Below are 57,119 nucleotides of genomic sequence, written 5' to 3' on the forward strand. Positions count from 1 at the left end.
TCGACAACGCGGTCCCGGAGGACACCGGGACCGAGGACGAGGAGAAGCCGGCGCCGCTCGCCGTGCTGCGGCGCGAGGCTGTCCTCGCCGCCCTCCGCGAGGCCGGCGCCGCCCGCGTCCTGGACCTGGGCTGCGGGCAGGGCCAGTTGGTGCAGGAGCTGCTCAGGGACGTGCGGTTCACCGAGATCGTCGGTGTCGACGTCTCGGTGCGGGCCCTGACCATCGCCGCCCGCCGGCTCAAGCTGGACCGCATGGGAGAGCGGCAGGCGGCCCGGGTCAGCCTCGTCCAGGGCTCCCTCGCCTACACCGACAAGCGGCTCAAGGGCTACGACGCGGCCGTGCTCAGCGAGGTCGTCGAGCACCTCGACCCGCCCCGGCTGCCCGCCCTGGAGTACGCCGTGTTCGGTCACGCCCGCCCGCGCACGGTCGTCGTGACCACCCCGAACGTCGAGTACAACGTCCGCTGGGAGACGCTGCCCGCCGGACACGCCCGGCACGGCGACCACCGCTTCGAGTGGACCCGCGAGGAGTTCCGCGACTGGGCGGCGGCCGTGGCCGGACGGCACGGGTACGAGGTCGGTTTCCTGCCCGTCGGGCCGGACGACCCCGAGGTCGGACCGCCCACCCAGATGGCCGTCTTCCACGTGCGGACGGAGAACACCGCAAAGGCCGCCGGGGCCGAGGACGACGAGCGCGCCGAGAAGGCCGAGAAGGAGGCGGAGAAGGCATGACCGAGACACCCACGGGACGGGTCCTCCCCGTCACCGACCTCTCCCTGGTCGTCCTCGTCGGCGCCTCCGGCTCCGGCAAGTCCACCTTCGCCCGGCGGCACTTCAAGCCGACCGAGGTGATCTCCTCGGACTTCTGCCGCGGCCTCGTCTCCGACGACGAGAACGACCAGAGCGCGTCCCGGGACGCCTTCGACGTGCTGCACTACATCACCGGCAAACGGCTCGCCGCCGGCCGCCGCACCGTCGTCGACGCCACCAGCGTGCAGCAGGACAGCCGCCGGCAGCTGATCGAACTGGCCAGGAAGCACGACGTGCTGCCCATCGCCATCGTGCTGGAAGTGCCGGAGGACGTGTGCGCCGAGCGCAACGCCGCCCGCACCGACCGCGCCGACATGCCCCGCCGGGTCATCCAGCGGCACACCCGCGAACTGCGCCGCTCGCTGCGGCACCTGGAGCGCGAGGGCTTCCGCAAGGTGCACGTCCTGCGCGGGGCCGAGGAGGTCGAGACCGCCACCGTCGTCACCGAGAAGCGCTTCAACGACCTGACCCACCTCACCGGCCCCTTCGACATCATCGGCGACGTCCACGGCTGCGCCGCCGAGCTGGAGAGCCTGCTCGCGGAGCTGGGCTACGCCGACGGCGTGCACCCCGAGGGCCGTACCGCCGTGTTCGTCGGCGACCTGGTCGACCGCGGCCCGGACACCCCGGGCGTGCTGCGCCGGGTGATGGCGATGACCGCGTCGGGCAACGCGCTGTGCGTGCCGGGCAACCACGAGAACAAGTACGGCCGTCACCTCAAGGGACGCAAGGTCCAGCACACCCACGGGCTCGCCGAGACGGTCGAGCAGATGGCGGGCGAGAGCGAGGAGTTCAAGGAGGAGGTGCGCCGCTTCCTGGACGGCCTGGTCAGCCACTACGTCCTCGACGGCGGCCGGCTGGTCGTCTGCCACGCCGGGCTGCCCGAGAAGTACCACGGCCGCACCTCGGGACGGGTGCGCTCGCACGCCCTGTACGGGGAGACCACCGGCGAGACCGACGAGTTCGGGCTGCCCGTGCGCTACCCGTGGGCGGAGGACTACCGCGGCCGGGCCGCCGTGGTCTACGGCCACACCCCGGTGCCCGAGGCGACCTGGCTGAACAACACCATCTGTCTGGACACCGGCGCGGTGTTCGGCGGCAAGCTCACCGCGCTGCGCTGGCCCGAGCGCGAGCTGGTCGACGTACCGGCCGAGCGGGTCTGGTACGAGCCCGCGAAGCCGCTGCGCAGCGAGGCGCCCGGCGGGCAGGACGGGCGGCCGCTGGACCTGGCGGACGTGCACGGCCGCCGGGTCGTGGAGACCCGGCACTCGGGCCGGGTCGCGGTCCGCGAGGACAACGCGGCCGCGGCCCTGGAGGTCATGAGCCGCTTCGCGGTCGACCCGCGCCTGCTGCCGTACCTGCCGCCCACCATGGCGCCGACGGCCACCTCGGAGATCGAGGGCTACCTGGAGCACCCGGCCGAGGCGTTCGCGCAGTACGCGGCGGACGGCGTCGCCCGGGTCGTGTGCGAGGAGAAGCACATGGGCTCGCGCGCGGTGGCGCTGGTGTGCCGGGACGCGGAGGCGGCGCGCACGCGGTTCGGAGTCGACGGACCCACGGGGTCCCTCTGCACCCGGACCGGACGGCCGTTCTTCGACGACGACGAGGTGACCGAGGAGATCCTCGGCCGGCTGCGCTCGGCCGTCTCGGAGGCCGGCCTCTGGCGGGAGCTCGACACCGACTGGCTGCTGCTGGACGCCGAGCTGATGCCGTGGTCGCTGAAGGCCTCGGGTCTGCTGCGCAGCCAGTACGCGGCGGTCGGCGCCGCGTCCGGCGCGGTGTTCCCCGACGCCCTCGCCGCCCTGGAGGCCGCCGCGGCCCGGGGCACCGACGTGGGCGGGCTGCTGGACCGCCAGCGCGGGCGGGCCGCCGACGCGGCCGCGTTCACCGACGCCTACCGCCGTTACTGCTGGACCACCGACGGCCTGGAAGGGGTCCGTCTCGCGCCCTTCCAGATCCTGGCCGCCCGGGGCCGCAGTCTCGCCGCGCTCCCGCACGACGAGCAACTGGCGCTGATCGACCGGATGGTGGAGCACGACGGCACCGGACTGCTGCAGACCACCCGGCGGCTGTACGTCGACACGGGCGACCCCGAGTCGGTCCGCGCCGGTGTCGACTGGTGGCTGGAGATGACCGGCCGCGGCGGCGAGGGCATGGTCGTCAAGCCGCTCGGCGCGCTGGTGCGCGACGGCGAGGGCCGGCTGGTGCAGCCCGGCGTCAAGTGCCGGGGCCGCGAGTACCTGCGGATCATCTACGGTCCGGAGTACACCCGCCCCGACAACCTCGCCCGTCTGCGCGGCCGCTTCCTGGGCCACAAGCGGTCGCTGGCGATCCGCGAGTACGCCCTCGGCCTGGAGGCGCTGGACCGGCTCGCGGACGGCGAGCCGCTGTGGCGGGTGCACGAGGCCGTGTTCGGGGTGCTCGCCCTGGAGTCGGAGCCGGTCGACCCGAGGCTGTGAGCCGACGGGCCGGGGACCGTCACGGAATGCCCTTGTGCCGCACACACATCTGTCCATATGGTGGACGGCCGTGCGGCACAGGGGTGTTCGCGCCGCGCCGGGATGCGGAGGAGCAGGCGACGTGGAGATCAAGAAGGTCGTGGTCCGCGAGGACCGGAGCACCGACCGCCGGCCGGCCATCCTGGAGAAGCGGCCGACCCGCTGAGCATGCGCGTCCACCTGGTCACGATGCCCTGGCATCCGCTGGACCTGCCCTCGCTGCAACTGGGCCTGCTGAACCGGCTGGTGCGGCGGACCCGCCCGGCCGACGAGGTCATGGAGTTCCACGGCTCGCTGCGCTGGGCGGAGTTCCTGCTGGAGCGCTCCGGGGGCCGGCTGCGGCCGGGCGACTACGTGTCGGTCGGCAGCGACGCGATCTTCCACGGCCTCGGTGACTGGGTCTTCTCCGGGGTCCTGTACCAGGACCCCGCGTGGGGGCTGGCCCGGCTGCGGGAGTACGCGGCCGCCCGGGACGTGCCCGTGGACACCGCCGTCGCCATGCGTCCGTACGCGGAGGCGTTCGTCGCCGCCTGCGCGGCGGAGATCCTGGCGGCCGGGCCGGACGTCGTCGGGTTCACCACCACCTTCATGCAGAACGTGTCCTCGCTGGCGCTGGCCCGGGAACTCAAGCGGCTCCGGCCCGGGCTGACCGTCGTCTTCGGCGGCAGCAACTGCGACGGACCCATGGGCCGCGCCCTGCACCGCAACCATCCCTTCGTCGACCACGTGGTCCGCGGCGAGGCCGAGTACGCCTTCCCGGCCCTGCTGCGCCACCTAGACGAGGGCACCGCGCCCGCCGACGTGCCCGGGGTGTGCTGGTGGGACGGTCCGGTGCCGCGGGCCAACCCCGGGACCCGGCGGACCGTGGCGCCCGCCGACATCCCCTCGCCCGACTACGACCAGTGGCAGGCCGCCCTGGACGCCTCGGCGGTGAAGGAGTTCGTCCATCCGAAGCTGGTGGTCGAGGGCGCCCGGGGCTGCTGGTGGGGCGAGAAGCACCACTGCACGTTCTGCGGGCTCAACGGCTCCGCCATGGCGTTCCGCGCCAAGCCGGGGGAGCGGCTGTGGGCGGAGACCGCCGGGCTGGTCCGCCGCCACCGCCTCCTCGACGTGGTCACCGTCGACAACATCATGGACATGTCCTACTTCCGCGACTTCCTGCCGCGGGCCGCCGGCAGCGGCTGGGACCTGCGGATGCACTACGAGGTCAAGTCCAACCTCACCGCCGGCCAGCTCCGGCTCCTCGGCGAGTCCGGCACGGTGCACATCCAGCCCGGTATCGAGAGCCTGGGCAGCCGGGTCCTGGACCTCATGGACAAGGGCGTCACCGGCGCCCGCAACGTCCGCACCCTGCGCGAGTGCGAGAACCACGCGCTGACCTGCTCCTGGAACCTCCTCTACGGCTTCCCCGGCGAGACGGCGCCCGACTACGACGCCGTCGTGGACCAGCTCCCCGCGCTGGTCCACCTCCAGCCGCCGAGCGGCGCCCACCGCATCCAGCTCGAGCGCTTCAGCCCCCACTTCACCGACCCGGCCCTGGGCTTCGCGAAGCGCCGCCCGGCCGAGATGTACCGGCACGTCTACGACCTGCCCGAGGCCGAACTCGCGGATCTGGTCTACCTGTTCGACACCGAGGACGCGGGTATCACCGGTCCGGCCGAGCGGCGGCTCGAGGCGGCGGTCGCCGAGTGGCGGGCCGGCCACGCGCACTCCCGGCTGCTCTTCGATGAGGCCGGCGCGGACCTGCTGGTCCACGACCGGCGGCACGGCCGGCCGCCCGCCGTCCACCGCTTCACCGGCTGGCGGGCCGGGGTCCTGCGCCGGCTGGAGGACGGCCGTACCGTCCCCGCCCTGCACCGGCTGCTCACCGCGGACGGCCACGAGGTGACGGCCCGGGCCCTCGACGACTGGATCCGGCACGCGCTCGGCCTGGGCCTGCTCTTCCGCGACGGTGCCACCGTCGTCTCCCTGCCCACCTGGGGCGAGCCGGTCCGGGTGTCCGAGTCCGGCGCGGTCAGCGGGCCGGCGGACCCGGCGGCCCCCGGCCCCGGCGCCCTCTACCACCGGCGCGGCCCCGGCTTCGTCACCGTGATGGACCGCAGGGAGCCCGGACAGGCGGTCCGGCTCACCCTCGACCACCCCGATCTCCTCGCCGCCTTCGACCTCCTCGAGGAGCCCACGCCGCTGGACGCGCTGGACCCCGCGCAGCGGGCGGCCGTCGACCTGCTCGCCGCCGAGCGGCTGGTGCGGGTCGCAGGCGGCCGCGCGGTCACCCTGCCCCCGCGCGTCGGCCGCTGGCCGGTGCCCTGCACCGCGATCTGAGCCCTCCGGCCCGCCCTTCTCGTCCGAGGGACGAAAACGGGAAGAGGCGGAAACGGTCAAGAAGAGCGTGAAGGCGGGCGCCGGTGGCCAGGATGGAGGCATGGCATACCACGTCCACTCCGAGGCCGGACGGCTTCGCCGGGTGATCCTGCACCGGCCCGACCTCGAGCTCAAAAGGCTCACCCCCAGCAACAAGGACGCCCTGCTCTTCGACGACGTGCTCTGGGTGCGCCGGGCGCGCGCCGAGCACGACGGGTTCGCGGACGTCCTGCGCGACCGGGGGGTCGCCGTCCACCTCTTCGGCGACCTGCTCACCGAGACCCTGGAGCTCCCGGCGGCCCGCGCCCTCGTCCTGGACCGCGTCTTCGACGAGAAGGAGTACGGTCCCCTCGCCACCGGCCACCTGAGGGCCGCCTTCGACGCGATGGGCTCCGCCGAGCTGGCCGAGGCGCTGGTCGGCGGCATGACCAAGCGGGAGTTCCTGGACGGTCACGCGGAGCCCGCCTCCGTCCGCTTCCACGTCATGGACCTGGACGACTTCCTGCTCCGCCCGCTGCCCAACCACCTCTTCACCCGGGACACCTCGGCCTGGATCTACGACGGCGTCTCCATCAACGCCATGCGCCGGCCGGCCCGGCAGCGCGAGACGGTGCACTTCGAGGCGATCTACCGGCACCACCCGCTGTTCCGTGACGAAACGTTCCATGTGTGGTCCCGGGGGCAGGCCGACTACCCCTCCACCATCGAGGGCGGCGACGTCCTGGTGATCGGCAACGGTGCCGTCCTGATCGGCATGAGCGAGCGCACCACCCCGCAGGCGGTGGAGATGCTGGCGCACAAGCTGTTCGCCGCGGGCTCCGCGCACACCATCGTCGCGCTCGACATGCCCAAGCGGCGGGCCTTCATGCACCTGGACACGGTGATGACCATGGTCGACGGCGACACCTTCACCCAGTACGCCGGGCTCGGCATGCTGCGGTCGTACACCATCCAGCCGGGCGACGGGGAGCGGGAGCTCAAGGTCACCGACCATCCGCCCGAGCACATGCACCGCGCCATCGCCGCCGCCCTGGGCCTCGGCGAGATCCGGGTGCTCACCGCCACCCAGGACGTGCACGCCGCCGAGCGCGAGCAGTGGGACGACGGCTGCAACGTGCTCGCCGTCGAACCGGGCGTCGTCATCGCCTACGAGCGCAACTCCACCACCAACACCCACCTGCGCAAACAGGGCATCGAGGTGATCGAGATCCCGGGCAGCGAGCTGGGGCGCGGCCGGGGCGGGCCGCGGTGCATGAGCTGCCCCGTGGAACGGGAGCCTGTATAGAAATGTGGGACGTCGTATAGACTTCCAATAGTCCCGAGTAACCCGTACCCCTGGAGCGCCCCCATGGCGACTGTCCCGACCGCCCTCGCCGGCCGCCACTTCCTCAAGGAGCTGGACTTCACCGAGGCAGAGTTCCGCGGCCTGGTCGAGCTGGCCGCGGAGCTGAAGGCGGCGAAGAAGGCCGGGACCGAGACCCAGTACCTGCGCGGCCGCAACATCGCGCTGATCTTCGAGAAGACCTCGACGCGCACCCGCTGCGCGTTCGAGGTCGCCGCCGCCGACCAGGGTGCCACGACGACGTACCTCGACCCGGCCGGCTCGCAGATCGGGCACAAGGAGTCGGTGAAGGACACCGCCCGCGTCCTCGGCCGGATGTTCGACGCGATCGAGTACCGGGGCGACAGCCAGGCCAAGGTCGAGGAGCTGGCCGCGTACGCCGGCGTGCCCGTCTACAACGGGCTCACCGACGAGTGGCACCCCACCCAGATGCTGGCCGACGCGCTCACCATGGCCGAGCACGGCACCCGGCCGCTGCGCGAGACCACCCTCGCCTACCTCGGCGACGCCCGCTTCAACATGGGCAACTCCTACCTGGTCACCGGCGCCCTGCTCGGCATGGACGTACGGATCGTCGCCCCGAAGTCCTACTGGCCCGCCGAGGAGGTCGTCGACCGCGCCCGCGAGCTGGCCGAGACCAGCGGCGCCCGGATCACCCTCACCGAGGAGATCGCCGAGGGCGTCGCGGGCGCCGGCTTCGTCGCGACCGACGTCTGGGTCTCCATGGGCGAGCCCAAGGCGGTCTGGGACGAGCGGATCGCCGCCCTCGGCCCGTACGCCGTGACCATGGACGTCCTGCGCGCCACCGGCGACCCGGACGTGAAGTTCCTGCACTGCCTGCCCGCCTTCCACGACCTCGGCACCAAGGTCGGCCAGGAGATCCACGAGACCCACGGCCTGACCTCCCTGGAGGTGACCGACGAGGTGTTCGAGTCCGCCCACTCGGTCGTCTTCGACGAGGCGGAGAACCGGCTGCACAGCATCAAGGCGATCCTGGTCGCGACCCTCGCCTGAGCCGCCGCCCCGCGCGGACCCTTGCCCCACCCGCTTCACCAGGCCTTATCCTGAGCGGCGGCCCGGACCACCCTCTCCCGGCCGCCGCCGCGCCCCCACCCGGGCGCCCGCACCACCAGAAACGAGCACCACCCCGCATGCCCGCTCTCCGCATCAAGTCCCCGCAACTGCTCGTCGCCGAGTCCGGCGCCGACCGCGAGGGCCACGGCCTCAAGCGCACGATGGGCCTCTTCCAGCTCATCTGCTTCGGCATCGGCGCCATCGTCGGCACCGGCATCTTCGTAGGCCTCTCCGACTCCGTCGCCCAGGCCGGCCCCGCCGTGGTCGTCTCCTTCGTCCTCGCCGCGATCACCTGTGTCTTCACCGCGCTCTCCTTCGCCGAGCTGGGCGGCGCGATCCCGGTCTCCGGCTCCTCGTACTCCTTCGCCTACGCGGGACTCGGTGAGTCCACCGCGTTCCTGGTCGGCTGGTGCCTGCTGCTGGAGTACGGCGTCTCCATCTCGGCGGTCGCGGTCGGCTGGAGCGAGTACGTCAACGAACTCCTGCACAGCCTCACCGGCCTGCAGCTGCCGGCCGCGCTGTCCGCGGGGCCGGGCGACGGCGGGATCGTGAACCTGCCCGCCGTGATCGTCATCGCCATGGCGTCCGTGCTGCTGGTGCGCGGCGTGCGGGAGAGCGCCCGGGCGACCGCCGCGATGGCCGCCGTGAAGCTCGTCATCCTGCTGGCCTTCTGCGCCGTCGGCTACAGCGCCTTCAAGCACGGCAACCTGACCCCGTTCTCCCCGGCCGGCCTCGGCGGCATCGGCGCGGGCACCACCGCCGCCTTCTTCTCCTACATCGGCTTCGACGCGATCACCACGGCCGGCGAGGAGGCGAAGAACCCGCGCCGGGACATCCCCGTCGCCATCCTCGTCTGCATGGGCCTGGTCACCCTGCTCTACTGCGCGGTCGCGCTCGCCGCGATCGGCGCCATCGGCGGCAAGCAGGTCGCCGACCGGCCCGCCGCGCTGTCGTACGTCGTCAACGAGGTCACCGGCTCCGCCGTCGGCGGCGGTGTCATCGCCTTCGGCGCGGTCGTCGCCATCGCCTCCGTCGTCCTCGCCGTGATGTACGGCCAGACCCGCATCCTGATGTCGATGTCCCGGGACGGCCTGATCCCGCGCGTCTTCGAGAAGGTCTCGCCGCGCACCTCCACCCCGGTGGCGGGCACGCTGATCGTCGCGGTCGTCTTCGCGGTCCCGGCGGCCTTCGCCTCCCTGGACGCCGTGATGAACCTGTGCACCATCGGCACGCTCGCGATCATGGCCGTCGTCAACATCGCGGTGATCGCCCTGCGGCGCCGGGAGCCGGGCCTCAAGCGCAGTTTCCGGGTGCCGCTCTACCCGGTCGGACCGCTGCTCGGCGTCGGCTTCTGCCTCTACCTGATGTACGAGACCGGCTGGCGGACCTGGATCCAGTTCGCGGTGTTCCTGGTGGTGGGCCTCGGGGTGTACGCCCTCTACGGGCGGCGGCACTCCACGCTGGCCCGGGCGTCCGCCGACGTCACGCGGGACGCCGCTGACCGGGAACCACTGGCAGTCTGAACCACACCGCCTTGCCCGAGGCGGTCGGGCGGTGACCGCAGGACGAGCTGAGGGCGCGGATCAGCAGCAGCCCGCGCCCGCCCTCCTGCCAGAGGTCGGGCTCCTCGATCACCGGGCGGGTGAGATGCCCGGGCGGCGCCGGGTCCGGGTCGTGCACCTCGACCTGGCAGCCGCCCGGCCGCAGCTCCACCACCAGCTCGATCGGGCCGCGCCCGCCGGTGTGCTCCACCGCGTTGGCCACCAGCTCCGCCGTCAGCAGCTCCGCGGTGTCGCAGTCCGCCGCGTGCTCCACCTCCGCCAGGGCCGACCGGACCAGGGCGCGCGCCACGGGCACCGCCGCGGTCGTGTGCGGCAGCGCGATGCGCCAGGAGGCCGATTCGGCGGGGCGTTCGTACAAGGCGATTCCGTTCATGGAGCAGGCTGTCCTGCTTTCAACCGTGGAAATGGTACGGGCCCGGCCACGAGGACCGTCGACGGGCACCGCCCGGGGCCGCTCCGCCCCGCACCGGCGGCCTACCCGCACGGACGCCCCGCCTCGCCCCGCCGGGCCCACTGTTACGCGGCTGTGGACGACCGGTGACGCGCGTGACGGGACCGGGCCGTCCCGGAACAGGTGTCGCGCCATCGTGACGACAGTCACAAAGAGGTGATAGCTTCATGGGGTACCGCACTGTGAGGCACCACCGCAGCAACGTGAGGCACCGCCCCCTCTAGGAGGCCGCACGTCATGAGTCCCTTCACCGGCTCCGCCGCCCGCACCTCCACGTGGGAGCACCTGCGGGTCCAGCTCGACGACGGTGTGGCCACCGTCACCCTCGCCCGCCCCGAGAAGCTCAACGCCCTCACCTTCGGCGCCTACGCCGACCTGCGCGACCTGCTCGCCGAGCTGTCCCGGGAGCGGTCGGTCCGCGCCCTGGTGCTGGCCGGTGAGGGACGCGGCTTCTGCTCCGGCGGCGACGTGGACGAGATCATCGGCGCGACCCTGTCCATGGACACCGCCCAGCTCCTCGACTTCAACCGGATGACCGGGCAGGTGGTCCGGGCGGTCCGGGAGTGCCCCTTCCCGGTGATCGCCGCCGTGCACGGCGTGGCGGCGGGCGCGGGAGCCGTGCTCGCCCTGGCCGCCGACTTCCGCGTCGCGGACCCCTCGGCCCGGTTCGCCTTCCTCTTCACCCGCGTCGGCCTCTCCGGCGGCGACATGGGCGCGGCCTACCTGCTGCCCCGCGTCGTCGGACTCGGGCACGCGACCCGGCTGCTGATGCTGGGCGAACCGGTGCGCGCGGCGGAGGCCGAGCGGATCGGCCTGATCAGCGTGCCGGCGGAGGAGGGCCACACCGACCGGACGGCGCTGGAGCTGGCCCGCCGCCTGGCCGACGGACCCGCCCTGGCGTACGCCCAGACCAAGGCCCTGCTCACGGCCGAGCTGGACATGCCGCTGGCCGCGTCGGTCGAGCTGGACGCCGCCACCCAGGCGCTGCTGATGAACGGCGAGGACTACGCGGAGTTCCACGCCGCCTTCCGGGAGAAGCGGCCGCCGAAGTGGCGGGGGAGGTAGCCGCGATGACCGGCCGCCCGCTGCGCGTGGCGATCACCGGCGGAGGCCCCGGCGGGCTCTACGCGGCCGCGCTGCTCAAACGGCTCGACCCCGCCCGGGAGGTCACCGTCTGGGAGCGCAACGCCCCCGACGAGACCTTCGGCTTCGGCGTGGTCCTCTCCGACGAGACCCTGGGCGGCATCGAGCACGCCGACCCGGTGGTCTACGAGGCCCTGCGGCGCGACTTCGTCCGCTGGGACGACATCGACATCGTCCACCGGGGCACCCGCCACACCTCCGGCGGACACGGTTTCGCCGCGCTGGGCCGGCGCCGGCTGCTGGAGATCCTGCACGAGCGCTGCCGCTCCCTCGGCGTGGACCTCCGCTTCCGCGCCGGGGCGCCGCCGGCCGCCCGGCTCGCCGGGGAGTACGACCTGGTCGTCGCCGCCGACGGGGTCCACAGCGCCACCCGCGGCGCCCGCGCCCATGTGTTCCGGCCCCGGATCACCGCCCACCGCTGCCGCTACATCTGGCTGGCCGCCGACTTCGCCTTCGACGCGTTCCGCTTCGAGATCGCCGAGACCGAGCACGGCGTGATGCAACTGCACGCCTACCCGTACGCCGGCCCGTCGCCCGGCCGGCAACCCCAGGCGAGCCCCTCCGGGCCGCGGAGCCGGCCCGGCGCCTCCACCGTGATCGTGGAGATGCGCGAGGAGGTCTGGCGGGCGGCCGGGTTCGACGAGGCCGAGCCGCGGGAGTCCGTCGAGCGCTGCGCCAAGGTCTTCGCCGACGCCCTCGGCGGGAGGCCGCTGCGCTCCAACAACTCGGCGTGGACGACCTTCCGCACGGTGGTCTGCGAGCGCTGGTCCGACGGCAACGTCGTCCTCCTCGGCGACGCCGCCCACACCGCCCACTTCTCCATCGGCTCCGGCACCAAGCTCGCCGTGGAGGACGCGCTGGCGCTGGCCGCGTGCATCGAGGAACAGCCCGACGTGCCCGGCGCGCTGGCCGCCTACGAGGAGGAGCGCAAGCCCGTCGTCGCCTCCACCCAGCGCGCCGCCCGGGCCAGCCTGGAGTGGTTCGAGGACCTGGACCGCTACCTCGGCCAGCCGTCCCGCCAGTTCGCCTTCAACCTGCTCACCCGCAGCCGCCGGGTCACCCACGACAACCTCCGGCTGCGGGACGCCCACTTCACCGGGGCCGTCGAGCGCGAGTTCGGCTGCCCGCCGGGCACGCCCCCCATGTTCACCCCGTTCCGGCTGCGCGGACTGACCCTGCGCAACCGGGTCGTGGTGTCGCCCATGGACGTGTACTCGGCCGAGGAGGGCGTGCCCGGCGACTTCCACCTGGTCCACCTGGGGGCCCGCGCGCTCGGCGGGGCCGGACTGGTGATGACCGAGATGGTGTGCGTGAGCGAGCGGGGCCGGATCACCCCCGGCTGCGCCGGCCTCTACACCGGCCGGCAGGCCGAGGCGTGGCGGCGGATCACCGACTTCGTGCACCACCGGGCACCGGGTACCGCGATCGGCGTCCAGCTCGGCCACAGCGGCCGCAAGGGCTCCACCCGGCTGATGTGGGAGGGCATGGACGAGCCGCTGCCGAACGGCAACTGGCCGCTGGTGGCCGCGTCCCCGCTGCCCTACCGGCCGGGCGGACAGGTGCCGCGCGGCCTGACCCGCGCCCAGCTGACCGACATCCGGGAGCAGTTCGCCGCGGCCGCCGGGCGGGCCGCGCGGGCCGGCTTCGACCTGCTCGAACTGCACTGCGCCCACGGCTATCTGCTCTCCGGCTTCCTCTCCCCGCTCACCAACCACCGCACCGACGCCTACGGCGGTTCGCCCGAGAACCGGCTGAGGTTCCCGCTGGAGGTCTTCGACGCCGTGCGCGCGGTGTGGCCGGACGAACGGCCCATGACCGTGCGGATCTCCGCCACCGACTGGGCCGAGGGCGGCACCGGCGCCGAGGACGCGGTCGGCATCGCCCGGGCCTTCGCGGCGCACGGCGCCGACGCGATCGACGTCTCCACCGGGCAGGTGGTGGCCGAGGAGCGGCCGGAGTTCGGGCGGTCGTACCAGACGCCGTTCGCCGACCGCATCCGGCACGAGGCCGGGATCCCGGTGATCGCGGTCGGCGCGATCTCCTCCTGGGACGACGTCAACTCCCTGATCCTGGCCGGGCGTACGGACCTGTGCGCACTGGCGCGGCCGCACCTGTACGACCCGCACTGGACGCTGCACGCGGCGGCCGAGCAGGGCTACGAGGGGCCCGGCGTGGCCTGGCCCGCCCCCTACCGGGCGGGCAGCAGACGACCGCAGACCGGCCGCACGGACGCGCCGAAACCGCGGCTGTCCCTCGGCGGACGGTGACCGGGGCGACGAGGAGGAGCCGCGCGGTACCGGTCACACGCCTTCCACGCGATCCGCACGGTTCCTGAACCGCTTGTTCCGCTTCGGCTGGCTACGTTCGGCAGGTCCGTGCCGGAGACGAGAGAGACCGAGACCGCGATGAACGACACCAGGCCCCTGCCCGATCCCCCCGGATACGGCTACGGCGGCCCCCAGGCCCCGGAGCCGCTGTACGCGGAGCCCGCCCACCGGGTCGCCGGCCCCGGCCGGCCGCGCCGCGAGGACGGCTCGGGCACCCGGCGCACCGCCCTCCTCATCCACACCGTCGCCGACGTCGCGGCGGCGTTCCTGGGGCTGTGGATCCTGCTGTACCTGCTGGAGGCCAACCACGCGAACGTGTTCGTGGGGTTCGTGCGGGGCGTGGCCGACGCGCTGGCCTGGTGGTCGCAGGACATCTTCACGATGGACACGGAGAACCTCCGGGTACTGCTGAACTACGGCCTTCCCGCGGTCCTCTACCTCGCGGTCGGGCACGGCGTCGCGATGCGGCTGCGGCGCTTCTGACCCGCCGGGCTCACGTCCCCGCGGACTCCGCCCCCACGAACTCCGCCCCCGCGTCGCGCAGCCGCTCGTGCAGGCTCCGGAACACCCGCGCCGAGCGGACCCCCGGCCAGTCGGCGGGCAGCAGCCGGGCGGGCAGGCCCGGATCGGTGTAGGGCAGGTGCCGCCAGGAGTCCAGGGCCGTCAGGTAGTCCCGGTAGGCCTCCTCCGGCGGGGTGCCGGTGCGGCGCTCCCAGGCGTGCAGGACCGGCGCGTGGACGTCCAGGAAACCCTCGTGCGCCTTGGCGATCGCCGTCAGGTCCCACCAGCGGGTGACGGCCTCCCGGGTGGCGGCGAAGCCGAGGTGTTCGCCCCGGAAGAGGTCGACGTACGGGTCGAGGGCCAGGCGGCGCAGGGTGTGCCGGGTCTCCTCGTACAGCCGGGCCGGGGCGATCCACACCCCGGGCGCGGCCGTGCCGAAGCCCAGGCCGGCCAGCCGGGAGCGCAGCACGTGCCGCTTCTGCCGTTCCGACTCGGGCACCGAGAACACCGCCAGGACCCAGCCCTCGTCCTCGGGCGGAGCGGTCGCGTAGATGCGGCGGTCGCCGTCCTCCAGCAACTGGCGTGCCTCGGCCGAGAGTTCGTACCCGGCCGCGCCGGTCCGGGCGCGGGCGGGCAGCAGCAGCCCGCGGCGTTTGAGCCGGGACACCGAGGAGCGCACGGAGGGCGCGTCCACCCCGACCGCGGCCAGCAGCCGGATCAGCTCGGCGACGGGCACCGGGCCGGGCATGTAGCGGCCGTACGCGCCGTACAGCGTGACGATGAGGGACCTGGGGGCGTGCTGCTCGGACACGTTGATCATTTTAGGTCGTCGTCGTCAGGGCCGGTCACCGGCGGTGCGCAGCCGGAACCGCTGCAGCTTGCCGGTGGCCGTGCGGGGCAGCGCGTCGAGGAAGACGAACTCGCGCGGGCACTTGTACGGCGCCAGCTCGGCCTTGAGGAAGGCGCGCAGCGGCTCGGGGTCGCGCGGCGCCCCGTCCCGCAGCACCGTGTAGGCCACCGCCACCTGGCCGCGCACCTCGTCGGGGCGGCCGACCACCGCCGTCTCGACCACGTCGGGGTGGCGCAGCAGGGCGTCCTCCACCTCCGGGCCCGCGATGTTGTAGCCGGCCGAGATGATCATGTCGTCCGCGCGGGCCACGTAGCGGAAGTAGCCGTCGCTCTCCCGGACGTAGGTGTCGCCGGTGACGTTCCAGCCGCCGCGCACGTACTCCCGCTGCCGCGGGTCGGCGAGATAGCGGCAGCCGACCGGGCCGCGCACCGCCAGCAGCCCCGGCTCACCGTCCGGCACCGGCTCCCCGTACGCGTCCTGCACCCGCGCCTGCCAGCCCGGGACCGGAACTCCCGTGGTGCCGGGCCTGATCCGCTCGTCGGCGGCCGAGACGAAGATGTGCAGCAGCTCGGTGGCGCCGATGCCGTTGATGATGCGCAGCCCCGTGCGCTCGTGCCACGCCCGCCAGGTGGCCGCGGGCAGGTTCTCGCCGGCCGACACGCAGCGCCGCAGCGACGAGAGGTCATGGCCGTCCATCGCCTCGAGCATCGCGCGGTACGCGGTCGGCGCGGTGAACAGCACCGAGACCCGGTGCCCGGCGATGGCCGGCAGCAACTGGCGCGGCCCCGCCTGTTCGAGCAGCAGCGCGCTCGCGCCCGCCCGCAGCGGGAAGATCACCAGACCGCCCAGCCCGAAGGTGAAGCCGAGCGGGGGACTTCCGGTGAACACGTCGTCGGGCCGGGGCCGCAGCACGTGCGCGGAGAAGGTGTCCGCGACCGCCAGCACGTCCCGGTGGAAGTGCATGCACCCCTTCGGCCGGCCCGTGGTGCCCGAGGTGAACGCGATCAGGGCGACGTCGTCGGCGGCGGTGCCGACCGCCGGGAAGGGGGTGTCCGGCGCCGGGCGGCGCAGCAGGTCGTCCGGCGCCTCACCGCCGTAGGCGAGGATGCGCAGGCCCGGTATCCCGGCCTTCGCCAGGTCGTCCACCGCCCGTATGTCGCACAGCGCGTGCCGGACCCGGGCCATCTCGCACATCGTGGCCAGCTCGTGCGGACGCTGCTGGGCCAGCACGGTGACCGCCACCGCGCCCGCCTTCAGCACGGCCAGCCAGCACGCGGCGAGCCAGGGCGTGGTGGGCCCGCGCAGCAGGACCCGGTTGCCGGGCACGACGCCCAGCTCGCGGGTGAGGACATGGGCGATCCGGTCCACGCGGGCGCGCAGCACGCCGTACGTCCACGAGGAGCCGTCCGGGGTGTGGAAGACCGGGCGGTCCGTGTCGCCGCGGCCGAGCAGCTCGGCGGCGCAGTTGAGCCGCTCGGGGTAGCGCAGCTCCGCCAGGTCGAAGCGCAGCTCGGGCCACTCGTCCGGCGGCGGAAGATGGTCGCGCGTGAAGGTGTCGACATGGGCGGAGACGTTCATGGCGGTGCGCCCCCTTGCCTGACGGCGTCGAGACGGGCGTCCTGACTGCGCTCGCAACTGGAGCGTATCGTGTTGGTGACGACAGTCAACTGTGCGCGATACCGTCGGGGGAAGACGGGAGGGCCATCGCCGGCCCGCCCCGGAGGGAGGACCGGCAGTGCCCGCATTCTCACTCGGACCGGAGCGGACCGCCTGGCGCGCCGAGCTGCGCGCCCTCGCCGCCGAGCGGCTGCGCCCGATCGCCGACAAGGGGGAACCGGGCCGGGTCGACCGGGCCCTGCTCGCCGAACTCGGCCGACTCGGCCTGCTCGCCCGCCTGTTCACCTCCGGCGCCCTGGACCTGTGCCTGATGCGCGAGTCGCTGGCGCAGGTCTGCACCGAGGCCGAGACCGCCCTCGCCCTCCAGGGCCTGGGCGCCCACCCGGTGCACGCCCACGGCACCGCCGCCCAGCGCGAGCGCTGGCTGCCCCGGGTGGCCGAGGGCGCCGCGGTCGCCGCGTTCGCGCTGAGCGAGCCGGGGGCCGGCTCCGACGCGGCCGCCCTGAGCCTGACGGCCGAACCCGACCGCGGCTCCGGCTGGCGGCTCACCGGCGAGAAGTGCTGGATCTCCAACGCCCCCGAGGCCGACTTCTACACCGTCTTCGCCCGCACCACGCCCGGCGCCGGAGCCCGCGGGGTGACCGCCTTCCTGCTCCCCGCCGACCGGCCCGGCCTCACCGGCTCCTCGCTGGAGATGCTCTCCGCGCACCCGATCGGCGCCCTGCACCTGGACGCCGTGCCCGTCACCGCGGACGACGTGCTGGGCGAGCCCGACCGCGGCTTCGCCGTCGCCATGGGCACCCTCAACCTCTTCCGGCCCAGCGTGGGCGCCTTCGCGGTCGGCATGGCCCAGGCGGCGCTCGACGCCACGGTCGAGCACACCCGTGCGCGCGACGCGTTCGGCGGCAAACTGCGGGACCTGCAGACGGTCTCCCACCAGGTCGCCGAGATGGCCCTGCGCACCGAGGCGGCCCGGCTCATGGTGTACGCGGCGGCGACCGCGTACGACGAGGGCGCCGCCGACGTGCCGGGCCGGGCCGCGATGGCCAAGCTGCTGGCCACCGAGACCGCGCAGTACGTCGTCGACACCGCCGTCCAGCTGCACGGCGCCCGCGCGCTGCGCCGGGGACACCTGCTGGAACACCTCTACCGCGAGGTGCGCGCACCGCGGATCTACGAGGGCGCCAGCGAGGTGCAGCGGGGCATCATCGCGAAGGAGCTGTACGCCGCGCGGCCCGAGAAGGAGGCCCGGTGAGCACCGAGCGCGTCAACCCGCCCGAGCTGTCCCCGCCCACGGGCTTCTCGCACGCCGTCGTCGCGACCGGCACCCGGCTGGTCTTCCTGGCCGGCCAGACGGCCCTCGACGGCGACGGCGAGATCACCGGCGACACGCTGGCCGAGCAGTTCGAGCGGGCGCTCGCCAATCTGCTCACCGCCCTGCGCGCGGCCGGCGGCACCCCGGCCGACCTCGCCCGTGTCACCGTCTACACCACCGACGTCGCCGGTTACCGGGTCCACGCCCGCCGACTGGGCCGCATCTGGCGGGAGTCGGCGGGCCGCGACTATCCGGCGATGGCGGTCGTGCAGGTCGTACGGCTGTGGGACGAGCGGGCGCTGGTCGAGCTGGACGGGTTCGCGGTGCTGCCGGGTGACGCGCCACCGAAGGGGTGACGGTCACGGCGGGCCCCCGGACCGCCGGGTACGAGTGGAACCCCCACACACCCCGTGACCGGGAGGTCCCCCCATGCCCGTACGCTCCGCCCTCACCGCCGGCCTCGGCGCCGCCGCGCTGCTGTGCGCCGTCGCAGCGCCGGCCGCCGTCGCCGACCCCACCGAGAGCCTCACCGTCGACGCCACCGGCCGGATCGCCGCCGACGGCACCATCACCCTCTCCGGCACCTACCGCTGCATCGGCAGCAGCGGACCGGTGTTCGTCAGCTCGTCGGTCACCCAGACCGACCCCGGCGTGAAGTACGCCGTCGGCGGCACCAGCGCCGTGTGCGACGGCGCGGAGCACCACTGGTCGAACACCGGCAGGGCCGACACCGAGGTGATCGGGGGCGGCGCGCAGTCCACGACGGTGGTCGGGACGGCGACGGACCAGGCGTCACCCGGGGCGGGGAGCACGTCGCCCAAGTCCGAGGGCACGTCGGCCAAGTCCGAGGGCACGCCGTCCAAGGCCCGAAAGCCGGCGCGGAAGGCCGGGAAGAAGGCGGCCGGGACCCAGAAGGCGTCAGGCGGGGCGGGCAAGGCCCCGGCGAAGTCCGGGAAGCCGGCGCGCAAGGCCGCGAAAGCGTCCGGCAAGGCGGCGAAGGCGGCTCACAGGTCCGGGAAGTCGCCGCTCAGGGCCGGCGCGGCGCACGTCGAGGCCACCATCCTGGAGCTGCGGCCCTCGGGCCTCGCGCCGATGCCCTACTTCCACGCCGTCCGGCAGCAGGACGTCGAGCTCGTCCAGGACTGAGCGCGCCCCGGCGGCCCGGGCGTACCGGGCCGCCGGGGGACTCGGTGGCCGCCGGCTCAGGCCCGCTGCCAGCTGTGCGGTGCGTGATAGGCGTGCGGGCGCCAGGAGGTGGTGCCCGGGGAGCCGGGCTCGGTGCCGGCCCCGGCCAGGGCGGTACGGCTGAGCAGCAGCACCGCGAGGGCGGCCAGCTCCTCGTCGGTGGCCTGGCCCTTCTCGACGCGGATGGGGGGAGTGGGGGACGCGCTCATGGGACCTCCGTCACTGGGGCGGGTTGCCGTGCTTGCGGGCGGGACGCTCGGCGTGCTTGGTGCGCAGCATCGCCAGGGCGCCGATCAGGACGTGGCGGGTGTCGGCCGGGTCGATCACGTCGTCGACCAGACCGCGCTCGGCCGCGTAGTAGGGGTGCATCAGCTCGGCCTTGTACTCCTTGACCAGCTCCGCCCGCCGGGCCTCCGGGTCGTCGGCCTCGGCGATCTGGCGGCGGAAGATGACGCCCGCCGCGCCCTCGGCGCCCATCACGGCGATCTCGTTGGTGGGCCAGGCGTAGGTGAGGTCGGCGCCGATCGACTGGGAGTCCATCACGATGTAGGCGCCGCCGTAGGCCTTGCGCAGGATCAGGGAGATGCGCGGCACGGTGGCGTCGCAGTAGGCGTACAGCAGCTTCGCGCCGTGCCGGATGATGCCGCCGTGCTCCTGTCCGACACCCGGGAGGAAGCCGGGCACGTCGAGCAGGGTGACGATCGGGATGCTGAACGCGTCGCACATCTGCACGAAGCGGGCGGCCTTCTCCGACGCCTCGATGTCCAGCACACCCGCCAGGGTCTGCGGCTGGTTGGCGACGATCCCGACGACCTGTCCGTCCAGCCGGGCCAGCGCGCAGATGATGTTCCGCGCCCAGCGCTGGTGCACCTCCAGGTACTCGCCGTCGTCGACGATCTCCTCGATGACCTTGGTCATGTCGTACGGCCGGTTGCCGTCGGCGGGCACCAGGTCGGCGAGGCTCTCGCAGCGGCGGCCGGCCGGGTCGTCGCAGGGCGCCGCGGGCGGGGTCTCGCGGTTGTTGCGCGGCAGCAGGGAGAGGAGGTAGCGGACTTCCTCCAGGCAGGTCTCCTCGTCGTCGTAGGCGAAGTGGCAGACGCCGGAGGTCTCGGCGTGCACGTCGGCGCCGCCGAGCCCGTTCTGGGTGATCTCCTCGCCGGTGACGGCCTTGACGACGTCCGGGCCGGTGATGAACATCTGCGAGGTCTCGCGGACCATGAAGACGAAGTCCGTCAGCGCCGGGCTGTAGGCCGCGCCGCCCGCGCACGGGCCGAGCATCACGGAGATCTGCGGGATGACACCGCTGGCCTTCGTGTTGCGGCGGAAGATGCCGCCGTAGCCGGCGAGCGCGGTGACGCCCTCCTGGATGCGGGCGCCCGCGCCGTCGTTGAGGGAGACCAGGGGCGCGCCGGCTGCGATGGCCATGTCCATGATCTTGTGGATCTTGGTGGCGTGGGCCTCGCCCAGGGCGCCGCCGAAGATCCGGAAGTCGTGGGCGTAGACGAAGACCGTACGGCCCTCCACCGTGCCCCATCCGGTGACGACACCGTCGGTGTACGGCTTCTTCGTCTCCAGGCCGAAACCGCTCGCCCGGTGCCGGCGCAGCGGTTCGACCTCGTGGAAGGAGCCGTCGTCGAGCAGCAGGCCGATGCGTTCGCGCACGGTGAGCTTGCCCTTGGCCTTCTGGGCGGCGGTCGCCTTCTCGCTGGGGCCGGCGAGCACGCGCTCGCGTATGCCGGCCAGTTCCTCGACCTGGGACCTCATGTCTCCCCCTCCGTGGGTAGGGGCGTGGTGATTCCGTGATTCCACTCGCCCGTCGAGCGTGGCAATGCGGACTGACCGGGGACTGACGGACCGCTTACGCGGCGCGGGCGCCTCCGACGGGCTGGAGGCGGGCCTCGCCGGTCAGGGCCGGGTCGTGGGAGAGGATCGCGTGCTCGACCCGGCGCAGGGCGGGGGAGGGCTGGATGCCGAGTTCGTCGTCGAGGTGACGGCGCATCCGGTGGAAGACGTCGAGCGCGTCGGCCTGCCGGCCGGAGCCGTACAGGGCGATCATGAGCTGCTCGCAGAACCGTTCGCGCAGCGGGTGGTTGGTGTGGGCCTCGGCCAGCTCGGCGAGCACGGCGGCATGGCGGCCGAGCCGCAGTTCGGCGTCGAAGCGCAGTTCCATGGCGCGCATCCGGTACTCCTCGTAGCGGGCACCGGCGAGCTGGCACAGGGTTCCGCCGGCGAATCCGCCGAAGACCGGGCCGCGCCACATCCCGAGCGCGTCGGCGAGCAGCCGCGCGGTGCGCGCCGCGTCGGCCGCGGCGGCCGACTCGGCCAGCCGTACGGCCCGGATGAACTCGGCCGCGTCCAGTTCGCCCTCGCCGACGGACAGCCGGTAGCCGGAGGGGTGCATCGTCAGCCGGGAGGACGGCCGGTCCGGCTCCAGGTCACGGAGCCTGCGGCGCAGCCGGCTGACGTGGGCCTGGAGGGCGTTGGCCTGGTTGTCGGGGACGGCGTCCCCCCACATCTCCTCGGCCAGGCCCTCGCCGGACACCGGCTGGCCCTCGCTGACCAGCAGCGTCTGCACCAGTGTGCGCTGCAGGTCGCCCGAGATGTCCGCCGGTCCGGCGGCGGTGAGTATCTGCAGTGCGCCGAGAATGGAGAACCTCAGCATGTCTGCCCCCCTTTGGTGAAAATTCCTGGCGAAGGTTGTTTCTTTCTGGGGTGGTGCTGCGGTGAAAAGACCGGGTGGCCCAATGCGCCGCGCCCCGGCGGGCGTCTGCTTCCTGGACGTCCCGCCGGGGCGGTTGCTCCGCCGGGACGGGGGGCGGCCGGCGGTTCAGGGGCATCCGGTGCCGTGCCGCCATTGACGCGGCACCGGAGGGGGATTCAGGCGGTTCGCATGCCGGATCAGCAATCCGTTTTCCCCCGTGCGGAATTCCGGACTCTGGCGGAGAGGGCAGGATTCGAACCTGCGCGGACCGTCGCCGGCCCGACCTCGAGGCGTGCTCCAGGTCCCCGATCAGCCACTCCGGGCACCTCTCCGTGTTTCCGGCCCGGTTTCCCGTGCCGTTCACGGGAACAACATTGGCACCCTGCGCTGACGGAAAGCTGACACGCTTCTGACGCAGGCAATGAATTCCTTTCGGCTCTTTTCCCGGACGTCCTTCCGGTGTTGTACTCCCTTCGATGGGAAACGCTCCCGAAAGGGGTACGGGAATGACCGCCACCACCACCGAAACCGTCACGGACAACCCGGTTCTGGACGCGATACGCGCCCACACCACGAGCGAGAACGCGAGTGCGTTCCTCGCCCTCAACAGCGGAAACAGTATCTTCACCGTCCCGGGTACGGACGGTGTGATCGTGTACCGCCGCACCGGCCGCTGGGCCGTCCAGCTCGGCGGCCCGTTCGCCGCCGAGGAGGACTACGCCACCCTGCTCGACGCCTTCCGCGGGTACGTCCGCGACGAGGGTCTGCGGCTCGTCGGCATCCAGCTCCAGCGCGCCGACGCCGAGCGGTACGCCCGGCTCGGCTTCACCGTCAACCAGGTCGGCGCCTCCTGGGCGGTGAGCCTCGGCGAGTTCACCCTGCGCGGCACGAAGTTCATGCAGCTGCGCAACAAGATCTCCCGCGCGCTCCGCAACGGCCTGCAGATCCAGGAGGTCGCCGCGGGCGACGTGGCCGACGCCATCGCCACCATCGACCAGGCCTGGCTGGGCTCCAAGGGCGGCGCCCAGCAACTGGAGTTCCTCGTCGGCCAGATCGGCGGCGAGGCCCAGGAGCACCGCCGGCTCTTCGTCGGCACCATCGACGGTGCCCCGGTCGCGTACATCTCGTACTCGCCGGTCTACGGCAGCCGGGCCGGCTGGATGCACGACCTCAGCCGCCGCATCCCGGAGGGCTCCCCGGGCCTGATGGAGGCCATCAACGCGCACGCCGTCGAAGTGTTCCGGGCCGAGGGCGTCGAGTGGCTGCACTTCGGGTTCACGCCGTTCACCGGCCTGGACGCGAGCCACGAACTCGACGGCCACAGCCCGGCGTTCCAGTGGCTGATGCACGCCCTGTGGGCCGAGGGCGCAGCCCTGTACCCGGCGCAGACCCAGCTTTCGTACAAGCAGAAGTGGGCCCCCGACGTGCTGATCCCGGAGTACGTCGCCTTCGACGGGCCGCAGGCCTCGCTGCCCGGCTTCGCGCACGTCTTCCGCGCCTGCAACGCCTTCTGACCCGCCACCGCGCACCACGAGAGGACACCGACATGAGCCGGTCCACCGAAGAACTCCAGCACGCCACGGTCGAGCAGCTGATGGCCGTCATCGGCGCACCCGACGACGAGTCGGTCGCCGAGGCCGCCGACGCGGCCGTCCGCGACCTCGACGAGCGGCTGCGCGCCGAGGCGGCCGCCTGAGCCGCTGCCGGGCGCGCCGGCGGGTGCCGGCGCACACCCGGTCAGACCGGTATCAGTGCCACATCAGCGCTCCACGGAACGCTGGACACACGTTCGCCCGGCGGTCCGGACCGGGAGTACCGCACTGTGCTCCCGTCGCCGGGCCCGCCGGGCGAAGCGGGGCCCTGCCGTCGCCCTCCGGGTGCACGCCGGGAGTTCGACGGCAGGGCCCATCCCGCGACGGTGACCCACGCGGGAGCCTTGTCGACTCGCGGCGCCCGCAGGTCCGCGGGGCAGCGGCGCCGCCGCCCGAACCGGGCACTTCTCCCAAGGAGAGCAACGCATGCAGCGTCCGCACATACAAGAAGCCGCGGCCCTGGCCGCCGGTGGAGGCGCCGGCGCCGGGCAGCGCACCGGTGCCTCGGCGACCTTCGCCGAGCTGCTCAAACGGGTCAAGGCCGAGGGCCTGCTGGACCTCGACCCCCGTTACTACGTGGGCAAGCTGGCCCTGAACACCACCCTGCTGCTGATCGGGTTCGCCGCCTTCTTCGAGCTGGGCGACTCCTGGTGGCAACTCCTCACGGCCGTGTGGATGGGCCTGTGCGGCGGCCAGTCGGCGTTCATGTGGCACGACGCCGGCCACAAGGCGATGTTCCGCAGCAAGAAGGCCGCCTCCGCGGTCGGATACGTCCACGCCAACCTGGTCAACGGGGTCAGCTACGGCTGGTGGGTCAACCACCACAACCGGCACCACAGCAACCCCAACCACCTGGACATGGACCCGGACATCGGCCGGCGCACCGCCATCTTCGACATCAAGCAGTACCCGACCCGCAAGGGCACCCAGAAGTTCGTCGTGCGGTACCAGAGCGTGCTGTTCTTCGTGCTGCTCGTGCTCGAGGGCTTCAAGATGCTGCGGACGGCCGTCCTGTCCATCGTCCAGGGCAAGACCAAGCGGCCCGTCCTGGAGACCTTCCTGATCGTGCTGCGCACCGCCGTCTACCTGGGCCTGGTCTTCACCGTCCTGTCCCCGGTGCTCGCGGTCGCCTTCATCGTGGTCCAGCACGCCGCGCTGGGCGTCTACTTCGGGATGATCTTCGCCCCGAACCACAAGGGCATGCAGGTGCGCGACGGCGAGGCGGAGACCCTGGACTGGCTGGAGCGCCAGGTCCTCACCTCCCGCAACATCCGCCCCAGCCTGCTGATCGACTTCCTCTACGGCGGTCTCAACTACCAGGTCGAGCACCACCTGTTCCCGGCTATGCCGCAGAAGAACCTGGGGCGCGCCCGGGAGCTGACCATGCAGTACTGCGCCGAACGCGGAGTGCCGTACCACGAGGTCGGGTTCTGGGCCTCGTACCGCGAGGTCGCCTCCTTCCTGCACGAGGTCAGCGCGCCGGTGCGGCGCGGTGACGTGGACGAGCAGATCCGGCGCCGGGCCGTGGAAGCGGCCTGATCCCGGCCGGCGGCCCCCACCCACCCCCACATCCCCCCACGCCCCCACACCCGTCCCGCACCATCCATTCCCCCACGCCCCGGCCCCCGGGCCGCACGCCCGGGCCCGTCGGCGGCCCGGGCGGTTCCCTTCCCGGGAGCGACGCACCACCGGTCCCCAGGAGTTCCCTAAGGAGCCAGCCCCATGTCCCAGACCACCGCGGCGGTGGGTGATGTCACCGCTCCCGCCCCGATCGGTGCCCGCCTGGACCGCATGCCGATCACTCCCCTGCACCGCAGACTCACCGCGGTCATCGGCATCGGCCTCTTCTTCGACACCTTCGAGAACAACCTCTCGGGCACCATCGCCAAGGTGCTGCAGAGCGACTTCGCCTTCGGCGCGACCTCGCTCAAACTCGTCCTGGCCTCCGTGTTCGTCGGCCAGTTCATCGGATCCCTGACGCTAGGCCGGATCGCGGACCGGTTCGGCCGGCGCCGGGCCTTCCTGATCAACCTCGCCATCTACTCGGTCTTCTCCCTGCTCGGCGCGTTCTCCCCGAACGCCACCTGGCTGATCGTCACCCGCTTCCTGGCCGGTGTCGGCATCGGCGCCGAACAGGCCCTGTCCGACTGCTACCTGGCCGATGTGCTGCCCGCCAGGAAGCGCGGCCGGTTCATCGCCTGGGCCTACACGCTCGCCTTCTGCGGAGTGCCCGCGGTGGGCTTCGCCGCGCTGTGGCTGGTCCCGCTCACCCCGCTGGGCGTGGCCGGCTGGCGCTGGCTGTTCGTGCTCGGCGCGCTCGGCTCGGCCGTCGTCTGGGTCCTGCGCCGGCAGCTCATCGAGTCCCCGCGCTGGCTGGCCTCGGCCGGCCGGACCGCGGAGGCGGAGCGGCTGGTCGCCGGGATGGAGGCCGAGGCCGCGGGCCGCGGCCTGGTCCTGGAGGAGCCCGCGGCCGAACCGGAGCCGGCCGCCGGGGACTCCCGGCTGCGGGACGTCCTGCGCCCCGGAATGCGCCGCCGGACCCTCGTGCTGTGGCTGTTCTGCGTGCTGTCGGTCGTCGGCTACTACGGCTTCGGCACGCTCGCCCCGCAGATCGTCGCGGCCAAGGGCTACGGCATCGTCGCGGGGCTCGGCTTCACCGCGCTGTCCTTCCTCGGCTACCCGGTGGGCTCCGCGCTCGTCCTGCCCGTCGTGGACCGCCTGGAGCGCCGCACCCTGGTCGCCCTCTCGGCGGGCGCGATGGTGGTGGCCGGACTCGGCTTCGCCTACGCCGGCTCGGCCGCGCTGATCGTGGTCTGCGGCTTCGCCTACACCCTGTTCAGCAACGTGTTCTCCAGCGTCAGTCATGTGTACCTGTCCGAGCAGTACCCCACCGCGATCCGTGCCACCGCCTCGGGCGCCGCCTACTCGCTGTCCAAACTCAGCGCCGCGGCGATCCCGTTCGTGCTGCTGCCGGTGCTGGAGGGGCACGGCGCGGGCGCCCTGTTCAGTGTCATCGCCGCCGCCATGGCCGTACTCGCCGTCACCGTGCTGACCCTGGGCGAGCGCACCACCGGCGTGCCGGTCAAGTGAACCCGTCCGTCAATCCGAGGAGTTGAGCATGGCCTACGTCATCGGACTGCCCTGCGTCGACGTCAAGGACCGCTCCTGCGTCGACGAGTGCCCCGTGGACTGCATCTACGAGGGCCGCCGCGCCCTGTACATCCATCCCGAGGAATGCGTGGACTGCGGCGCCTGCGAACCGGTCTGCCCCGTCGACGCCATCTACTTCCAGGACGACATGCCCGAGGAGTGGGGCGACGACCACGCGGCGTCCAACGCCGCCTTCTTCGCCGGTCTCGGCTCGCCCGGCGGCGGCGGAGCCGTCGGCCCGCTGGACCACGACTCGCCGCTCGTCGGCGCGCTGCCGCAGGGGGTGCCGGCGGTATGAGCGGCATCCTCGCGGGCAAGCGGATCCTGGTCACCGGCGTCGTCACGGACGCCTCCATCGCCTTCCACGTGGCCCGGATCGCGCAGGAGGAGGGCGCAGAGGTCCTGCTGACCGGCTTCGGCAGGCTCTCCCTGATCGAGCGGTTCGCGGGCAAGCTGCCGAAACCCGCCCCCGTCATCGAACTGGACGTCACCGACCAGAGCCACCTGGACGGCCTCGCCGAGCGGATCGGCGAGCACACCGACTCCCTCGACGGCGTCGTGCACTCCATCGCCTACGGGCCCCAGGGCGCCTTCTCCTTCCTCGACGGCACCTGGGACGACGTGTCGACGGCCGTGCAGGTCTCGGCGTACTCCCTGAAGTCGCTGACCACGGCCTGCCTGCCGCTGCTTCAGCGGCGCGGCGGCTCGGTCGTCGGCCTCACCTTCGACGCGGCCGTCGCCTGGCCGCACTACGACTGGATGGGCGTCGCCAAGGCCGCCCTCGAGTCCACCAGCCGCTACCTCGCCCGGGACCTCGGCGACCGCGGCATCCGCTGCAACCTCGTCGCCGCCGGGCCACTGCGCTCCATGGCCGCCAAGTCCATCCCGGGCTTCGCGGACCTCGCCGACGTGTGGACCACCCGGCGCGCTCCCGCGGGCTGGGACCTCACCGACCCGGAGCCGGCCGCACGCGGTGTGGTCGCGCTGCTGTCGGACTTCTTCCCGCGCACCACGGGCGAGATCGTGCACGTGGACGGCGGCGTGCACATGATGGGCGCCTGAACCGCCGAAAGGGGCGGGAGCCGAGGACCGGTCCTCGGCTCCCGCCCCTTTCGCGTGGCGTCACTCGGTGGCGCCGCCCGGCAGGATCCGCCGGAAGCCGGCGTACGGCACCAGCGCCTCGGGCAGGACCACGGAGCCGTCGTCCTGGACGCCCTGCTCCAGCAGCGCGGCCACCGTCCGCCCGATCGGCAGCGCCGAACCGTTCAGCGTGGCCGCCGGTGTCTTGCGCCCGTCGGCCCGCTTCACCCGGATGTCGGCCCGGCGGGCCTGGAAGGTGCCGCAGTCGGACACCGAGGAGATCTCCCGGAACGCGCCGCCACCGGGCAGCCACACCTCGATGTCGTACGTCATCCGGGCCGAGAAGCCCATGTCGCCCGCGGGCAGCAGAACCGTGCGGAAGGACAGTTCCAGCCGGCGCAGGCACTCCTCGGCGTGCCCCACCATCAGTTCGAGCTGCTCCTGCGCCTGTTCCGGCGCGCAGATCCGTACCAGCTCCACCTTCTCGAACTGGTGCAGCCGCAGCACGCCCCGGGTGTCCCGGCCGTAGGCCCCGGCCTCCGCGCGGAAGCAGGGGGTGCGGGCGGTGAACGCGTACGGCAGCGTGCGCGCGTCCAGGAGCTGCCCGGCCACCAGGTTGGTCAGCGGCACCTCGGCGGTCGGGATCAGGAACAGCTCCCGGTCCGCGACGCTGGTGCGGAACAGGTCCTCCTCGAACTTGGGCAGCTGCCCGGTGCCGGTCATGGTGTCCCGGTTGACCAGGAACGGCACCGACTGCTCGGTGTAGCCGTGCTCCTGGGTGTGCAGGTCGAGGAAGAAGCCGCCGAGGGCCCGCTCCAGGCGTGCCCCGGCGCCGCGCGCGACGCTGAACCGGGCGCCGGACAGCCGCGCCGCGGCGGGGGAGTCGAGGATGCCGAGGGCCTCACCGATCTCCGCGTGGTGCCGGGCGCCATCCGCCGGCCGCGGGGCAGGTCCGCCGCGCCGTACCTCCACCGCCTCCTTCTCCGAGTCGCCGTCCGGTACGGCGTCCAGCGGCAGGTTGGGGATGCCGAGCAGCAGCTCGGTCAGACCGGCGGCGGCGGTCCGGGCGGTGGCCTCGGCCCGCTGCACCTCGGCCCGCAGCGCGCGGGCCGCCTCCTTCTCCGCCTCGGTCGGCGGCCCCGAACGGCGGGCCTTGGCGGTGCGGTTCAGTTCCGTGCGCAGCCGGGTCACCTCGGACTGCGCGGCCGAGCGGGCGCGCAGCGCGGTGCCGAGGGCGTCCAGGTCGAGGTCGTGGCGGCGGCGGGCCAGGCGCCGTACGGCGTCCTCGCCGGCCGCGATCAGCTCACTGGGATCGTGCATGGCGGTCTCCTGACAGGGCGGGGGAGGGAGCCGGGACGGGTTCGGCGGTGTGCCGGGTGCCGAGCAGGCGGTAGCGCGCCGGGTGCGCCGTACGCAGCCGGGCCGCGTACAGCAGGCCGCCGGCGGCGACCAGCGGCAGCAGCCAGGGCAGCGCGGCGATCACCGCCGAGGGGGAGCCGGTGAGCATGTCGAAGTTGCCGACCACCAGCCACACCGAGGCGGCCAGTCCGGCGAAGCCCAGCAGCGGGGCGACGGTCTCCCGCCACCAGTGCCCGGTGCCGGTGCGCACCCGCAGCCCGAGCACGGACAGCGCGGCCAGCGCCTGCAGGGCGACGATGCCCAGCGTGCCCAGACCGAGCATGCTGGTGGTCAGGTCGGCGTACGGGTCGAGGCCCGCGACGGCGAAGCCGGCCACGACCACCGCGGTCAGCGCGCTCTGCGCGAGGCTGGCCCGGTGCGGGGACCGGTACCGGGAGTGCTCGGCGGCCAGCGAGCCGGGCAGCAGGCCGTCCCCGGCGAGGACCTGGGCGTACCGTCCGGCGGCGCTGTGCAGGGCCAGCGTGGCCGCGAACAGGCTGGTGCACAGCAGGATCTGCAGGCCGGTGCTGCCCGCCTTGCCGAGGAGGTCGTCGCCGAGGACGAAGAACAGGTCGCCCATCTGCTTGCTCGCCACCTCGCGCACGTTGTCGCTGCCGACCGCGCCGACCGCCAGCCAGCTCGTGAGCGCGTAGAAGCCGGCGATCAGCGTCACGGCCACGTAGGTGGCGCGCGGCACGCTGCGCCGCGGGTCCTTCGCCTCCTTGCCGTACAGCGCCGCCGACTCGAAGCCGATGAAGGAGACGAACGCGAACATCAGCGAGACGCCGACGCCGTGCCCGGCCGCGGTGTGCGGGGAGAAGGAGGCGGTGGGCAGCGCGTGCAGCCCGTGGCGGGCGAGGATCGCCACGTCCAGCGCGGCCAGCACCCCGATCTCGCCGAGCATCAGCAGGGCCAGCACCCGGGCGCTGAGCGCGATCTCCCGGTAGCCGAGCACCGCCATCAGCACGAGCCCGACGGCCGCGCACCACTGCCAGGACACCGTCAGCCCGTGGGCCGCCAGCACGAGCTGGGTGAAGTAGCCGAGGGCGCCCGCGAGTCCGATGGTGGCGCAGTTGTAGGAGAGCAGGGCGACGTAGCCGGCGGCGACCGCGGGCGGCCGGCCGAGCCCGTCGGCGACGGAGGCGTAGAAGCCGCCGGAGCCGCCGGTGCGGCGGGCGCTGACCGCGTACCCCACCGAGAAGCACAGCAGGGTGACCCCGGCGAACAGGAAGGCCGCCGGTACACCGGCCCCGTCACCGAAGGCGAACGCGAGCGGGACGGTGCCGACCATCGCGGACAGCGGCGCGGCGGCGGCGACGATCAGGAAGAGGATGTGCCCGGTACCGAGCCGGCCGGACGGGGGCGGGGAACCACTGGAGGACATGACGACTCCGAGGAAATCCGAGGAAAGGGGAGAGGGACGGGGACAGCCGCCCGCCGAGACTTCTCGGCGGACGGCTGCTGCGACGTGCCGGGCGGACCGGACCCGGCGGGCGTCTACGCGGGGGCGATCGCCAGGGCCGTGTTCTGCCCGCCGAACCCCAGCGAGTTGCTCAGTGCCAGGTCGATCGGCATCGACGTGACGGTCTGGGCCAGCTTGATCTCGATCCGCGGATCGGGCATGACCAGGTTGGCGACGGGTGGGATGACCTCGTGCTCGACGCTGAGCACGGCGAACGCGGCCTCGACCGCGCCGGCGGCGCCCAGCAGGTGACCGGTGACTCCCTTCGTGGACGTGACCAGCGGGTCGCCGCGCAGGGACCGCTGGATCATGCGGGCCTCCGACAGGTCGTTCAACGGGGTCGACGTGCCGTGGGCGTTGACGTGCTGCACGTCGTCCGGATCGGCTCCCGCGTCGGCGAGGGCCGCGCGCACCGCCGCCTCGATGCCGGCGCCGTCCGGGTGGGGCGACGTCATGTGGTGGGCGTCGGCGGTGGCGCCGTAGCCGATGATCCGGCCGTGCACGTGGGCGCCCCGGGCCCGGGCGTCCGCGACCCGCTCCATCACGAGGATCCCGGCGCCCTCCCCGGCCACGAAGCCGTCCCGGTCGGCGTCGAACGGGCGGGACGCGGTCGCGGGGTCGTCGTGCCGCTTCGACAGCGCGCCCATCTGGGCGAACCCGGCCATGACCAGTGGGGTGATCATGGCCTCGCTGCCGCCCGCGAGGACGATGTCGCAGCGGCCGAGGGCGAGCAGGTCCCGGGCGGTCCCGATGGCGGTCGCGCCCGAGGCGCAGGCGGTGGCCACCACCAGGTTCGGTCCGGTCGCCCCGAACTCGATGGCCGTCTGACCGGCCAGCATGTTCGGGAGCTGCATGGGCAGCAGCAGCGGCGACACGCGGTCGGCGCCCTGCTCGCGCAGCACATGGTGCTGCTCCTCGACGGTGCCCGGCCCGCCGTCGGCGCAGCCCAGCACCACACCCACCCGCGCGCCGTCCCAGGTCTGCGGGTCCAGGCCCGCGTCGGCCACCGCCTCGTGCGCGGCGACCAGCGCGAACTGCACGAACCTGTCCAGACGATGGGCGCGCCGCGCGCTGAGCAGCGACTCGGGGTCGAAGCCGGGCACCCGGCAGGAGATCTGTACGGGGTTGTTCGCCAGTACCGGATCGAGGGCGGCGGCCGGCCTGCCGTCGCAGACCGCCGCCCAGCTCGGCCCGACCCCGATCCCACCCGGGGTGACCAGACCGAGTCCGGTGACGGCGATGTCCATGCCGGCCATCAGACCTTCGCGCTCCGCTCCTCCATGAGCCGGACCATGTCGGCCACGGTCTCGGCCTCCAGGAGGTCGTCGTCGCTGATGTCCAGGTCCAGCTCGGACTTCAGCAGCAGCGACAGCTCCACCACGGCGAGCGAGTCCAGCTCGATGTCCTCGCGGGTGGCCTCCGGGGTGATCGCCTCGGGCGACACCTTGAGCTTGTTGGACAGGATTTCCTTGAGCTGCTCCAGCATGTCCGTTCCTTTCGAAGGGCGTACGCACCCCGCGTACCGCTGAATTCGGTATGGGTTACTGACGGTCGGTCAGAAGGTCTGCAGCTCCGGCCAGACGACGGTGCCCGCGCCCCAGGCCAGCCCGCCGCCGAACGCGGTGAGCAGTACCCGGTGACCCGCGGCGAGCCGGCCCTCGGCGGTGGCCTCGGCCAGCAGCAGCGGAATCGAGGCGGCACCGGTGTTGCCGACCCGTTCGATGTTGCTCAACTGCTTGTCCTCGGGCAGCCCGAGGCGTTGGGCCACCGCTTCCAGGATCCTGGCGTTGGCCTGGTGCGCGGCGAACCGGTCGACGTCCTCGAGGCGCCAGCCGACGCGCTCGGCGGCCTCGGTGGAGACGGACGTCATCCGCTCCACCGCGTGCCGGTAGGTGTCCCGCCCGAGCATCTGGAAGTACCGGTCGGCCGGGTCGACCGGACGGTCGGTGGAGCGCTGCCGGGAGCCACCGGCGGGCACCTCGATCAGGTGGCTCAGCTCGCCGTCACTGCCGAGCACCAGCGGGCCGATCGCGCCCGGCTCGTCCGCCGAGCCGGCCCGCAGCACCACGGCGCCCGCGCCGTCGGCGAAGATCACCGCGGTGGTGCGGTCCTCGGGGTTGATGATCGTGGTGAAGGCGTCCGCGGCGATCAGCAGCACACTGTCCGCCACCCCGGCCGCGATGAGCCCGGCGGCCGAGGCCAGCCCGTACAGGAAGCCCGAGCAGACGGCCGCCACGTCGAAGGCGGGTACCTGTCCGAGCCCCAGCCGGGCCGCCACCTGCGGTGCGGTCGCCGGGCAGGGCTGGTCGGGGGTGGTGGTGGCCAGCACCACCGCCCCGACCTGCTCGTCGCCCGCCGACTTCAGCGCCCTCAGGCCCGCCTCCACCGCCAGGTCGCCGGTGGAGGTGCCCGGGGTGATGAAGCACCGCTCGGCGATCCCGGTGCGGGAGCGGATCCACGCGTCGGAGGTGTCGAGCCGTTGCGACAGGTCGTCGTTGGTCACCACGTTGGGCGGGACGTACGAGCCGATCCCCGTGATGACCGCGGCCCGCCCGGTGCTCATGCGCCGGCCTCCGAGGCGAGGACCTCGACGGGCAGGCCCATGTACTTCATGCGGACCTCGGCCATCTCGTCCGTCCACCGCTCGGCCATGTCGTAGCGCTGCTCGGCGGTGGTGTCGAGCAGCCGCACGCCCGGCCAGACCTCGTAGTCGCCGATCTTGTCGGCGTGCTCGGACATGCCCTGCTGGAACAGCTCCTCGCGGTGGATGACGAACTCCCGGTCCGGGATCTCGTCCCACAGCTTCACGCCCGAGCGCAGGATCTCCAGCAGCCGCGGCTTGTACTCCGGGTGCGCGATCACGTGGTCGCGCAGGATGGTGCTGGCCACGGTGAGGTGGCGGATCTCGTCGATCGCGGTGCCCCGCGAGATCTCGCCGGTCGCCGGGGACAGCGGGGTCCACTTGCGCTCGCTCAGCTCGGCGGCCGGGGCGAGCACACCCTCGATGATGATGGCGAACACCGCGACGCCACCGGGGAAGTCGGCCTGGTCGCGCACGATGTCCAGGGTGAAGTCCACCACCGGGTCCAGGACCCGCTTGCGGTAGTCCCGGGCCATCTCCTCGATGTCCTTCAGCAGGGTGCCCGCCGGGATGCCCAGGTCCACCAGGTGCTGCCGGAAGACCCTGGCGTGCCGGGCCTCGTCGATGAGCTGGGTGGCGTAGAACTCCATCTCGGGGATGCCGGGCGCGATCGACACGTAGTGGCCGAGCAGCCGGGTGGCCAGCTCCTCCGCCAGCGCGCGGAAGCCGAACTCCAGTACCAGTGCCTCGCGCAGCGGGCCGGGCGCCTTCAGGAAGTCGGGCGTGATCGCGTTCTCGTGGTGGCCGGTCGCCCCGCGGTCGCGCAGGGTTCCCTGGGCCACCGAGGTGAACCAGTAGGCGAGGTCGCACTCCTCGGGACCGAGGGTGAGTTCCTTCGCGCCGTCGAGCAGACCGGGCGCCTTGTCCCAGTCCGCCTCGGGGGCAACGGGTGCGGTCATGATGCGGCGGCCTCCTTCGCCGGGCGCAGGGAGCCGGCGAACAGCCCGCCGGCGTAGCTGAACAGCGGCAGACCCGGGTCGGCCGTGGCGCGTACGACATGGCCGAGCAGCAGCTCGCTGTCGCCCGCCGCGTGCGCCGAGTGGAAGCGGCAGACGTAGTGGGCGAGCGCGCCCGCGATCAGCGGGGCGTGCGCGTACCGGTCCGACGTCCAGGCCAGGCCCGCGAAGGCCGCGTCGCCGTCCGGACGGCCGCTGTCGGCGAACCGCCGTGCCACGTCGGCCTGGTCGCCGCCGAGCACGTTGATGGCGAACCGGCCCTCGGCCGCCGCCAGCCGGGCGAACGACGAGCCCGACCGCAGCACCACGCCGACCAGCAGCGGCGAGCGCGAGACGAGGGTGACCGTGCTGGCGGTCGTGCCGTGCATACGGTCCTCGGGGCCGGTGGTCAGCACCGACACCGGGGACGCCAGGTGGTACAGCGCCCGGCGGCGCTCGGCCGGGTCCTGGCGGACCGGCCGGGCGGCGCGTACATCGGTCGCGGTGCTCATCACACGGCCTCCGTCTCCCGGACGACCGGCCGCGCGGGGACGTGACCGACCGGCTCCGGGTCCATGGCGTGCCCGGCCGGCTTGGGGTGGGGCAGGCCCAGGTCGTCCAGCAGCCGCAGGTAGCCCTGCTGGCGCACCGGCTCGAAGGGCAGCGCGAAGGACTTCATGAAGTTGCCGAACAGGCCCCGGTCGCCGAACAGGTGGAACGGCAGCACCAGCAGCGCCCACTCCGGCTTGACCAGCCAGCACCACAGCGCGGCCACCGCGCCCTGCGTGATGAGGCTGTGCATGACGTTGTAGAGGACGTAGTAGGCCTTGTGGATCGGCCGGCCACCGCTCTTCTTGAACGCGATGGCACCGGGGATGTAGCCGATCAGGTCGATGTAGAGGAACAGTCCGATCGCCGGCAGCCAGCGGATGTCGCCGAAGTGGTAGACGATCATTCCGGTGGTGACGGCGAGGCCCACCAGGTACTCGGCGCGGTGCAGCGAGTACGTGCGTGGTGTCTCGAACGGGTTCGCCTGGTCCATGGTCAGCTCCTCGCGCGGGTGCTAGGCGCCGACCGCGGCGGGTTCGGTGAGTTCTATGCCGCCCTGGATGCGCACACCCGGGAACAGGCCGGTCAGCGCCCAGGCGACGGTTTCCTTGATGACCCGCTCGGCGATCGGGTCGAGGATGCCCTCGAGGCTCGGGATGCCGAAGTCGAAGTCGGCGTCGAAGCGCACGGTGACGTCGTCACCGGACTGCTGGACGGACCAGCACCCGGCGAACGAGTCGAAGTCGCCGTCGGACTGCTCGAAGCGGATCTCGCCGCTCTCCGGCAGCACGGTGTCGTCCTCGGTCCAGCGCAGCAGGCCGCTGCGGAAGTGCAGCTCCCAGCTGGAGGAGGCCTTGGGGTCGGGGTAGGAGGCGTGCACGGTGGTCGCGTTGACGTGGGGCGCCAGGTCCGGGAAACGCTCCCAGCGCCGTACGGCGTGCAGGACCGTTTCGGCCTGCTCCGCGGGTATCAGGGCATCGAGTTCGACGTGCCGCACGATCAGTTACCGCCTTCCGGCATTTTGGCCGCGCCCTTGATCAGGTCGCGGGTGGCCAGGTCGAAGGAGTTGACGAGGAAGTCCACGTCGGTGTCGTCCAGCACGGCGGGCGGGGTGAACCGCACCACCGAGCTGCCGTTCATGGAGTGGTTGGCGACCACGCCGTGGTTGAACAGTTCGATCAGCAGCTCGCCGGCCAGTCCGGCCTCGACGAGCTCCACGCCGATGAGCAGGCCCCGGCCGCGCACCTCGACGACCAGCTCGGGGATGTTGCGCCGGGCGACCTCGGTGATCCGCGGCAGCAGCCGGGCGCCGAGGTCCATGGCGCGGGTGACCAGGCGCTCCTCCTTGACCGCCCGGATCGCGCCCTGCACCGCCGCCATCAGCACCGGCTGCCCGGAGAAGGTGGCGGTGTGGACGTAGGGGTCCTTGTCGAAGGGGCGGAACGCCTTGCGGGTGGCGACGGCCGCCGACACCGGCATCACCCCGCCGCCGAGCGCCTTGCCGGTGAGCAGGACGTCCGGGACGACGCCCTCGATGTCGGCGCCCCACCACTCGCCGAGCCGCCCGAAGCCGGACTGGACCTCGTCGAGGATCAGGAAGCCCTCGTACTCCCGGACCAGTTCCTCGACCCGCTTGAGGTAGCCCTTGGGCGGGATGATGACGCCGCCCTCGCCCTGCACCGGCTCGAGGATCACGCAGACCTCGCCCGGGTGGGCGCGCAGCTCCTCCTCCAGCGCGTCGGCGTCGCCGAACGGCAGGTGCAGGAAGTCGGGGACGAGCGGGCGGAACGGCGCCTGGTAGACGTCCTTGGCCGTCGCCGACAGGGCGCCCAGGGTCTTGCCGTGGTAGCCGCCGCGCATCGAGACGGTCCGCTTGAACCCGTTCGCGCGGGCCAGCTTCAGGCCCGTCTCCACCGCCTCGGCGCCGGACAGCGCGAAGTGCACGCGGTCCAGGCCGGGCGGCATCACGGAGACCAGGGACTCGGCGGCGCGGGCCACCGTCGGCTCCAGCAGGATGCGGGTCGCGGTGGGGTGGGTGCGCAGCTGGCGCTCCACCTCCTCCATGACGATCGGGTGGCGGGCGCCCATGATGAACACCCCGTAGCCGCCGGCGTTCAGGAAGCGCTCGCCGTCGCTGGTGGTGAGCCAGGCGCCCTCGGACGCCGTCTCCATGTGGCTGCCGAACAGCTCGGCCAGAGTGGCCCGGCCCTTGCTGAGGTGGGCCCGGTAGAGGTTGAGGATGTCCGCCTCGTAGTCGGCGGCGGAGACCGGCGCCGGCGCCGGGGAGTCCTGGATGACGGTCACGTGTCGCTCACTCCAAGGGTGTGGGGGTGGGTCAGGAGGCATTCGGCGGCGCTACGCCAGTACCAGCGGGCCCCCGTCGAAGTACGTGAGCAGCGGCTCCGCGGCGGCGATGCGGGACGGCGGGTGGAAGGCCAGGGCACGCGTCGCGGCGGCGACCTGCGCGCTGGAGGAGTTGACGATGAAGTCCAGGCCGCCGAGCAGCTCCAGCGCCCGCGCCACGATGTCCGGCAGCGCGTTCTGCACCGCGTACCGGGCGACCAGCACCCGGGCCACCGACTCCTCGTCGCCGGGCTCCTGGCCGGTGCCGCGGGCCACGCCCTCCAGCAGGGCGAGGGCGGCCTCCATGTCCACGGCGAGCGCGGCCCGCTCCCCGGCGCTGCCCCGCCGCCGCTCCAGCACCTGCTCGACCAGGGCGGCGGCACCGCCCGCGTATCCGGCCGAGATCAGCATCTCGAACCAGACGAAACCGGCCGACTGCAGGTCGTCGAGGCGGGTCGGGTCGTCGGCCCCGGCGCGGACGACCATGTCCGCGGGGACGAACACGTCCTCCAGGCGGACCTCGTCGCTCTCCGCGCCGGCCAGCAGGTCGTTGCCCCAGAACGCGTGCACGGACAGTCCCGGCGCGTCGGACGGGACCAGCGCGAGCGCCAGCTCCGGCTCGCCGCCGTCCTCGCCGTGGATCGCGATGGACGCGGTGAGCAAGCTCATCGAACGGGCCAGGCTGCACGGCTTCTTCGAACCGGACAGCAGGAACCCGCCCTCCACGGGCCGCGCGGTCACGGCCGGCTTCAGGATGTTCTGCGCGGTGCGGCCCTCGGCCCAGCCGGAGGCCATCACCTGCTGGTCCGGCACGATCCGGTGCAGCAGTGCGGTCTGCGCGTCGGTGAGCCGGCCCGACTTGACCGCCAGCGAGTACAGCATCGCGGCGGTGAAGTGGTGCATGGAGACGGCCGCGACCAGCGACGGGGACAGCGCGCCGAGGGCGAGCTGCACCCGCAGCGCCTCCAGCGGGGCGGCGCCGTGGCCGCCGTAGCTCTCGGGGATGAGCAGTCCCACCCCGCCGTGGATGCGGAACAGGTCGATGACGGGGCTGCCGGGCTGCTCCCGCTCGGCGTACGGGATCTGCTCCAGCTCCTTGAGCAGTCCGGGATGGAACCGCTCGCACACGGTCCGGGCAGCATCGAGGGAACGCACGGGAAACCTCCGGAAGACGTCGAATGCGAAGGCGGTCAGGCGCCGAAGACCGCGTCGTACGGGCTCACGTCGCGGGCGATGCTGACTCCCTGGATGTGGGAGGTCTTGAGCATCGGGTAGTTGGCCTCGCCGAAGGCGCCGCCGGTGCGGCCGGTGCCGCCGTGGCTCGGCAGGTACGGCAGGAAGCCGATGTGGGAGTCGTTGACCTTCAGCAGACCGCCGTTGACCACGCGGCGCACGAAGGTCTCGATGACGTGGTCCGAGCGCGACCACAGGGAGTTACGCAGCCCGTAGTCGTTGCTGTTGACGAACTGCAGGAAGGCCTCCAGCAGGGCGTCGTCGTTGTCCCGCTCGGGGACCACGATCGGGATCAGCGGGAAGAACGTCTCCTCGCGGACCACGTCGTACGTCCGGGCCCGGTCCAGGCCGTCCACCCGCACCACCGTCGGCTGCAGGAAGACGCCCGTCTCCGACACCGTGCCGTCGACCTCGGTGCGGTTGCCGCCGGTGAGCAGCTCGGCGCCGTTGTCCAGCGCCTGGCGCAGCAGCCGGAAGAAGCGCTCACTGCGCCTGACCGGCGACAGCAGCACGTCCTCCTCCTCGGGCAGGCCCGGCTTGATGCCCTTGACCTGCTCCTTCACCTCGGCGATCAGCGTCTCGGCGATCTCCGGGTGGACCAGGACGTAGTTGGGCACCATGCAGATCTGCCCGGAGCCGTAGAACGACTCGGTGATGGCCTCGGCCGCCCACTTCACGTCGGCGTCCTTCCAGACCACGATGCCGTCGTTGCCGGCGAGTTCGAGGATCGGCTTCTTGCCGTGCGCCACGCAGCTCTGCTCGAAGCGCAGGCCCTCCTGGCTGCCGCCGATGTAGAAGATGTCGTCGATCAGCGGGTCGGCGATCCAGCGGTCCATCGTCTGCTTGGGGTTGGAGCACACCGCGTTCAGCACACCGGCCGGCGCGTCGATCTCCTCCAGCAGCGGTGCGACGATGTCCCGAAGCAACCACATGGTGGACAGCGCGATCGAGCGCGGCGCCCGCACCACCACGGCGTTGCCCGCCATCAGCGCCAGCACGCACAGGGCGGCGCTCGGCAGCGGGGCGTTCTGCGGCGGGTTGAAGGCGACCACGCCGTCCGGCTGGCGGTGCAGGATCAGCTTGCGGCCGTTGTACTCCTTCTCCACCCGCATCTGCTTCAGATACCAGCGCAGGGAGCCCGGGGCGTAGATCTGCAGCAGGCAGCTCAGCTCCCACCGGGCGAGCTTCACCGGGTGGGACTCTGCGACCAGCATGCGCAGGAACTCGTCCTGGTGCTTGATCAGTTCCTCGCGGAAGCGGGTGCCCAGCTGCATCCTCCGCTCCAGCGGTACGGCCGCCCAGTCGGGGGCGGCGGCGGCCGCGGCCTGGGTGGCCAGGTCGATGGCGGAGTCGTCCGCGATCGCGCAGCGCCCGACGACGTAGGGGTGCTTGGCCGCCTCGGACTCCGGGTCCTGTTCCAGGGAGCGCTTCAGGCTGACGCTCGTGAAAACGTCTTCCAGCAGCGAACGCCCGCTGACGGTGTAGACCCAGCCGTCACCGGCCACGTCCTTGCCCGCGATATAGAGGTCGTAACTCTTCAATCCGGAAGGTGCCTCAGCACTCTCCTCCTGCTCCTGCGCGGCTTCGCGAAGCATCTTCAGCCTTTCGGATATGGCGTGTGGATTTCTTGAAGCAATGCGAGCCTGACAGCGGAATCTGACCCGGCGCTGACGCCCGACTGACCGCGCCGATCCGGCCAACGCCGGCTCCGGGTCCTGTCAGTGGGGCGTCAGCCGGCGCTGCTTGCATGACCGCATGCCACCTGTCGACAGCACGATCCAGCGGTTGCGCGACCTGCCGCGCAGCGAACTCTCCGAAGAGATCGAGTCAATCGTCCTGGAGAAGTTCCGGGCGGTCCTTCTCATGGACGAGTCCGAGGAACTCCCCATCGACATCAGCTATTTCGATCTCGGCCTCACTTCGCTGCGGCTGACCGAGATACGGCAGAGCCTGGAGCAGCTCCTGGATCTGTCGATCAACGTCAACGTGCTCTTCAACGAGCCGACGGTCGCCCATCTCGTGGACCACCTGACCCAGGAAATCCAGGACGCTTGAGGAGTCGTTCCATGCCGCGTAAGGAATCAGAGCAGGCGCCCGAACCGGTCGCGATCGTCGGAATCGGTCTGCGGTTCCCCGGCGGCAGCGGCTCGCCCGACGAGTTCGACGCCTTCCTGCGGGAGGGCCGCAGCGGAATCGGCCCGATCCCCCGGGACCGCTGGGACGTCGAGGCGTTCACGCCCGAGGGGCCCGACGACAAGGGCAAGATCATCGCGAAGGCGGGCGGTTTCCTCGACCGCATCGACCTGTTCGACGCCGGCTTCTTCAACATCAGCCCGAAGGAAGCCCGTTACATGGACCCCCAGCAGCGGCTGCTGCTGGAGACCGCCTGGCAGGCCCTGGAGCACGCGGGCATCGACCCGGCGCCGCTGCGCCGCGGCAACGGCGGCGTGTACATCGGCGCCAGCTCCATCGACTACGCCCTCGAGCTGGACTCCCTGCCGTACGAGGAGCTGGACGGCCACCTCGCCTCCGGCATCACCATGTTCCCGCTGTCCGGCCGGCTGTCGTACTTCCTCGGCTGGCGCGGCCCGAGCATGAGCGTCGACACCGCCTGCTCCTCCTCGCTGGTCGCCCTGCACCTGGCCGTGCAGGCGCTGCGCGCCGGCGAGAGCGACATCGCGCTGTGCGGCGGCGTCAACGCCCTGCACCACCCGCGCATCCCGGTGATGTTCTCCAACGCCCAGATGCTGTCCCCGGACGGGCACTGCAAGACCTTCGACGAGGCCGCCGACGGCTACGCGCGCGCCGAGGGCTGCGGCATCGTCGTCCTCAAGCGGCTCTCCGACGCCCGGCGCGACGGCGACCGCGTCCTCGCCCTGGTGCGCGGCACGGCCGTCGGCCAGGACGGCGACAGCGCCGGCCTGACCGTGCCCAACGGCCCCGCCCAGGAGAAGGTCATCCGCGCCGCGCTGGCCACCGCCCACCTCGGCCCCGAGGACATCTCCTACGTCGAGGCGCACGGCACCGGCACCCCGCTCGGCGACCCGATCGAGTTCGGCGCCATCGGCGACGTGTTCGTCGACTCCCACACCAAGGACCGTCCGGTGCTGGTCGGTTCGGTGAAGACCAACCTCGGTCACATGGAGCCGGCCTCCGGCATCGTCGGCGTCATCAAGACCGTGCTGCAGCTCCGCTCCGGCACGGTCTACCCGCACGTGGGTCTGAACACCCCCTCGGGGCGCATCCCCTGGGACCTGTACCCGCTGCGCGTGCCCACCGAGTGCGAGCCGTGGCGGGCCGAGGTGAAGCGCGCCGTCGTCAACAGCTTCGGGTTCGCCGGCACCATCGGCGCCGTCGTGCTGGAGGAGGCACCCGAGCCGGCCGCGCAGGAGGAGTCCGGACTCCCGTACGCCGCACCGGTGTTCACCCTCTCCGCGAAGAGCGCCGCCGCCCTGCGCGAACAGGCCGCCCGGTACCGGCAGCTCCTCGACGACGAGCCCGCCCTGCCGACCGGTGCCCTCGCGTACACCTCCAACGTCGCGCGCACCCACCACCCCTACCGGGTCGCCGCCCCGGTCGCCGGCCGCGCCGCGCTCGCCAAACTGCTGGACCGCGCCGCCGAGACCGGGCACGAGGGCCCCACCGGCATCCGCAAGACCGCCTTCATGTTCACCGGGCAGGGCTCGCAGTACGCCGGCATGGGCGCCGCCCTCTACAAGGCGCTGCCCGTCTTCCGCGCCCACGTCGACGAGTGCGACCGCCTCTTCGCCGGCCCCCTCGGCCGCTCCGTGCGCGAGCTGCTGCTCGGCACCGCCGCCGACCCGGACGCCATCGACCGCACCGAGTACACCCAGCCCGCTCTGTTCACCCTCGAATACGCCCTCGCCCAGCAGTGGATGGCCTGGGGCGTACGCCCGAACGTGCTCATCGGGCACAGCATCGGCGAGGTCGTCGCCGCAGCCGTCGCGGGCCTGTTCACCCTGCCCGACGCCGTGAAGCTGGTCGCCGCCCGCGCCCGGCTGATGCAGGCGGTGCGCGCCGAGGGCGGTATGGCCGCCGTCGCCGCGCCCGCCGACGAGGTCGGCCCGCTGCTGGAGGGGCGCGACGACCTGGCGCTCGCCGCGGTCAACGCCCCCGACCAGACCGTCGTCTCCGGCGCCACCGCCGCTCTCGACGAGGTCACCGGCATCCTCGCCGACCGGGGCTTCCGGGTGGACCGGCTCACCGTGTCGCACGCCTTCCACTCGCCGCTGATGGCCGAGGTCTACGACGACTTCCGGGCCGCGCTGGACGGCATCACCTTCCACGAGCCGAAGATCAGCCTGATCTCCAACGTCACCGGGCGCCTGGCCCGCCTCCGCGAGATCGGCAACGCCGACTACTGGGTGCGGCACATCGGCGAACCCGTCCGCTTCCTCGACGGCATCCGAGCCGTCGCCAAGCGCGGCCGGCACGCCCTGGTCGAGATCGGCCCGCAGGCCGCGCTCACCGCGCTCGCCCGCCGCGGCGTCGCCGCCGAGGACCACGTGTGGCTGGCGAGCCTGCGCCGCCGCGACACCACCACGGCCACCACCCTGACCGCGCTCGCCGACTACTACGCCGCCGGCCTCGGCGTCTCCTGGGCCGGCTACCACGACGGGTACGCCACCCCCGCCAAGGTGGACCTGCCCACGTACGCCTTCCAGCGCAAGCGCTACTGGCTGCCCTCCGTCACCCCCCGGCGCTCCGCCGGCGGCGGCAGCGCCCGGCACCTGCTGCTCGGCACCGAGGAGCGGTTCGCGAGCGGAGTGCGGGAGTTCACCGCGGAGTTCACCGCCGAGGAACTCGGCGCGCTCGCCGACCTCGCCGACGGCGGCCGCGCCACCCTGCCCGCCGGCGCCTACGTCGACCTGCTGCTCGCCGCGCAGGACGCGGTCCAGGGCCACGCCCGCTCCGCGATCCGCGACCTCACACTGCTCGCCCCGCTCGAACTGCCCGCCGAGACCACCCTCACCCTGACCACCCGCTGGCGGCCGCGCCCCGAGGGCGGCGCCGGCATCGAGGTGTTCACCGTGGTCGGCGGCGAGGAGAACCCGCACGCCACCGCCACGGTCGCCGCCGACCGCGAGGCGCTCGTCCCGGTCTCGGAGCTGGCCGAGCTGGACGCCGCCCTCGCCCCGGCCGCGCAGCGCATCGACGACGAGGACATCTACACCGACCTCGCCTCCGTCGGCCGCGCCACCGGGCCCCGCATGCGGCTGCTCCGGCACGTCACCCGGCACGGCGACGACGTGGTCTCCGGCGAGCTGACCGGCCGCGACGCCACCGCCGTCGAACACGTCCCGGCGGAACTGCTGGAGGCCGCCGCGCAGGCGCTGGTCGTCCTCGACCCCGAGGGCCCGGTCTTCGTGCCCCGCGAGATCGCCTCCGTACGGCACTTCCGCAAGCCGCGCGGCGCGAACCTGCGCGTCCTCGCCCGGATCCGCGGCGAGCAGGACCGCCGCCTCGCCGACGTGCTGCTGCTGGAGAACGGCGACCCGGTCGCCGAACTCCTCGGTGTCCGGCTGGTCCGCCCCGACGACCGCACCGGCCGCCGCCGCTTCCTGCACCGCCCCGAGTGGATCCGCCGGGCCCTGCCCGCGACCGACGCCGCGTCCGCCGAACGGCACGTCGTGCTGCTCGACCCGGCCGCCGCCCGTGCCGCCGAACTCGCGGGCGAGCCGGGCCTGAAGGTCACCTGGCTCGCCGACCCCAGCGAACTCAAGTCCGTGCTCGACGACCCGACCGTCACCGACATCGTCCGCGTCTGGCGCACCCGGCCCGGTGAGATGTCCGTGGACCGGCTGCGCGCCGAGTCCGAGGACAACTACCGCGACCTGCTCACCACGGTCGGCGTCCTGGACGCGGCCGGCCTCTCCCGGCCGCCGCGGCTGTGGCTGGTCACCCAGGGCGCCCAGGCGCTGCCCGGCGACCCGGCGGGCGACGGCGGCCACCTCGCCGCCGCCACCCTGTGGGGCTTCGGCCGGGTACTGCTCACCGAGTACCCGCAGCTGCGCACCACCCTGGTCGACCTCGCCCCCGGCAGCGGCCTGACCCCGCTGCTGGAGGAGTGGCGCACCGAGCCCGCCGGCGAGTACCAGGTCGCCTACCGGTCCGGCCGCCGCTACGTCCGCCGGCTGCTCGCCGGCGACGAGGCGCTGAACTGGAGCGGCGACTTCGAACTGCGCGCCGCCGAGTCCGGCGACCTGTCCGACCTGGCACCCGCCCCGGTCGCCGGCCGGGCACCCGCCGAGGACGAGGTCCAGGTGCGCGTCCGTCTGGTGGGCCTGACCGCCGAGGACGCCCGCACCGCGCTGGACACCGGCCGCGCCGACCGCGCGGAGGAGGACGGCGAGGACGTGCCGCCCCCCGTGCTCGGCCGCACCGCGCACGGCACCGTCCTGGCGGCCGCCACGGGCACCGGCTTCGCGCCGGGCGACGAGGTCCTGGTCCGCCACGACGGCACCTTCCGCTCCACGCTCACCCTGCCGGCGACGGCCGTGGTGCACGCCCCGGCGCCCGAACCCGGCGACGGCGCGGCCCACTTCGGCCTCGACGAGACCGGCGAGGCGCTGCGCACCACCCTCGCCGACCCCGCCCGCCCGGTCTGGGTGACGCTGCCCGAGGACCCGGCGGACCGGCGGCGGGAACCCGCCGAGCGGCGGCAGGCCGGTCTGCGCGAGGACCGCACGTACCTCGTCACCGGCGGCCTCGGCGGCCTCGGCCTCGCCACCGCCTGGAAGCTGGCCGAGCTCGGCGCCCGGCACCTGACGCTGGTCAGCCGCGGCGGCAGGCCCGCCCCGGAGGCCGCGGAACTGCTCGCCGGCCTCGCCGAGGAGGCGGAGGTCGACATCGTCCGCGCCGACCTCGGCCGCGCCGAGGACGTCGCCCGGCTCGTGCGCCACATCGAGGCCGGACCGCGCCCCCTGGGCGGCATCGTGCACGCCGCCGGCGGCTCCTACGACGAGCGGCTGATCTCCGAACTGACCTGGGAGTCCATCGAGGACCAGCTCGCGGCGAAGGCGTACGGCGGCTGGCTGCTGCACGAGGCCACCGAACAGGCCTTCCCGGAGCTGGAGTTCTTCGTCGTCTACTCCTCGGTCTCCTCGGTGCTCGGCGGCTTCGTCGCCCAGGGGCACTACGCCGCCGGCAACGCCGCCCTCGACGGCCTCGCCGACTGGCGCGCCCGCCGCGGCCTGCCCGGACTCGCCCTCAACTGGAGCTCCTGGTCCCGGGTCGGCATGTCCTCCCGCATGAACGACGTCCTCATCCAGGAACTGGAGCGCGGCGGCGTCCACCTGTTCTCGCCGACCCGGGCGCTGAACACCCTGGTCAGCCTCTGGGACCAGCCGCGCGGCCAGCGCGTGGTGGGCGACTTCGACTGGGACCGCTACATGGCGGGCCGGGTCACCGGCGACCTGTTCTTCGACCGCCTGGCCCGCCGGGAACCGGAGGACGACGACGGCCTCGACGTCGCCGCGCTCGCCGCCCTGTCCCCGGAGGAACGCGCCACGGCCGTCACCGCCGTGGTCCGGGAGAAGGTCGCCGCCGTGCTGCACCTGGAGGAGGGCGACGAACTGGATCCCAACACCGAGTTCGTGTCGCTGGGCCTGGACTCACTGATGGCCCAGCAGGTCAGGTCCGGTCTGGAGCAGGCCTTCCGGCTGCCCCTGCCGGCCTCCCTCACCCACGACCACCCGACGGTACGGCAGCTCGCCGGCTTCCTCGGCGAGCGGATCGTCCCGGCACCGGCCGCGTGACGGACGACAAGGACAGACGACCATGACTGACATATCCAGTGGCATATCGAGGGAGCGCTGGACGCTCCACCACTCCGCCCGCGCCCACGCCGGCAGCCGCCCGGACCATCCGGCGATCGTCTGCGAGGACCGCGTCACCACCTACGAGAAGTTCCACCGGGACAGCAACCGCGCCGCGCACGCCCTGCGCACCTGCGGTGTCCGGCGCGGCGACCGGATCGCCTACCTGGGCCGCGAGTCGGAGAACTACTACCTGGTGATGATCGCCTGCGCCAAGGCGGGCGCGGTCCTGGTACCGGTCAACTGGCGGCTCACGCCCAGCGAGGTCGACCACATCCTGCGCGACTCCGGCGCCGCCCTGATCTTCGTCGACGACGAGTTCTGGGACACCGTCGCCACCGTCCGCCACCAACTGCGCGGACTGCGCAAGGTGATCCGCGTCGACGGCACCGACGCCGACGGCGAACCCGCCCGCGGCGCCGGACTGCCCGCCTGGACCGCCGGCCAGCCGGACACCGACCTCACCCCGGGCACCGGCCCCGACGACGCGGTCATCCAGATCTACACCAGCGGCACCACCGGCCTGCCCAAGGGCGCCGTCCTCGCCCACCGCAGCTTCTTCACCCTGCCGCACGCCAGCCAGGAGCGCGGCGTCGACTGGATCGACTGGCTGCCGGAGGACGTCGGCCTGATCTCCCTGCCGGGCTTCGGGGTCGCGGGCATCGGCTGGTTCCTGCACACCTTCAACGCCGGCGGCACCAACGTGATCATGCCGCAGTTCGACCCGCAGGAGGCGGTGCGGCTCATCCGCACCCACCGGGTGACCACCACCTTCGCCGCACCGGCCATGCTCCAGGCGATGGCGGCCGAACGCGGCGCGGGACCCGAGGCGTTCACCTCCCTGCGCAAGATCGCGTACGGCGCGGCCCCGATGTCCGAGACGCTGCTCAAGCAGTGCCTGGAGACCTTCGGCTGCGAGTTCGCGCAGATCTACGCCAGCACCGAGACCGGCAGCGTGGCGGTCTGCCTGCCGCCGGAGGCGCACCACCCCGGCAGCACCGTGCTCACCTCCGTCGGCAAGCCCTGCCCGGGCAACGAGATCAAGGTCGTCGGACCCGACGGCGAGACCCTCCCGCCCGGTGCCATCGGCCAGATCTGCGTCCGCGCCCCCTCCCGGATGCTCGGCTACTGGAACCTGCCCGAGGCCACCGCCCGCACCCTGGTGGGGGAGTGGCTGTACATGGGCGACGCCGGCTACCTCGACGACGACGGCTATCTCCACCTGTGCGACCGGATCAACGACACGATCATCGTCGCCGGGCAGAACATCTACCCCGCCGAGGTCGAGAAGGCGCTCGCCGCGCACCCGGCCGTCGCCGACGCCGCCGTGGTCGGACTGCCCGACGAGCGCTGGGGCGAGAGCGTGCACGCGGTGGTCGTCCTGCGGCCCGGTACGAAGGCCACGCCGCGCGAGCTCCTGCTGTCCCTGCGCGGCCGGATCGCGGACTACAAGATCCCCGGCACGTACCACTTCGCCGAGTCCCTGCCCCGCAACCCCTCGGGCAAGATCCTGCGGCGCGCGGTACGGGAACAGCTCACGGCGCCGGCCCGGAATCCGCTCGCGAGCACCGTATGACCCCGACCCAGCACCCCATGCCCGAAAGGGACCTGACCATGAGCACCGAGCCCCTGCGGATCGGCATCCTCCTTCCCACCCGGGAACAGGCCATCAACGGCGCCTACGCGGCCGCGCCGCTGCTGGACTTCGCCCGCCAGGCGGAAGCGCTCGGCTTCGACTCGCTGTGGGCCGGGGACTCCCTCACCGCCCGCCCCCGCCTGGACCCGCTCGTCGTGCTGTCGGCCGCCGCGGCGGCCACCGAGCGCATCTCGGTCGGCACCGCGGCCCTCACCCCCGCCCTGCGCCACCCGCTGATCGGCGCCAACATGATCGCGAGCCTCAGCCACGTCGCCGCGGACCGGCTGGTCCTCGGCCTCGGCTCGGGCTTCCCGATGCCCGAGACCGAGGAGGAGTTCGCCTCGGTCGGCGCCTCCTTCCAGGGCCGGGTGGGCCGCCTGGACGAGATCACCGCGCTGTGGCGCACCGCCTGGCGCTCCGGCGAGGAGGGTGAACCGGACGAGTTCCAGGGCCGGTTCTGGCAGGCCGAGCACCTCGACCGGCTGCCCTCCCCGGCCGTCGCCGGCGGACCCCCGCTGTGGCTGGCCGGCAGCGACACCCCGAAGGTCCTCGCCCGCGCCGCCACCCGCTACGACGGCTGGCTGCCGTTCCTGCCCGACGTCGAGGCCTACGGCCGCGCCCGCCGCCGTATCGCCGAACTCGCCGAGGAGGCAGGACGGGGCGCCGGTGCCGTCACCCCCGCGCTGTACGCCACGATCACCGTGAACAGCGACGAGTCGGCGGCCAGGGCCGAACTGGAGCACTACATCAGCCACTACTACGGCCGCTCCCTGGACCAGATGCGCACCATCCAGGCCTACGCCTGGGGCAGCGCCGAGAAGTGCGCCGAGTGGCTCGGCGAGTACGTCCGGGCCGGCGCCCGGCACCTGGTCGTACGGATCGGATCCCTGGACCCCGAACCGCAGTTGAAGGAGATCGCCGAGGTGCTGCTGCCCGCGGTACGCGCCCTCGGCCCCACCGTTGGGAGCACCCAGTCGTGACCAGTGCCATCGCCTCCGTCGGCCAGGACATGTCCCGTGCGGGGCAGTGGTTCCACCCCGCGGACCCCTCGCCCGACGCCTCGATCCGGCTGTTCATGCTGCCGCACGCGGGCAGCGGGGCCATCATCTACCGCGACTGGGAGCGCCTGCTGCCGCCCGACATCGCCCCGCAGGCGGTGACCCTGCCCGGCCGGCACAACCGCCGCGAGGAGCAGACGTACGAGGAGTTCGAGCCGCTGCTCGAAGCGCTGCACGAGGCCGTGCTCGACGACCTCGACGACCGCCCGTTCGCCCTGTTCGGGCACTGCCTCGGCGCCCAGCTCGCGTTCCGGCTCACCATCCGCATGGAGGAGGAGGGCGGCCCGTCGCCCCTCATGGTCGGCACCTCCGGCTGGTCCCCCCAGGGCTTCTTCAAGCCCACCGAGGAGCAGAGCCGGATGCCCGAGCCCGAGATGGTCCAGTGGATCAAGAAGCTGGGCTCGTTCCCGGCGGAGATCTACGACAACCCCGAGATGCTCGCCCTCGTGGTCCCGGCGCTCCGCGCCGACCTGCGCGTCGCCGCCGACCACGACGACGACGGAGCCGGCGTCAACTGCCCGCTCGCGTCCTACGGCGGCCGTTCCGACCCGCTGCAGGAGCACCCGGACGCCATGTCCCACTGGGCCGGGCGCACCCCCTCCTACCTGGGCCACAACGAGTACCCGGGCGGCCACTTCTACATCGACACCCACGCCCAGTCCGTCACCGCCCACTTCGCCCACCGGCTGCAGCGCATCGCGGCGGCCCAGCCGGCCTGAGCACCCGTTCTCCCAGGCAGCGGCCGACCGGGCCGGCCGCTGCCGCACGCGCTCGGAGCGAGCCGCGCCGGCGCCCCGAGAAGCGAGAGAGAGAAACACATGAAAGCACCCGACGACCTGTACATCGCCTCGGCCGCGGCCTGGGTGCCCGGCACACGCCCCCTGGACGAGGCCGTCGCGGCGGGCCTCGTCGACGCGGAGCACCGCGACCTCGGCTACGACTCGATCGCCGTGGCCGAGGGCGTCTCCGGGCCCGACATGGCGGTGCGCGCGGGGCGCCTTGCGCTGGAGCGGGCCGGGAGCGACGGCCACGAGGTCGGCCTGGTCCTGCACTCCTCGTGCGGCTACCAGGGGCACGACATGTGGCCGGCGGCGTCGTACGTCGCGAACGAGACCGTGGGCCGCGCGGCGGCCGGCTTCGACGTCCAGCAGCGCTGCAACGCCGGGCTCGGCTCGTTGTGGCTGGCCGCCGGGCAGATAGCCGCCGGCTTCACCGAGGCGGTGCTGCTGACCACCGGCGACAACTTCGCGCCGCCGTGGGTGGACCGCTGGAACGTGCAGCTCAACTTCATCTTCGCGGACGGCGGCAGCGCGCTGCTGCTGTCCGGGCGGAGCGGCTTCGCCCGGGTGCTCTCGCTGTGCGTGGGCGCCGACAACTCGCTGGAGCGCTGGAACCGGGGCCTGGAGCCGTTCGGCACCGCGCCCGGCCGGGAACTGCCGCTGCGGCTGCGGGACCGCGGCGTCCAGCACGCCGTCACCCCCGAGGCCGAGGGCTCCTGGGAGCGCTTCGAGGCGGGCCTGCTGGACACCACGGCACGGGCCCTGGACGACGCAGGCGTCACCACCGAGGACATCGCCCGGGCCGTCGTGCCGCACATCCACCGCGGCGAATCCCCGGAGAACTACGAGCTCCTCGGTTTCGCCGAGAAGCAGAGCACCTGGGACCTGGGCCGCCGGGTGGGCCACATGGGCGCCGGCGACCAGTTCCTCGGCCTCGAACACCTGGTCGCGCAGCGGGCCGTGGGCCCCGGCGACCTGGTCCTGCTGGTGTCCGCCGGCGAGGGCTTCAGCTTCTCCGCCGCGGTGGTCGAGATCCTCGACGTCCCCGACTGGCCGTAGCGCTCTCCACTGTCCCGCGGCCCGTCCGGCCGGCGCGTCAGCGCCGTGTCAGCGGGCTGCGGGACGGTGGCCGTCCGACGCACACGGGAGACCGCCGCCGTCCGCGCGCAGGCCGGGCAGGGCATGCCACCCCCCCCACCCCTGAGCGAAGGATCGAGAAGACATGAAGCTGGACACAGAGCTGTACATCGCCTCCGCCGCCTCCTGGCTCCCGCAGGCCCGCCCGCTGGGCGACGCCGTCGCCGCGGGCCTCGTCGACGAGGAGCACCGGAACCTCGGCTACGAGTCCATCACGGTGGCCGAGGGCGTCTCCGGGCCCGACATGGCGGTGCGCGCGGGGCGGCTGGCACTCGAGCGGGCCGGGACCGACGGCCACGAGGTCGGCCTGGTCCTGCACTCCACGTGCGGCTACCAGGGCCACGACATGTGGCCGACGGCGTCGTACGTCGCCAACGAGACCGTGGGCCGCGCGGCGGCCGGCTTCGACCTGCAGCAGCGCTGCAACGCCGGGCTCGCCTCGCTGACCCTGGCCGCCGGGCAGATCGCCGCCGGCTTCACCGAGGCCGTGCTGCTGACCAGCGGCGACAACTTCGCGCCACCCTGGGTGGACCGCTGGAACGTGCAGCTCAACCTGATCTTCGCCGACGGCGGCAGCGCGCTGCTGCTGTCCGGCAGCGGCGGCTTCGCCCGGGTCGTCTCCGCCCGCGTGGGCGCCGACAACTCGCTGGAGCGCTGGAACCGGGGCCTGGAGCCGTTCGGCACCATACCGGGCCGGGAGATGCCCGTGCCGCTGCGCGCACGCGGCCGCCAGCACGCCGTCACCGCGGAGGCCGAGGGCTCCTGGGAGCGCATCGAGGCCGGGCTGAAGAACACGACGGCCGGCGCGCTGGCCGACGCGGGAGTCACCACCGAGGACATATCCCGCGTGGTGACCCCGCTGATACACCGCGGCGAGTACCCCGAGAACTACGACGTGCTGGGCTTCACCGAGAAGCAGAGCACCTGGGACCTGGGCCGCCGGGTGGGCCACATCGGCGCCGGCGACCAGTTCCTCGGCCTCGAACACCTGGTCGTGCAGCGGGCCGTGGGCCCGGGCGACCTGGTCCTCATGGTGGCGGCGGGAGCCGGTTTCAGCTTCTCCGCCGCCGTGGTCGAGATCCTCGACGTCCCCGACTGGCAGTAGCCGCGCGTGCCCGCCGGTTCCGGTCCGCCTGGCCGGCCGGGCGCACGCAGGACAAGAAAGGAACCGTCAACCATGTCCCTGCAGCAAGCGCGGACAGCCGGCGCCGAGACCCGGGAGCGGGCACCGGCCGGCCCGCACTGGGCGACGCTGCCGCTCATCCTGGTCGGTACGTTCGTGATCACGCTCGACGTGTTCATCGTGAACGTCGCCATCCCCGAGACCCAGCGCGACCTCCACGCGAGCGCCTCCGCCGTGGAGTTCGTGGTCGCCGGATACGCCCTCGCCTACGCCGCCGGCCTCATCACCGGCGGGCGGCTCGGCGACCTGTACGGCCGGCGGCGGATGTTCCTGCTCGGCGTCGCGCTGTTCACCCTCTCCTCCGCCTGGGCGGGCATGGCGCCGACCGCGGGCCAGCTCGTCGTGGCCCGGATCGCGCAGGGCCTCGCCTCCGCGCTGATGGGCCCGCAGGTGCTCGCCATCATCGGCGTCACCTACGAGGGCCAGGCACGGGTCAAGGCCTTCAACGCGTTCGGTCTGACCATGGGCCTCGCGGGCGTCTTCGGCCAGCTCATCGGCGGTCTGCTGATCCACGCCGACATCGCCGGCCTCGGCTGGCGGACCTGCTTCCTGGTCAACGTGCCGGTCGGGATCGCCGCGCTGCTGCTCGGACCGCGGCTCATCCCCGAGTCCCGCGCCGAGGGCCGGGCCCGCCTCGACCCGCTCGGCATGGTGCTGGTCTCGGCCGGCCTGGTCGCGGTGGTCCTGCCGCTCGCCGAGGGCCAGCAGCAGGGCTGGCCGCTGTGGACGTGGCTGTGCCTGGCCGCGTCGCCGGTGCTGCTCCTGCTGTTCGCCGTGTACCAGCGGCGCCTGGCGAACGCCGGCGGCAGCCCGCTGGTCAACCCCGTGCTGTTCCACAAGCGGCCGTTCACGGTCGGCGTCGTCACCGGTGTCGTGTACTACTCCGGCATGGCGTCCTTCTTCCTGGTCCTCGCCCTGTACCTGCAGGCCGGGGTGGGGCTGACGGCCCTGGAGTCGGGCCTGGTCTTCCTGCCGCTCGGCGTGGGGTTCCTGGCCACCTCGCTGCTGGCCCGCAAGGTGGCCGCGCTGCTCGGCCGCCAGGTCCTCGCGGTCGGCGCGCTGGTGTTGCTGGCCGGGCTCGGCGGACTGTGGGAGGCGGTCGACCACATCGGCACCGACGGCGCCGTGGCCTGGCTGGTGCCCGGACTGCTGGTGGCCGGCTCGGGCATGGCGATGGTGATGGCCCCGCTGGCCTCCATCGCCCTCGCCGGCACCGACCCGCGCTACGCCGGAGCCGCCTCGGGCGTGCTCTCCACGGCCGCGCAGGTCGGCGGCGCGGTGGGGGTGGCCGCGGTCGGCGTGGTCTTCTACCACGTCCTCGGACAGGGCACCGGACCCGGAGCCTACGCCGACGCCTTCAAGGCCAGCGTCTATCTGCTGGCGCCGCTCGCGCTCGCCGTGGCCGCGCTGGTCCAGCTCATCCCCCGTCCCAAGCCGGCCCCCGCCCCCTGAGCGCGGCGGGGCCCCGCCCGGGCCACGAGAGAGGGCGAGCACGCCACCGCGTGCTCGCCCTCTGCGTCTGCCGGGCGGTCAGGAGACGGCGTGCTCCAGCCAGAAGCGCAGCAGCTCGCGGTCGCCCGACACCGTCACGCGCGGGCCCTCCGGCCGCAGCCGCCCCTTGACCACGAGCAGCAGGTCCGCGGGCGAGGCGACCACGGTGGCGTCGGCGGGGGTGCCGTCCGGGGCGTCCCGGTCGACCCGCACACCGTCCGGAGCGCAGGTGACCAGCCAGTTCGAGACCCGGCCCGCGGCGCCCCGGGACGACCGGAAGCTCAGCGTCTCGCCGCCGCGCGGCACCTCGGCGAACAGGGGGGAGTGGAACGGCCTGGCCTCGGGCACGCCGAAGGCGGCCACGCAGAAGTCCACGCAGTCCAGCGCGACATCCGTGGCCAGGTCGAACGGACGCCCGCGCAGCAGGTCGACGTCGGCGCGGTGCACGGTCGTCTCGTACATCGCCCAGCGCGGCCAGAACTCCTTGTTCTGCTTGCCGTGCGGCGCCCAGACGGGCACCTCGGGGCCGATCCCCTCGATCGCCTCGGCCAGCCGCCGGGCGCCCTCGGTGACGAACCGCGCCCGCAGCGAGGGATCCAGCAGCCGGCCGTCCTCCGCGGCCTCCCGTGACCCGAGCCCGGCCACCCGCTCGGTCCAGCTCGTGTCGTCGTCGGCGGCGTCCGCCGGGTCACCGCCCGGCAGGAGGAACTCGGTGCTCCGGGTGGCCAGGATGGTCGTCGCCCATGCGTGGCCCTGGCGTAAGTGCCGCACCAGGTCGCCCAGTGTCCATCCTGGACAGGAGGGAACCGGCTTCGTCAGCGGGAGGTCCCGGGCGGCGTCCGCGAAGCGGGCCGCCTCCCGGCGGAGTTCCGAGGTGCAGCGGTCCATGGGCAGCGGAACGTACGGCTGTGCGGTCATGAGGCCTCACTCCGGTCGGTGGAATGTGCACGGATCGGTGCCCCGGCGGTCCTCGGACCGCCGGGGCACCCAGCCCATTCGAACCGGCCACACTGACACGTTACTGATCATTCCGGGCGACCCGCTTTGCGGCGTCAGGCGCGTGTCAGAGGCGGGTCAGCGGCCCTTGGCAGAGTCGTCCCTGTCGCACGCTCCTCCTCGCTCGGGCCGGGGCCGCATCCGTGGCCCGCGTCCGCCCGCGGCGGGGACACCCCCCATCGTTGCCGTGCCGGTGCGCCGGTGCGTCCGACGTGAGGAGAACGCTCGTCATGGCAGACACCGCAGCCCCGGGGCCGACCCGGGCCCTGATCGTGGCAAACCCGGCCTCCGGCAGTCACAGCCCCGAACTGGTCCGCCAGGTCGCGGAGCTGTGCGAGTCCTGCCTGGACCGCGCCGAGGTCCACCTGACCAGCGCGCCGGGTGACGCGACCGGCGCGGTGCGCCGGGCGCTGGAGCGCAAGGACGGCGCACCCGACCTGGTCGTCGCCATCGGCGGCGACGGCACGGTCCGCGAGGTCGTCCAGGGACTCGTCCCCGCGACCGGCCGGGCGACCCTGGCCGTCGTGCCCGGCGGCACCGGGAACTCCGGCTACAAGATGCTGTGGGGCGACCGCCCCTGGACCGAGTCGCTGAAGGCGGTCCTGACCGACTCCGGCATCGGCGGCAGCGCCCGCCTGCGCCGGCTCGACCTGGCCCGCCTGGCCGAGACCCGCAACTACGTCTACCTGGGCGCCTGCTCGGGCGTGATCGCCGACGCGCTGATCACCGCCCGGGAGCTGCCGCTGACCGGGCGCGAGCGCTACGCCCGCGCCTTCGCCGACACGGCCGCCGGCTACGCGCCCTACCCGGGCCGCGTCACCGTCGACGGCCGGGTGGTGCACGAGGGCCCCACGGTCCTCGCCAACGTCGGCGGCGGCCCCTACCGCGGCGGCCGGTTCAAGGTCCTGCCCGACTCGCTGCTCGACGACGGACTGCTCGACGTCTGTGTCATCGGCGGCGAGGTGCCCGCGGCCGACGTGCCCGGACTGACGCTGGAGGCGGCGCACATGGACCACCCGGCGACCGTGTACGCGCGCGGCCGCCGGATCACCGTCGAACGCACCGACGGCCGCCGGCTGCCGCTGGAGCACGACGGCGAGTACCAGCAGGGCATCGGCGACTCGGCCACCTTCGAGGTGCTCCCCGGAGCCCTCCCGGTCTGGGCGCCGACCACCCCCTGAAGCCAGTACCAAGCCACCTGCCGGAATCACAAGTAGGCAAGAAACAGAGGAGAACGCCCGCATGAGCGACCTGACCACCACCGTCTCCCGCTACCTCGACATCTGGAACGAGGCGGACGCCGACAAGCGCGCCGCGGCCATCGCCGAGCTGTTCACCGCCGACGCTCCGTACATCGACCCGCTCGCCGCGGTCGAGGGTCACGAGGGCTTCGGGGCCGTGGTGGCCGGTGCCCGCGACCAGTTCAAGGGCCTCACCTTCGAGCTGCACGGCACCGTCGACGCCCACCACAACCAGGCCCGCTTCCAGTGGGGCCTGGTGACCGAGCCGGGCGCCGAGCCGATCGCCATCGGCTTCGACGTCCTCGTCACCAACGACCAGGGCAGGATCCAGGGTGTCTACGGCTTCCTGGACAAGGTCCCGGCCGCCTGATCACGCACCCAGCGCGGGAGCACCGGGACCGCCGGTGCTCCCGCGTTCGTGCGCACACCGCCGACGCACGTACGGCAAGGAAGGTAGCCGCCTCATGACCGCTGTCCTCGGGGAGAGCGTGGCCCAGGCCCTGTGCGCCGACTGGGCCGAGCAGGCAGACACCCTGCCCCGGGCCGCCTCCGGCCGGGCACCGGCCGACACCCCCTTGCGGGAACTGTCGCACTGGGCCGCGTCCTTGCGCCCGCAGCACATCCCGTGCCGGGTGCTGAAGCTCGCCGCGAGCCAGGTGCTGTCGCAGATCGCCTCCATCCGGGCGGGTCTCCAGCACCCCCTCGGCAGAAAACTGGTGGCCGCCTTCGGGCACCCCATGCAGCGCGACCCCCGGCAGGCCGCCGGCGTGTTCGCCGCGCTCGGCTCCTGGCTCAACCTCGACGACACCGCCTACGCCGGGCACCTGTCGAACTCCACGGTCGCGGTGCCCCTCGCCTTCGCCTACGCCCGCGGGCTCGACGGTCTCTCGCTGCTCACCGCGGTGGTCGCGGCCAACGAGTGCGCGGCCCGCATCACCGCCTCCGCGACCCTCGGCCCGCTGCGCGGCCAGAGCGCCGTCCACACCCATCTCGCCGGCGCGGTGGCGGGGCGGCTGCACAGCGACCGGGCCTCCGCGAGCCTCTTCGAGAACGCCTTCGGACTGGCCTTCGCCATGCCGAACTGGCCGCTGATGCGCGCCTTCCTGGCCAGTGACGCCCGTCTGTTCAACACCTTCACCCCGGTGCGCACCGCGATGGACGCCTGCGACGCGGCGTACGCGGGGCTGCGCGGGGCGCCGGACATCATGGAGCACAGCGACGGCTTCCTGGCCCGGTTCGCCACCGTGCCGCTACCGCAGGCGCTGGCCAAGGGGCTGGGCCGCCGCTGGCACACCGACACCCTCTCCTTCAAGATGCACCCCGGCGGCCCCGGCATCGACGCGGCGGTGGACTGCGCCGCCGAGATCCACCGGGAACTCGGCGCGCTCAGGCCCCGGGACGTGGCCGAGGTGGTCGTCGAGGCCTCGCTGTACACGCTGTTCGCGGGGGAGCGGGCCGCCCGCTACGTCACCGGTCCCGGCTCCCCGCTGGGCGCGCTGGTGCTGGACGTGCCCTACCCGGTGGCCACCACCCTGCTCACCGGCGAGTTCTCGGTGGACGACTTCTCCCCGCCCGCCGTGGACGACCCCGACCGCTGGGCGCTCGCCAAGCGGATCCGGCTGGAGCACGACACCCAGATGA

49 protein-coding genes and 1 tRNA gene (2 of these 50 only partly in view) are annotated in these 57,119 nt (G+C 73.1%); 30 read left to right on the forward strand and 20 right to left on the reverse strand.

Translation table 11 applies throughout. From position 1 onward, the window contains the following. The 7 genes from ACWCPN_RS16630 to ACWCPN_RS16660 form a co-directional block, all read left to right on the forward strand. Positions 1–731: the final stretch of a 3' terminal RNA ribose 2'-O-methyltransferase Hen1 gene (locus ACWCPN_RS16630; protein ID WP_451206413.1), read on the forward strand. Its footprint begins 793 nt before the window's first position; 731 of the gene's 1,524 nt are visible here — the last part of the coding sequence; the start codon falls outside the window, past its left edge; its stop codon occupies positions 729–731. Next, entirely contained in the window at positions 728–3,268 is a 2,541-nt protein-coding gene (locus ACWCPN_RS16635) for a polynucleotide kinase-phosphatase (protein ID WP_451206416.1), read from the forward strand. Before ACWCPN_RS16630 ends, ACWCPN_RS16635 begins: the two co-directional genes overlap by 4 nt. A gap of 70 nt (positions 3,269–3,338) precedes the next feature. After that, positions 3,339–3,473: a hypothetical protein gene (locus ACWCPN_RS16640; RefSeq protein WP_392293332.1), complete on the forward strand. Its 135-nt coding sequence runs from the start codon at positions 3,339–3,341 to the stop codon at positions 3,471–3,473. Positions 3,474–3,475: 2 nt separating this feature from the next. Then, on the forward strand, positions 3,476–5,629 hold the full coding sequence (locus ACWCPN_RS16645; RefSeq protein WP_451206418.1) for a RiPP maturation radical SAM C-methyltransferase: 2,154 nt from the start codon (positions 3,476–3,478) through the stop codon (positions 5,627–5,629). Between the two features lie 100 nt (positions 5,630–5,729). Next, the gene (locus ACWCPN_RS16650; RefSeq protein ID WP_451206421.1) at positions 5,730–6,953 is read left to right on the forward strand and encodes an arginine deiminase; all 1,224 of its coding nucleotides are present in this window, start codon (positions 5,730–5,732) and stop codon (positions 6,951–6,953) included. 63 nt (positions 6,954–7,016) lie between these two features. Further along, entirely contained in the window at positions 7,017–8,024 is a 1,008-nt protein-coding gene (gene argF, locus ACWCPN_RS16655) for an ornithine carbamoyltransferase (RefSeq protein WP_451206423.1), read from the forward strand. Positions 8,025–8,161: 137 nt separating this feature from the next. Continuing rightward, positions 8,162–9,607, forward strand: coding sequence for an amino acid permease (locus tag ACWCPN_RS16660; protein ID WP_365127824.1), 1,446 nt, complete (start codon positions 8,162–8,164; stop codon positions 9,605–9,607). Here the strand turns inward: ACWCPN_RS16660 and ACWCPN_RS16665 are convergent. After that, positions 9,567–10,019, reverse strand: coding sequence for an ATP-binding protein (locus ACWCPN_RS16665; protein ID WP_451206426.1), 453 nt, complete (start codon positions 10,017–10,019; stop codon positions 9,567–9,569). The genes ACWCPN_RS16660 and ACWCPN_RS16665 overlap by 41 nt on opposite strands. Positions 10,020–10,334: 315 nt before the next feature. On the opposite strand from ACWCPN_RS16665, the gene ACWCPN_RS16670 reads away from it, so the two are divergent. From ACWCPN_RS16670 to ACWCPN_RS16680, 3 genes are all read left to right on the forward strand, one after another. Beyond that, a complete protein-coding gene (locus ACWCPN_RS16670; protein WP_365127821.1) occupies positions 10,335–11,162 on the forward strand; it encodes an enoyl-CoA hydratase family protein in 828 nt (275 codons plus the stop codon). A gap of 5 nt (positions 11,163–11,167) precedes the next feature. Further along, positions 11,168–13,507, forward strand: coding sequence for a bifunctional salicylyl-CoA 5-hydroxylase/oxidoreductase (locus tag ACWCPN_RS16675; protein ID WP_451206429.1), 2,340 nt, complete (start codon positions 11,168–11,170; stop codon positions 13,505–13,507). A 138-nt stretch (positions 13,508–13,645) separates the two neighbouring features. Then, complete coding sequence (locus tag ACWCPN_RS16680; protein WP_451206653.1) at positions 13,646–14,050, forward strand: hypothetical protein; 405 nt, start codon at positions 13,646–13,648, stop codon at positions 14,048–14,050. 10 nt (positions 14,051–14,060) lie between these two features. Here ACWCPN_RS16680 and ACWCPN_RS16685 read toward each other — a convergent pair whose 3' ends face one another. Further along, positions 14,061–14,888 (reverse strand): PaaX family transcriptional regulator, encoded by an 828-nt coding sequence (locus ACWCPN_RS16685; protein WP_451206433.1) that lies wholly within the window; start codon positions 14,886–14,888, stop codon positions 14,061–14,063. Positions 14,889–14,903: 15 nt separating this feature from the next. Continuing rightward, the gene (locus tag ACWCPN_RS16690) at positions 14,904–16,496 is read right to left on the reverse strand and encodes an AMP-binding protein (protein WP_365127814.1); all 1,593 of its coding nucleotides are present in this window, start codon (positions 16,494–16,496) and stop codon (positions 14,904–14,906) included. 157 nt (positions 16,497–16,653) lie between these two features. Between ACWCPN_RS16690 and ACWCPN_RS16695 the strand changes: the two genes are divergently transcribed. The 3 genes from ACWCPN_RS16695 (at position 16,654) to ACWCPN_RS16705 (ending at position 18,996) form a co-directional block, all read left to right on the forward strand. Next, complete coding sequence (locus ACWCPN_RS16695; protein ID WP_451206436.1) at positions 16,654–17,790, forward strand: acyl-CoA dehydrogenase family protein; 1,137 nt, start codon at positions 16,654–16,656, stop codon at positions 17,788–17,790. Beyond that, positions 17,787–18,206: a RidA family protein gene (locus ACWCPN_RS16700; RefSeq protein ID WP_199212384.1), complete on the forward strand. Its 420-nt coding sequence runs from the start codon at positions 17,787–17,789 to the stop codon at positions 18,204–18,206. The genes ACWCPN_RS16695 and ACWCPN_RS16700 overlap by 4 nt, the downstream gene beginning before the upstream one ends. A 73-nt stretch (positions 18,207–18,279) precedes the next feature. Then, the gene (locus tag ACWCPN_RS16705) at positions 18,280–18,996 is read left to right on the forward strand and encodes a DUF6299 family protein (protein ID WP_451206439.1); all 717 of its coding nucleotides are present in this window, start codon (positions 18,280–18,282) and stop codon (positions 18,994–18,996) included. A 56-nt stretch (positions 18,997–19,052) separates the two neighbouring features. Here the strand turns inward: ACWCPN_RS16705 and ACWCPN_RS16710 are convergent, their stop codons facing one another. The 4 genes from ACWCPN_RS16710 to ACWCPN_RS16725 form a co-directional block, all read right to left on the reverse strand. Then, on the reverse strand, positions 19,053–19,244 hold the full coding sequence (locus tag ACWCPN_RS16710; RefSeq protein ID WP_199212386.1) for an acyl-CoA carboxylase epsilon subunit: 192 nt from the start codon (positions 19,242–19,244) through the stop codon (positions 19,053–19,055). 10 nt (positions 19,245–19,254) lie between these two features. Next, a complete protein-coding gene (locus ACWCPN_RS16715; RefSeq protein ID WP_451206442.1) occupies positions 19,255–20,799 on the reverse strand; it encodes an acyl-CoA carboxylase subunit beta in 1,545 nt (514 codons plus the stop codon). 94 nt (positions 20,800–20,893) lie between these two features. Next, positions 20,894–21,697, reverse strand: a complete 804-nt coding sequence (locus ACWCPN_RS16720) for an AfsR/SARP family transcriptional regulator (protein ID WP_451206445.1) — start codon at positions 21,695–21,697, stop codon at positions 20,894–20,896. A 274-nt stretch (positions 21,698–21,971) separates the two neighbouring features. Beyond that, positions 21,972–22,068 (reverse strand) — tRNA-OTHER (locus ACWCPN_RS16725). A 174-nt stretch (positions 22,069–22,242) separates the two neighbouring features. On the opposite strand from ACWCPN_RS16725, the gene ACWCPN_RS16730 reads away from it, so the two are divergent. From ACWCPN_RS16730 to fabI, 6 genes are all read left to right on the forward strand, one after another. Next, on the forward strand, positions 22,243–23,250 hold the full coding sequence (locus tag ACWCPN_RS16730; RefSeq protein ID WP_199212388.1) for a DUF2156 domain-containing protein: 1,008 nt from the start codon (positions 22,243–22,245) through the stop codon (positions 23,248–23,250). A 32-nt stretch (positions 23,251–23,282) separates the two neighbouring features. Then, on the forward strand, positions 23,283–23,432 hold the full coding sequence (locus ACWCPN_RS16735) for a hypothetical protein (protein ID WP_199212389.1): 150 nt from the start codon (positions 23,283–23,285) through the stop codon (positions 23,430–23,432). Positions 23,433–23,754: 322 nt separating this feature from the next. Then, the gene (locus ACWCPN_RS16740) at positions 23,755–24,867 is read left to right on the forward strand and encodes a fatty acid desaturase family protein (protein ID WP_365127803.1); all 1,113 of its coding nucleotides are present in this window, start codon (positions 23,755–23,757) and stop codon (positions 24,865–24,867) included. Between the two features lie 183 nt (positions 24,868–25,050). Next, positions 25,051–26,418: an MFS transporter gene (locus tag ACWCPN_RS16745; RefSeq protein WP_451206449.1), complete on the forward strand. Its 1,368-nt coding sequence runs from the start codon at positions 25,051–25,053 to the stop codon at positions 26,416–26,418. Between the two features lie 28 nt (positions 26,419–26,446). Next, complete coding sequence (gene fdxA / locus ACWCPN_RS16750; protein WP_199212391.1) at positions 26,447–26,776, forward strand: ferredoxin; 330 nt, start codon at positions 26,447–26,449, stop codon at positions 26,774–26,776. Beyond that, positions 26,773–27,540, forward strand: coding sequence for an enoyl-ACP reductase FabI (fabI, locus tag ACWCPN_RS16755; RefSeq protein ID WP_365127797.1), 768 nt, complete (start codon positions 26,773–26,775; stop codon positions 27,538–27,540). Before fdxA ends, fabI begins: the two co-directional genes overlap by 4 nt. 60 nt (positions 27,541–27,600) lie before the next feature. On the opposite strand, the gene serS is transcribed toward fabI, so the two are convergent. The 12 genes from serS to ACWCPN_RS16815 all read right to left on the reverse strand — a co-directional run bounded on the left by serS (position 27,601) and on the right by ACWCPN_RS16815 (position 39,714). Beyond that, entirely contained in the window at positions 27,601–28,878 is a 1,278-nt protein-coding gene (serS, locus tag ACWCPN_RS16760; protein ID WP_451206453.1) for a serine--tRNA ligase, read from the reverse strand. After that, positions 28,862–30,340 carry an APC family permease gene (locus ACWCPN_RS16765; RefSeq protein ID WP_451206456.1) on the reverse strand — a complete coding sequence of 493 codons (1,479 nt, stop codon included), beginning with the start codon at positions 30,338–30,340 and terminating at the stop codon, positions 28,862–28,864. Before ACWCPN_RS16765 ends, serS begins: the two co-directional genes overlap by 17 nt. Before the next feature lie 113 nt (positions 30,341–30,453). Further along, positions 30,454–31,674, reverse strand: coding sequence for a beta-ketoacyl-[acyl-carrier-protein] synthase family protein (locus ACWCPN_RS16770; protein ID WP_199212394.1), 1,221 nt, complete (start codon positions 31,672–31,674; stop codon positions 30,454–30,456). Further along, complete coding sequence (locus ACWCPN_RS16775; protein WP_046422004.1) at positions 31,674–31,904, reverse strand: phosphopantetheine-binding protein; 231 nt, start codon at positions 31,902–31,904, stop codon at positions 31,674–31,676. The genes ACWCPN_RS16770 and ACWCPN_RS16775 overlap by 1 nt, the downstream gene beginning before the upstream one ends. Positions 31,905–31,973: 69 nt before the next feature. Beyond that, positions 31,974–32,981, reverse strand: a complete 1,008-nt coding sequence (locus ACWCPN_RS16780; RefSeq protein WP_451206459.1) for a beta-ketoacyl-ACP synthase III — start codon at positions 32,979–32,981, stop codon at positions 31,974–31,976. After that, positions 32,978–33,958: a ferritin family protein gene (locus ACWCPN_RS16785; RefSeq protein ID WP_365127788.1), complete on the reverse strand. Its 981-nt coding sequence runs from the start codon at positions 33,956–33,958 to the stop codon at positions 32,978–32,980. The genes ACWCPN_RS16780 and ACWCPN_RS16785 overlap by 4 nt, the downstream gene beginning before the upstream one ends. Next, entirely contained in the window at positions 33,955–34,506 is a 552-nt protein-coding gene (locus ACWCPN_RS16790) for a flavin reductase family protein (RefSeq protein WP_199212396.1), read from the reverse strand. The genes ACWCPN_RS16785 and ACWCPN_RS16790 overlap by 4 nt, the downstream gene beginning before the upstream one ends. Beyond that, positions 34,506–35,036 (reverse strand): hypothetical protein, encoded by a 531-nt coding sequence (locus tag ACWCPN_RS16795; protein WP_199212397.1) that lies wholly within the window; start codon positions 35,034–35,036, stop codon positions 34,506–34,508. The genes ACWCPN_RS16790 and ACWCPN_RS16795 overlap by 1 nt, the downstream gene beginning before the upstream one ends. Positions 35,037–35,057: 21 nt before the next feature. Further along, a complete protein-coding gene (locus ACWCPN_RS16800) occupies positions 35,058–35,540 on the reverse strand; it encodes a type II toxin-antitoxin system RatA family toxin (protein WP_199212398.1) in 483 nt (160 codons plus the stop codon). Between the two features lie 2 nt (positions 35,541–35,542). Further along, positions 35,543–36,847, reverse strand: a complete 1,305-nt coding sequence (locus ACWCPN_RS16805; protein WP_392293346.1) for an aspartate aminotransferase family protein — start codon at positions 36,845–36,847, stop codon at positions 35,543–35,545. Between the two features lie 51 nt (positions 36,848–36,898). Continuing rightward, positions 36,899–38,041 (reverse strand): acyl-CoA dehydrogenase, encoded by a 1,143-nt coding sequence (locus tag ACWCPN_RS16810; protein ID WP_451206464.1) that lies wholly within the window; start codon positions 38,039–38,041, stop codon positions 36,899–36,901. 35 nt (positions 38,042–38,076) lie between these two features. Then, positions 38,077–39,714: an aldehyde dehydrogenase family protein gene (locus tag ACWCPN_RS16815; RefSeq protein ID WP_451206466.1), complete on the reverse strand. Its 1,638-nt coding sequence runs from the start codon at positions 39,712–39,714 to the stop codon at positions 38,077–38,079. Positions 39,715–39,874: 160 nt separating this feature from the next. On the opposite strand from ACWCPN_RS16815, the gene ACWCPN_RS16820 reads away from it, so the two are divergent. The 8 genes from ACWCPN_RS16820 to ACWCPN_RS16855 all read left to right on the forward strand — a co-directional run bounded on the left by ACWCPN_RS16820 (position 39,875) and on the right by ACWCPN_RS16855 (position 53,202). Beyond that, positions 39,875–40,174 carry an acyl carrier protein gene (locus ACWCPN_RS16820; protein WP_451206469.1) on the forward strand — a complete coding sequence of 100 codons (300 nt, stop codon included), beginning with the start codon at positions 39,875–39,877 and terminating at the stop codon, positions 40,172–40,174. An 11-nt stretch (positions 40,175–40,185) separates the two neighbouring features. Then, the gene (locus ACWCPN_RS16825; protein ID WP_451206472.1) at positions 40,186–45,897 is read left to right on the forward strand and encodes an SDR family NAD(P)-dependent oxidoreductase; all 5,712 of its coding nucleotides are present in this window, start codon (positions 40,186–40,188) and stop codon (positions 45,895–45,897) included. Positions 45,898–45,919: 22 nt separating this feature from the next. Next, complete coding sequence (locus ACWCPN_RS16830; RefSeq protein ID WP_451206474.1) at positions 45,920–47,533, forward strand: fatty acid--CoA ligase; 1,614 nt, start codon at positions 45,920–45,922, stop codon at positions 47,531–47,533. A 38-nt stretch (positions 47,534–47,571) separates the two neighbouring features. Continuing rightward, positions 47,572–48,573 carry an LLM class flavin-dependent oxidoreductase gene (locus ACWCPN_RS16835; RefSeq protein ID WP_451206477.1) on the forward strand — a complete coding sequence of 334 codons (1,002 nt, stop codon included), beginning with the start codon at positions 47,572–47,574 and terminating at the stop codon, positions 48,571–48,573. A gap of 29 nt (positions 48,574–48,602) precedes the next feature. Then, positions 48,603–49,370: a thioesterase II family protein gene (locus ACWCPN_RS16840; protein ID WP_451206656.1), complete on the forward strand. Its 768-nt coding sequence runs from the start codon at positions 48,603–48,605 to the stop codon at positions 49,368–49,370. A gap of 99 nt (positions 49,371–49,469) precedes the next feature. Continuing rightward, on the forward strand, positions 49,470–50,489 hold the full coding sequence (locus tag ACWCPN_RS16845; RefSeq protein ID WP_451206480.1) for a ketoacyl-ACP synthase III family protein: 1,020 nt from the start codon (positions 49,470–49,472) through the stop codon (positions 50,487–50,489). Positions 50,490–50,652: 163 nt separating this feature from the next. After that, the gene (locus ACWCPN_RS16850) at positions 50,653–51,672 is read left to right on the forward strand and encodes a ketoacyl-ACP synthase III family protein (protein ID WP_451206482.1); all 1,020 of its coding nucleotides are present in this window, start codon (positions 50,653–50,655) and stop codon (positions 51,670–51,672) included. A gap of 72 nt (positions 51,673–51,744) precedes the next feature. Then, the gene (locus ACWCPN_RS16855) at positions 51,745–53,202 is read left to right on the forward strand and encodes an MFS transporter (protein WP_451206485.1); all 1,458 of its coding nucleotides are present in this window, start codon (positions 51,745–51,747) and stop codon (positions 53,200–53,202) included. Positions 53,203–53,280: 78 nt separating this feature from the next. Here ACWCPN_RS16855 and ACWCPN_RS16860 read toward each other — a convergent pair whose 3' ends face one another. After that, complete coding sequence (locus ACWCPN_RS16860; protein ID WP_451206488.1) at positions 53,281–54,159, reverse strand: maleylpyruvate isomerase N-terminal domain-containing protein; 879 nt, start codon at positions 54,157–54,159, stop codon at positions 53,281–53,283. A gap of 308 nt (positions 54,160–54,467) precedes the next feature. Between ACWCPN_RS16860 and ACWCPN_RS16865 the strand changes: the two genes are divergently transcribed. The 3 genes from ACWCPN_RS16865 to ACWCPN_RS16875 form a co-directional block, all read left to right on the forward strand. Further along, positions 54,468–55,418, forward strand: a complete 951-nt coding sequence (locus ACWCPN_RS16865; RefSeq protein WP_451206490.1) for a diacylglycerol/lipid kinase family protein — start codon at positions 54,468–54,470, stop codon at positions 55,416–55,418. Between the two features lie 61 nt (positions 55,419–55,479). After that, positions 55,480–55,848, forward strand: a complete 369-nt coding sequence (locus ACWCPN_RS16870; protein WP_199212408.1) for a nuclear transport factor 2 family protein — start codon at positions 55,480–55,482, stop codon at positions 55,846–55,848. 94 nt (positions 55,849–55,942) lie between these two features. Continuing rightward, positions 55,943–57,119 carry the 5' portion of an MmgE/PrpD family protein gene (locus ACWCPN_RS16875; RefSeq protein WP_451206493.1) on the forward strand. It continues 392 nt past the right edge of the window, so only the first 1,177 of its 1,569 coding nucleotides appear in the window; it begins with the start codon at positions 55,943–55,945; its stop codon lies beyond the right edge, outside the window.

This window comes from Streptomyces sp. NPDC002386, from assembly GCF_053593175.1.

Bases quoted from the DNA above. Each gene is read 5' to 3' on its own strand.
- ACWCPN_RS16635 (WP_451206416.1), top strand. From the start codon at position 728: ATGACCGAGACACCCACGGGACGGGTCCTCCCCGTCACCGACCTCTCC.
- ACWCPN_RS16645 (WP_451206418.1), top strand. From the start codon at position 3,476: ATGCGCGTCCACCTGGTCACGATGCCCTGGCATCCGCTGGACCTGCCC.
- ACWCPN_RS16650 (WP_451206421.1), top strand. From the start codon at position 5,730: ATGGCATACCACGTCCACTCCGAGGCCGGACGGCTTCGCCGGGTGATC.
- argF (WP_451206423.1), top strand. From the start codon at position 7,017: ATGGCGACTGTCCCGACCGCCCTCGCCGGCCGCCACTTCCTCAAGGAG.
- ACWCPN_RS16660 (WP_365127824.1), top strand. From the start codon at position 8,162: ATGCCCGCTCTCCGCATCAAGTCCCCGCAACTGCTCGTCGCCGAGTCC.
- ACWCPN_RS16665 (WP_451206426.1), bottom strand. From the start codon at position 10,019: ATGAACGGAATCGCCTTGTACGAACGCCCCGCCGAATCGGCCTCCTGG.
- ACWCPN_RS16670 (WP_365127821.1), top strand. From the start codon at position 10,335: ATGAGTCCCTTCACCGGCTCCGCCGCCCGCACCTCCACGTGGGAGCAC.
- ACWCPN_RS16675 (WP_451206429.1), top strand. From the start codon at position 11,168: ATGACCGGCCGCCCGCTGCGCGTGGCGATCACCGGCGGAGGCCCCGGC.
- ACWCPN_RS16680 (WP_451206653.1), top strand. From the start codon at position 13,646: ATGAACGACACCAGGCCCCTGCCCGATCCCCCCGGATACGGCTACGGC.
- ACWCPN_RS16685 (WP_451206433.1), bottom strand. From the start codon at position 14,888: ATGATCAACGTGTCCGAGCAGCACGCCCCCAGGTCCCTCATCGTCACG.
- ACWCPN_RS16690 (WP_365127814.1), bottom strand. From the start codon at position 16,496: ATGAACGTCTCCGCCCATGTCGACACCTTCACGCGCGACCATCTTCCG.
- ACWCPN_RS16705 (WP_451206439.1), top strand. From the start codon at position 18,280: ATGCCCGTACGCTCCGCCCTCACCGCCGGCCTCGGCGCCGCCGCGCTG.
- ACWCPN_RS16710 (WP_199212386.1), bottom strand. From the start codon at position 19,244: ATGAGCGCGTCCCCCACTCCCCCCATCCGCGTCGAGAAGGGCCAGGCC.
- ACWCPN_RS16715 (WP_451206442.1), bottom strand. From the start codon at position 20,799: ATGAGGTCCCAGGTCGAGGAACTGGCCGGCATACGCGAGCGCGTGCTC.
- ACWCPN_RS16720 (WP_451206445.1), bottom strand. From the start codon at position 21,697: ATGCTGAGGTTCTCCATTCTCGGCGCACTGCAGATACTCACCGCCGCC.
- ACWCPN_RS16730 (WP_199212388.1), top strand. From the start codon at position 22,243: ATGACCGCCACCACCACCGAAACCGTCACGGACAACCCGGTTCTGGAC.
- ACWCPN_RS16735 (WP_199212389.1), top strand. From the start codon at position 23,283: ATGAGCCGGTCCACCGAAGAACTCCAGCACGCCACGGTCGAGCAGCTG.
- ACWCPN_RS16740 (WP_365127803.1), top strand. From the start codon at position 23,755: ATGCAGCGTCCGCACATACAAGAAGCCGCGGCCCTGGCCGCCGGTGGA.
- ACWCPN_RS16745 (WP_451206449.1), top strand. From the start codon at position 25,051: ATGTCCCAGACCACCGCGGCGGTGGGTGATGTCACCGCTCCCGCCCCG.
- fdxA (WP_199212391.1), top strand. From the start codon at position 26,447: ATGGCCTACGTCATCGGACTGCCCTGCGTCGACGTCAAGGACCGCTCC.
- fabI (WP_365127797.1), top strand. From the start codon at position 26,773: ATGAGCGGCATCCTCGCGGGCAAGCGGATCCTGGTCACCGGCGTCGTC.
- serS (WP_451206453.1), bottom strand. From the start codon at position 28,878: ATGCACGATCCCAGTGAGCTGATCGCGGCCGGCGAGGACGCCGTACGG.
- ACWCPN_RS16765 (WP_451206456.1), bottom strand. From the start codon at position 30,340: ATGTCCTCCAGTGGTTCCCCGCCCCCGTCCGGCCGGCTCGGTACCGGG.
- ACWCPN_RS16770 (WP_199212394.1), bottom strand. From the start codon at position 31,674: ATGGCCGGCATGGACATCGCCGTCACCGGACTCGGTCTGGTCACCCCG.
- ACWCPN_RS16775 (WP_046422004.1), bottom strand. From the start codon at position 31,904: ATGCTGGAGCAGCTCAAGGAAATCCTGTCCAACAAGCTCAAGGTGTCG.
- ACWCPN_RS16780 (WP_451206459.1), bottom strand. From the start codon at position 32,981: ATGAGCACCGGGCGGGCCGCGGTCATCACGGGGATCGGCTCGTACGTC.
- ACWCPN_RS16785 (WP_365127788.1), bottom strand. From the start codon at position 33,958: ATGACCGCACCCGTTGCCCCCGAGGCGGACTGGGACAAGGCGCCCGGT.
- ACWCPN_RS16790 (WP_199212396.1), bottom strand. From the start codon at position 34,506: ATGAGCACCGCGACCGATGTACGCGCCGCCCGGCCGGTCCGCCAGGAC.
- ACWCPN_RS16795 (WP_199212397.1), bottom strand. From the start codon at position 35,036: ATGGACCAGGCGAACCCGTTCGAGACACCACGCACGTACTCGCTGCAC.
- ACWCPN_RS16815 (WP_451206466.1), bottom strand. From the start codon at position 39,714: ATGCTTCGCGAAGCCGCGCAGGAGCAGGAGGAGAGTGCTGAGGCACCT.
- ACWCPN_RS16820 (WP_451206469.1), top strand. From the start codon at position 39,875: ATGCCACCTGTCGACAGCACGATCCAGCGGTTGCGCGACCTGCCGCGC.
- ACWCPN_RS16825 (WP_451206472.1), top strand. From the start codon at position 40,186: ATGCCGCGTAAGGAATCAGAGCAGGCGCCCGAACCGGTCGCGATCGTC.
- ACWCPN_RS16830 (WP_451206474.1), top strand. From the start codon at position 45,920: ATGACTGACATATCCAGTGGCATATCGAGGGAGCGCTGGACGCTCCAC.
- ACWCPN_RS16835 (WP_451206477.1), top strand. From the start codon at position 47,572: ATGAGCACCGAGCCCCTGCGGATCGGCATCCTCCTTCCCACCCGGGAA.
- ACWCPN_RS16840 (WP_451206656.1), top strand. From the start codon at position 48,603: ATGTCCCGTGCGGGGCAGTGGTTCCACCCCGCGGACCCCTCGCCCGAC.
- ACWCPN_RS16845 (WP_451206480.1), top strand. From the start codon at position 49,470: ATGAAAGCACCCGACGACCTGTACATCGCCTCGGCCGCGGCCTGGGTG.
- ACWCPN_RS16850 (WP_451206482.1), top strand. From the start codon at position 50,653: ATGAAGCTGGACACAGAGCTGTACATCGCCTCCGCCGCCTCCTGGCTC.
- ACWCPN_RS16855 (WP_451206485.1), top strand. From the start codon at position 51,745: ATGTCCCTGCAGCAAGCGCGGACAGCCGGCGCCGAGACCCGGGAGCGG.
- ACWCPN_RS16860 (WP_451206488.1), bottom strand. From the start codon at position 54,159: ATGACCGCACAGCCGTACGTTCCGCTGCCCATGGACCGCTGCACCTCG.
- ACWCPN_RS16865 (WP_451206490.1), top strand. From the start codon at position 54,468: ATGGCAGACACCGCAGCCCCGGGGCCGACCCGGGCCCTGATCGTGGCA.
- ACWCPN_RS16870 (WP_199212408.1), top strand. From the start codon at position 55,480: ATGAGCGACCTGACCACCACCGTCTCCCGCTACCTCGACATCTGGAAC.